This is a genomic window from Streptomyces africanus (assembly GCF_002150735.1).
In the GTDB taxonomy this organism is placed as follows: Bacteria; Actinomycetota; Actinomycetes; order Streptomycetales; family Streptomycetaceae; genus Streptomyces; species Streptomyces africanus.
Genome location: NZ_MUKA01000028.1, coordinates 1 through 48,687, shown reverse-complemented (window position 1 = coordinate 48,687; position 48,687 = coordinate 1). Strand labels below are relative to the sequence as shown.

Below are 48,687 nucleotides of genomic sequence, written 5' to 3'. Positions count from 1 at the left end.
GGCGGCTTCGACGCGGTGGCGCTCCAGCAGTACCACTGGGTGGAGAAGATCGACCACGTCCACCACGCGGGCAACTCCTCCGGGATCGTGGACGGCGCCTCGCTCGTCGCGATCGGCTCGAAGGAGGTCGGCGAGCGCTATGGCCTCACGCCCCGCGCGCGGATCGTCTCCGCCGCCGTCTCCGGCTCCGAGCCCACCATCATGCTCACCGGCCCCGCCCCCGCCACCCGCAAGGCCCTCGCCAAGGCCGGGCTCACCATCGACGACATCGACCTCGTCGAGATCAACGAGGCGTTCGCGGCGGTCGTGCTGCGCTTCGTGAAGGACATGGGCCTGTCTCTGGACAAGGTCAACGTCAACGGCGGCGCGATCGCGCTCGGCCACCCCCTCGGCGCGACCGGCGCGATGATCCTCGGCACCCTCGTCGACGAACTGGAGCGCCAGGACAAGCGCTACGGCCTCGCCACGCTGTGCGTCGGCGGCGGCATGGGCGTCGCGACCATCGTCGAGCGCATCTGACCCCCTCCCGACGGATCACACGGAGCACTCCACATGAGCACTGAGTCCACCACCATCCGCTGGGAACAGGACCGCACCGGCCTCGTCACCCTGGTCATCGACGACCCGAACCAGTCCGCGAACACCATGAACCAGGCGTTCCGCGACTCGCTCGCCGCCGTCACCGACCGCCTGGAGGCCGAGAAGGACTCCATCCGGGGCGTCATCATCACCTCCGCGAAGAAGACGTTCTTCGCCGGCGGCGACCTGCGCGACCTGATCCGCGTCACGCCGGAGACGGCCCAGGAGCTGTTCGACGGCGGCATGGCCATCAAGCGCAACCTGCGCCGCATCGAGACCCTGGGCAAACCCGTCGTCGCCGCGCTCAACGGCGCGGCCCTCGGCGGCGGTTACGAGATCGCCCTGGCCTGCCACCACCGCATCGCCCTCGACGCGCCCGGCTCCAAGATCGGCTGCCCCGAGGTCACCCTCGGCCTGCTGCCCGGAGGCGGCGGAGTCGTTCGCACCGTCCGCCTGCTGGGCATCGCCGACGCCCTCCTGAAGGTCCTCCTCCAGGGCACCCAGTACAACCCGCGCCGCGCCCTGGAGAACGGCCTCGTCGACGACGTGGCCACCACCCGGGAGGAACTGCTCGAAAAGGCCCGCGCCTTCATCGACGCCCACCCCGAGTCGCAGCAGCCCTGGGACAAGCCGGGGTACAAGATCCCGGGCGGCACCCCGGCCAACCCCAAGTTCGCGGCGAACCTGCCCGCCTTCCCGGCCACCCTGCGCAAGCAGACGAACGGCGCCCCCTACCCGGCCCCGCGCAGCATCCTCGCCGCCGCCGTCGAGGGCTCCCAGGTCGACTTCGAGACCGCCCAGGTCATCGAGGCCCGCTACTTCGTGGAACTCGCGGCCGGGCAGACCTCGAAGAACATGATCCAGGCGTTCTTCTTCGACCTCCAGGCGGTCAACTCCGGCGCCAACCGCCCCCAGGGCATCGAGCCCCGCAAGGTCCGCAAGGTCGCCGTCCTCGGCGCCGGGATGATGGGCGCCGGCATCGCCTACTCCTGCGCCCGCGCCGGCATCGACGTCGTCCTGAAGGACGTCTCCCTGGAGGCGGCGCTCAAGGGCAAGGGCTACTCCGAGAAGCTGTGCGCCAAGGCCGTCGCCAAGGGCCGTACGACGCAGGAGAAGGCGGACGCGCTGCTCGCCCGCATCACCCCCACCACCGAGGTGCGGGACCTGACCGGCTGCGACGCCGTCATCGAGGCCGTCTTCGAGGACACGTCCCTCAAGCACAAGGTCTTCCAGGAAATCCAGGGCGTCGTGGCGCCCGACGCGCTGCTGTGCTCCAACACCTCCACCCTGCCCATCACCGCACTCGCCGAAGGCGTCGAACGCCAGGCCGACTTCATCGGGCTGCACTTCTTCTCGCCGGTCGACAAGATGCCGCTCGTCGAGATCATCAAGGGCGAGCGCACGGGGCAGGAGACCCTGGCCCGCGCCTTCGACCTGGTCCGGCAGATCAACAAGACCCCGATCGTCGTCAACGACTCGCGCGGCTTCTTCACCTCCCGCGTCATCGGGCACTTCATCAACGAGGGCGTCGCCATGGTCGGCGAGGGCATCGAGCCGGCGTCGGTCGAACAGGCCGCAGCCCAGGCCGGCTACCCGGCCAAGGTCCTCTCCCTCATGGACGAGCTGACGCTGACCCTGCCCCGCAAGATCCGGGCCGAGACCAAGCGGGCCGTGGAGGAGGCGGGCGGCACCTGGACGGCCCACCCCGCCGAGGCCGTCATCGACCGCATGGTCGACGAGTTCGGCCGCACGGGCCGCAGCGGCGGTGCGGGGTTCTACGACTACGGCGACGACGGCAAGCGCACCGGACTCTGGCCGGGCCTGCGCGAGCACTTCACCAAGGCCGGGTATCAGATCCCGTTCGAGGACATGCAGGAGCGCATGCTGTTCTCCGAGGCACTGGACACCGTCCGGCTGCTGGAGGAAGGCGTGCTGACCTCCGTCGCCGACGCCAACATCGGCTCCGTCCTCGGCATCGGCTTCCCCGGCTGGACCGGCGGCGTACTCCAGTACATCAACGGCTACGAGGGCGGCCTGCCCGGATTCGTGGCACGCGCGCGTGAACTCGCCGAGCGCTACGGCGACCGGTTCACGCCGCCCGCGCTGCTGGTGGAGAAGGCGGAGAAGGGGGAGCGGTTCAGCGACTCAGCCTGACTCCTGTGACGGCTCGGTGAGCCACTCGCCCAGCTCTTCCTTCAGCGACCGCTGAAACGCGGTGAGGAGCGCCTGCACCACCAGGGGGTGCATGTGCGCCGACAGGGACCGCACGTCCCGCGCGTCCCGCTCGGCCACCTCACCGCGGAAGAGCCGCGAGAGTTCACGGGCCGCGGCGCGCGCGTGCTCGGTGAGAACCGTGCGCGCCGCGAAGATCGCCTCCGGGGAGAGCGGCACGTCCAGCAGCCCGACACCCAGCCGGAGCAGACCGAGATCGGCCTCGTACCCGCCGTCGGCGGGCCGGAGCACGCCCATCGCGACGAGCCGCTCGACGTCCTCGTCGCCGAGCGGCCGCCCGGCCCGCCGCTGAAGCTCCGCCCGCGTGACCGTCTCCACGGCGTCCGGCGCCCAGGAGGCCACCACCGCCCGGTGAACGGCGAGGTCGCGTGCGCTCAGGTCCGGCGGCAACCGGCGCAGATAGCGCTCGATGCCCGCCAGCGTCATGCCCTGGTGCTGCAACTCCTCGATCAGCGCCAGCCGGGCCAGATGCTCCCGCCCGTAGTGCCCCACGCGCCGGGGACCGAGCACCGGCGGCGGCAGCAGGCCCTTCGTGCCGTAGAAACGGACCGTGCGCACCGTGACACCGGCCCGGGCCGCCAGTTCGTCGATCGTGAGGGTCGGTTCCTCGGTGTCGGTCGTCATGTGCAGCAGTATCGCTGTCTCACCAGTGCTGTGAAACCTTCGGGGACCAAGGTGACGGCGGTGTGAGAAGTAGCGCTCTGTGACGTACGCCACCGCGTGAGCCGCGTACGGCGGGGGAAGGTGGGCCCTTGGTCTGTGCCTTTACAGGGGGCGCAGACCTTATGTACGTCCGGACAGCCGAGCGTGACCCGCTCGGGCGCACCAGAGAGTGGATCCACCCGTGAGCAAGGACGCCGTGAACACGGCAGCAGCCGCATCCCCGAGCGACGCGGCCCAGGTGCCCGCGGACGCGGGCGACGCCGGCTACAGCAAGGACCTCAAGGCCCGCCACGTCAACATGATCGCCATCGGCGGGGCCATCGGCACCGGCCTCTTCCTCGGCGCCGGCGGTCGCCTCCACGACGCGGGCCCGGCGCTGGCGATCGCCTACCTGGTCTGCGGAATCTTCGCCTTCTTCGTGGTCAGGGCGCTCGGCGAGCTCGTCCTCTACCGCCCCTCCTCGGGCTCCTTCGTGTCCTACGCGCGCGAGTTCCTCGGCGAGAAGGGCGCTTACGTCGCCGGCTGGATGTACTTCCTGAACTGGTCGACCACCGGCATCGCCGACATCACCGCGATCGCCCTCTACACGCACTACTGGAGCCTGTTCACCGACATTCCGCAGTGGGTGCTGGCGCTGGCCGCCCTCGCGGTCGTGCTGGCGGTGAACCTGATCTCGGTGAAGATCTTCGGCGAGATGGAGTTCTGGTTCGCGATCATCAAGGTCGCGACGCTGGTCGGCTTCATGCTCATCGGCATCTTCCTCCTCGCCACCCAGCACGAGGTGGGCGGCCAGACCCCGGGCCTGAGCGTCATCACCGACAACGGCGGCGTCTTCCCGCACGGCATGATGCCCGTCGTCCTCGTCATGCAGGGCGTGATCTTCGCGTACGCCGCGCTGGAACTGGTCGGTGTCGCCGCGGGCGAGACGGCCGAGCCGGAGAAGGTCGTCCCGCGCGCGGTGAACTCGATCATGTGGCGGGTCGGTCTCTTCTACGTCGGCTCGGTCGTCCTGCTGGCTCTCCTGCTCCCCGGCTCGGTCTACTCGGCCGACCAGAGCCCCTTCGTCACGGTCCTGTCGAAGATCGGCGTCCCGGCGGCGGGCGACGTGATGAACCTGGTGGTCCTGACGGCGGCGATGTCCTCGCTGAACTCGGGCCTGTACTCCACGGGCCGCATCCTGCGCTCGATGGCGATGGCCGGCTCCGCGCCGAAGTTCACCGCCCGCATGAACCGCAGCCAGGTTCCCTACGGCGGCATCCTGCTGACCTGCGCGGTGTGCGTGCTCGGCGTCGGCCTGAACTTCCTCGTGCCGGCGCAGGCCTTCGAGATCGTGCTGAACGTCGCCTCGCTCGGCATCATCAGCACCTGGGTGATCATCATGATCTGCCACCTGGTCTTCGTCCGCCACGCCAGGGCGGGCCTGGTCGAGCGGCCCTCCTTCCGGCTCCCCGGCAGCCCGGTCACGGAGATCACCACGATCGCCTTCCTGCTGGCCTGCCTCGGCATGATGTGGAACGACCCGGAGGTCGGCCGCAAGACGCTCCTGCTCATCCCGGTGATCGCGGCCATGCTGGTCGCGGGCTGGTTCGGCATCCGCCGCCGGGTGTCGCAGACGGCCGAACAGGAGCTGTCGCAGTTCACGGAGTAGCAAGCCGGGGGTCACTGTCAGTGGCAGCGCATACGGTGGCGTCATGTCGGGGATCACGTACGTCCGGGGTGACGCCACCGTTCCGTCGGTGAAGGGCGTCAAGGTCATCGCCCATGTCTGCAACGACATCGGGGGCTGGGGCAAGGGCTTCGTCCTGGCGCTGTCGCGCCGCTGGCCCGAGCCGGAGGCGGCGTACCGGGCCTGGCACCGGGGCCGCGCGGGGAACGACTTCGGGCTCGGCGCGGTGCAGTTCGTACAGGTCGAGCGGCACGTGTGGGTGGCCAACATGATCGGCCAGCGCGGCACCAGGGCCGGCAGCAAGGGCGTCCCCGTCCGCTACGAGGCGATCGACAAGGCGCTGGAGGCCCTGGCCGCGCGGGCCGGTGAACTGGCCGCGACCGTCCACATGCCCCGGATCGGCTGCGGCCTCGCCGGCGGCAAGTGGTCCCGGATCGAGCCGCTGATCGAGGAGCGGCTGATACGGCGGGGGATACCGGTGACGGTGTACGACCACGGGGACTGACCGGCCCCGTCTCAGTCCGGGGCGTCCCTGTCGAACGCCCGCACCAGACAGTCGGCGAGGCGCCGCGCGATCGCCCCGTCGGGATCCAGACGGGGGTTGAAGATCGCGACGGTGAGGCCGACGGCACCGCCGCCCGACAGGGCCGTGCGCAGGACGGTCTCCAGCTCCTGCCAGGTCAGCCCGTCCGGGAGCCGGTAGTCGACGGCGGGCATGACGGCGTCGTCCAGCACGTCGACGTCGAGGTGGATCCAGTAGCCGGCGCCCGCGCCGTCACCGGTCAGCAGCCCGACCGCGCGCCGGGCCGCCTCGCCCGCACCGAGGGCGCGCACGGTGTCCAGCTCCAGCGCGTGCAGCGCGGACGGCAGCGGCTGCATGCCGTACGCCGCGGACTCCTCCGCGTCCCGGAACCCCAGCGCGACGACGTCCCCGTCGCGCACCAGCGGACCCCGGCCCTCCAGGTCGGCCAGCACGCGCGGGCCGCGCCCGGTGGCCAGGGCGAGTTCCATGGAGGCCACCTCACCGGCCGGTTCCGCCGACGGCTGGTAGAAGTCGGTGTGCCCGTCGAGGAACAGCAGACCCTGCCGGCCCCGGCGGCGCAGCGCGAGCAGAGTGCCGAGCAGCACGCTGCAATCGCCGCCGAGCACGACGGGGAACCGGCCGTCGTCGAGGACACCGCCGACGGTGTCGGCCAGTGCGGTGGAGTACGCGGCGATGCCGCCGGGGTTCAGGACGCCGGTGTCCGGGTCCCGCTCCGGGTCGTACGGGGGTGGTTCGACACGGCCCGCACACACCGCGCCCAGCCCTTCGGCCAGGCCGGCGTCGAGCAGTGCGTCCGGCAGTTCCTCGACGCCGGTCGGGCGCAGCCCGAGTACGGACGGTGCCTCGACGATCGCCACGTTGCGCACGTCCGGCTCCTTCGTCAGCAGCCTCCACCGTAGACCGAGGAAGGCCGTTCAGCAGGCCGGGTGCGTGCCTCCCAGGCCCTTAAGGCACTGGGGGAGGCACGACTGCCCGCAGCTAGGACCCGTGCACCCCGTTCGTCGCCGCGATCTTCTTCCACGACCGCGGCTGCGGCGCAGACGCCGACACCGACCCCTTCGCCACCGCCGCGGCCCGAGCCGCCGGCACACCCGGCTTCGACGGCTGGTACAGCCACGTGTCGAACAGGGCGGCCAGCGGCTTGCCCGACACCTCCTCGGCGTACCGCTGGAAGTCGGCGACCGACGCGTTGCCGTGGGCGTACGTGCGCGGCCAGCCCTTGAGGATCGCGAAGAACGCCTCGTCACCGATCTCGTTGCGCAGCGCCTGGACGGCCAGCGCGCCCCGGTCGTACACCGCGATGTCGAACTGGTTCTCCGGCCCCGGATCCCCGGGCTTCACGGTCCAGAACGGGTCGTCGGCGGGGTGCGAGGCGTACACGTAGTCGGCGAGTTCCTGCGCCGTGCCCTCGCCCTCGTGCTCGGACCACAGCCACTGCGCGTACCGCGCGAAGCCCTCGTTGATCCAGATGTCCTTCCAGCGCTTGAGCGACACGTCGTCCCCGTACCACTGGTGCGCCAGTTCGTGGACGACGAGGGAGACGTTCGACCCGTTCGCGAACTGCCGCGGGCTGTAGTACGGCCGGGTCTGGGTCTCCAGTGCGTAGCCGGTGGTGGTGTTCGGCACGTATCCGCCGAGCGCGCTGTAGGGGTACGGCCCGAAGTAGCCGGACAGCCAGTCGGCGACCTCCCCGGTCCGTTCGATGCTCGCCCGCGCCGCGCCGGCGTGTTCGCCCAGGTCCTCGCTGTAGGCGTTGAGGATGGGGATGCCGCTCTCGGTCGTGCCGGTCGTGATGTCGAACTTCCCGACCGCGAGCGTGGCGAGATATGTGGCCTGCGGCTTGTCGGAGCGCCAGTTCCAGCGGGTCCAGCCGAGGCGTGAACTCGTCGACTGGAGCCTGCCGTTGGAGATGGCCTGCGTGCCGTCCGGGACCTGCACGGACACGTCGTAGGTGGCCTTGTCGAGCGGGTGGTCGTTGCTGGGGAACCACCACGCCGCCGCTTCGGGCTCGTTCGCCGCGACGCCCCCGTCCGGTGTGCGGTGCCAGCTGGTGAAGCCGTACGCCTTCTTCGACGAGGGCACGCCGCGGTAGCGCACGACGACCGTGACGGGCGTGCCCTTGGCCAGCGGGGTCCTCGGCGTGATCTCCAGCTCCTGTTCGCCCGACGTCCGGAACGACGCCTTCGCGCCGTTGACCCGCACCTCGCCGACGTCCAGCAGGAAGTCCAGGTTGAAGCTGGACAGGTCCTGTGTGGTGCGGGCCACGAGCGTCGCCGTGCCCTCCAGCTCGTCCGTCGCCGGCTGGTACTTCAGCCTGAGGTCGTAGTGAGAGACGTCGTATCCGCCGTTGCCGTAGGCCGGGTAGTAGGGGTCACCGATACCCGGTGCGCCGGGGGAGTGGGGCGCGGCCGATGCCGGGGTCGCCAGCAGGAGAACGGCCGCGGCGAGGGCTCCCGGCGCGATGATTCTGCGGTGCACGCGAAACTCCAAGTCGTAGGGTCCCGAAGTCTGTCCGGAGCCTAGGGGCTCCCTGTGTCCCTGATCATGTCCATGGCCTCTGCTGTCACACGATCGCCATCCGGCCGACATGAGACACCGGACCCAGGGGTCCGTCCCGGACACGCCGGTCCGTCAGCTGCCCTCTTCTGAACAGGAGTTCACCGATGTAGCGTCCGCCGCATGCCGAAACGCACGCGCTTCACGACCTGGAGACCGCTCGCGACGGCGGCCACGGCCGCCCTGATGGCCACTCTGCTCACCCCGGCGGCTGCAGACGCCGCCCCGCTCGAGAGCCGACCCGTCCACTCGTACGAGAACGCCATCCGCGAGGCCGTCTGGGTGGACACCGGACTCGACGGCGACCGCGACGGAAAGGCCGACCGGGTCGCCGTGGACATCGTCCGCCCCCGCGAACCCGCCCGGCAGGGCCGCAAGGTCCCCGTCATCATGGACGCCAGCCCGTACTACTCCTGCTGCGGGCGCGGCAACGAGAGCCAGAAGAAGACCTACGACGCGAACGGCGACGTCGTACAGATGCCGCTGTACTACGACAACTACTTCGTGCCGCGCGGCTACGCCTTCGTCGGCGTCGACCTGGCCGGAACCAATCGCTCCGACGGCTGCGTCGACGTCGGCGGCCGCTCCGACATCCAGTCCGCGAAGGCCGTCGTCGACTGGCTGGGCGGCCGCGCCAAGGCCTACACCACCCGCAGCGGCACCACCCGCGCCAAGGCCGCCTGGTCCAACGGCCGCACCGGCATGATCGGCAAGAGCTGGGACGGCACCATCGCCAACGGCGTCGCCGCGACCGGCGTCGAGGGACTGAAGACCATCGTCCCGATCAGCGCCATCTCCTCCTGGTACGACTACTACTTCCAGCAGGGTGCCCCGCTCTACGACTCCGGCCCCGAATGGCTGTCCGACTACGTCGACAGCCCCGACGCCCGGGCCAAGTGCGCGGCCGTTCAGCAGAAGCTCGTCGACGGCGCCCCGCGCACCGGCGACTGGACCCCGCTGTGGACCGAGCGCGACTACGTCAGGGCCGCGCGGAAGGTCAAGGCCAGCGTCTTCCTCGTGCACGGCATGCAGGACCTCAACGTGCGCATGAAGCACGTTGGCCAGTGGTGGGACGCCCTCGCGAAGAACGGCGTGGAGCGCAAGATCTGGCTGTCCCAGACGGGCCACGTCGACCCCTTCGACTTCCGCCGCGGCGCCTGGGTCGAGACGCTGCACCGCTGGTTCGACCACGAACTCATGGGCTACGACAACGGCATCGACCGCGAGCCCATGGCCGACATCGAACGCGCGCCCGACCAGTGGACCACCTCCAGCACCTGGCCGCCGAGCGGCACCCGCGCCGCCACCCTGCGCCCCGGCCGGGGCATCCAGGCCGGCGTCGGCACCCTCGGCCTGCACCGCGGCCGCGGCACCGAGACCTTCACGGACGACCCGAAGCTGAGCGAGACCGACTGGGCCGCGCGGATCGACAAGTCGACACCGGAGAAGGCCGGTTTCGTCACCCGGCCGCTCGGCCGCGACCTTCGTCTGTCCGGCTCCTCCGAGGTCACCGTCACCGCGACGCCCTCCACCCCGACGGCGCACCTCTCCGCCGTCCTCGTGGACATCGGCCCCGCTGCCATCCGCGACTACGCCGACGCCGGCGAGGGCATCACCACCCTCACCGACCGCACCTGCTGGGGCGCGAGCACCGCCGGCGACAGCGCCTGCTTCAAGGAGACGAAGGCCAAGACCGCCGACGTGGACTACACGGTCGTCAGCCGCGGCTGGGCCGACCTCGGCAACCACGCCTCCGACCTGACGGGCGCCCAACTCACCCCGGGCAAGCGGTACACGATCACCCTCGACCTGGCGGCCACCGACCACGTCGTGCCGAAGGGCCACCGCCTGGCGCTGATCGTCGCGGGCACCGACAAGGACCTCATCGACCCTCCCGCGGACAAGCCCAGGCTGACCCTCGATCTGTCCCGAACCTCGGCGCGCGTCCCGGTCGTCGGCGGAGCCACCGCCTTCGCCCGCGCCACCACGGGCGCCGCCTTCGCCACGCCCGACGCCACGCTCCTGGACGGCGTACGGGATCCGCGCACCGCCCACCGCGTCCCGGAGGGAAGCCAGTGACCCGCGACACGCCCCGAGTCCGCGCCCTGACCCTGACCGCCGCGGCCGTCGCCGCGTCCCTGGCCGCCGTCCCGGCCCAGGCCGCCGGCGACTCCCCGCCCCGCACCGGCTTCGAGCAGACGAACGGCGCCCGCTGGACCACCCAGCCCGAGGAACAGGACTTCCTCGACACCGTCGACCGGTCGAGCGGCCGCGTCTCCATGACCCGCTTCGGCACGACGAAGCAGGGCCGCCCGCTGCAACTCGTACGGATCGGCACCCGTCCGACCCCCAACACGGTGCTGCTCGTGTGCAGCCAGCACGGCGACGAAACCTCCGGCCGCGAGGCCTGTCTGACCACCGTCCGCGACCTCGCGTACGCCCGGGACAGCCGCACCCGGCGCTTCCTGGACCGCACCACGGTCCTCGTCGTGCCCACCGCCAACCCCGACGGCCGGGCCGCCGACACGCGGGGCAACAGTGACGGCGTCGACATCAACCGCGACCACCTCGCGCTCCGGACCGCCGAAGGCCGGGCGCTGGCCGGGCTCCTCCGCGACCAGCGCCCCGACCTCGTCTACGACCTGCACGAGTACGGCGCCACACCCCCGTACTACGACAAGGACCTCTTCGACCTGTGGCCGCGCAACCTCAACACCCATGAGGCGGTCCACGACGAGGCGAAGACCCTCTCCGAGAAGTACGTTCGCCCCGCGGCCCGGCGGGCCGGCCACTCGACCGGCACCTACGGCATCTGGACCGACCCGGAGACCGGTGAGCCGGTCAAGCAGGTCGCCGGAGACGGACAGGAGCGCATTTTGCGCAACATGTCCGGCATCAAGCATGGCATCGGACTGCTCATCGAGAGCCGCGTGGACCCGCTCACCGAGGCCGAGAAGGCGGACGAGGCGCTGAACAACCGCCGCCGCGTCACCTCTCAACTGGACGCTCTCAAGGGCCTGTTCGAATACGCCGACCAGCGGCGCGGTGCGGTCGAGGCGGCGACGGGCAGAGCCCGGCTCGCGGGCTACGCCACCTCCGGCCCCGTCTACCTCGGCGGCGCGGACAACGACGCGCCCGAACCGGCCGAGGTGATCCAGAACCCACCCTGCGGCTACCGGCTCACAGCCGGGCAGTACGCCGAGGTGGGAGACGAACTCGCGCTGCACGGAGTGCGCGCACGCCGGGACGGGCAGGGCGCGTTCGTACCGCTGCGCCAGCCCCTGCGGGCGCTCGTGCCGCTGCTGCTCGACGAGCGCGGAACGTACCACCTGACGGCAGGAAAACCGGAAACGCAATGTTGAGGGGGGTGAAATTGCGCCACACGTGGTAGGGGCGTACGGAGGACTTACCTTCCTCCTACCTCCCGATGAAAGGTGCCGCTCGTGACGCATGACCGACCAAGTGAGAGCGATCACCAGGAGGGGGCCGCGCTTCCGGGTTCGGAAGCGGGCCTCCCCGGTCAGGAACGCCCCAGAACCGACCGCATTGTCTTCGGGGTCACGGCCGTGCTCACCCTCGCCTTCGTGGTCTGGGGAGCCGCGGCGACCGACTCGCTCGAAGACGTCTCCACCAGCATGCTCGGCGGGCTGATGCACAACGGCGGCTGGGCGTTCATGCTCGCCGCCTCCGCCTTCGTCGTGTTCGCCCTCTGGCTCGCGGCCAGCCGCTACGGCCGTATCCACCTCGGGGCCGAGGGCGAGGAGCCCGAGTTCCGCACGGTGTCCTGGGTCGCGATGATGTTCAGCGCCGGCATGGGCATCGGCCTGATGTTCTACGGCGTGAGCGAGCCGTTGTCGCACTACTCGACGGCCCCGCCGGGCACCGACCCGGCCGACTCCGGTGAGCGCATGGAGACGGCCATGGCCACCACCCTGTTCCACTGGACGCTCCACCCGTGGGCGATCTACGCCGTGGTGGGCCTCGCCATCGCCTACAGCACCTTCCGCAGGCGGCGCCGCCAGACCATCAGCGCCGTGTTCACACCGCTGATCGGCACGAAGAACGCCAACGGCGGCATCGGCCGGGCCATCGACGTTCTCGCGATCATCGCGACCGTCTTCGGCTCCGCCGCCTCGCTGGGCCTCGGCGCGCTCCAGATCGGCTCCGGTGTGCAGGAGCTGAACTGGATGGACAAGGTGAGCACCGGGCTGCTCGTCGCGATCATCGCGGTGCTGACCCTGGCCTTCGTCGCGTCCGCGATCTCGGGTGTGGAGAAGGGCATCCAGTGGCTGTCCAACACGAACATGGTCCTGGCGCTGGTGCTCGCCGTGTTCGTGTTCGTGGCGGGTCCGACGATCATCGTCCTGGACCTGCTGCCCACGTCCGTGTTCGCCTACCTCGGCGACCTGCCCCAGCTGGCCGGCCGTACGGAGGCCAGCGGCGGGGAGGGTGTCGCGGACTGGCTGTCCAGCTGGACCGTTTTCTACTGGGCGTGGTGGATCTCCTGGACGCCGTTCGTGGGCATGTTCATCGCCCGCATCAGCCGGGGCCGCACGATCCGGCAGTTCGTCGGCGGTGTCATCCTCGTGCCCAGCACGGTCAGCCTGATCTGGTTCGCGGTCTTCGGCGGCTCGGCGATGAAGATGCAGGAGCAGGGCAGGCTCGGCAAGGAGGCGACCCCGGAGGGCCAGCTCTTCGACGTGCTCCAGCAGTTCCCGTGGGCCACCGCCACGAGCCTGCTCGTGATGATCCTCGTCGGCATCTTCTTCGTGTCGGGCGCCGACGCGGCGTCGATCGTCATGGGCACCCTGTCGCAGAAGGGCGCGCTCGAACCGGGCCGTCTGGTCGTGGTGTTCTGGGGCGTCGTCACCGGCGCGGTGGCCGCCATCATGCTCCTGGTCGGCAGCGGCCAGGGCGACGCGCTGACGGGCCTGCAGAACCTCACGATCCTCGCGGCGGCGCCCTTCGTCGTCGTGATGGTCTTCATGTGCGTGGCCCTCATGCGCGACCTGCGCCGCGACCCGGTGATGGTGCGCGAACAGATGGGCTCCGAGGCGGTGGAACAGGCCGTCATCGCAGGCCACACGAAGTACGACGGCGAGTTCGAGTTCCGCGTCGGCCCGGGCCGCGGCCCGGACGTCGACGGCGACCCCATCGGCAAGCACTGATCCAGCCGAAGTCCGAGCAGCACCGGCCCGGCGGTCCTAGGGCCTGTCTGACAGATACCCGCCTGCTCCGCGGCGTCTGGCAGACAGGCCCTAGCCGACCAGCCGGGCCGCCTCCTCCGCGCACCCCCAGGCCACCGTCACACCCGCGCCGCCGTGGCCGTAGTTGTGGATCAACAGGCGGCCGTCCGGCAGGGTGTCGCGCTCCAGGCGGACCGCCGGGCGGGTGGGGCGCAGTCCCACGCGGTGTTCCAGTACCCGAGCCCCGGCGATTTCCGGCCGCAGCGCCGCGCAGCGGCGGATGATCGCCTCGGCCGTCGCGGGGTCCGGCTCCAGCGACCACGCGTCCTCCTGCGCCGTACCGCCCAGGACGAGCCCGCCCGGCTGCGGGAACATGTACGCGTAATCGCCGGCCGCGTCGGTGGAGACCAGCCAGGTGTCGATCCCCGGGTTCTCCACGACGACCAACTGCCCGCGCACGGGCCGCACGGACGGATCCGGCACCAGCTCCCGCGCCGCGAGCCCCGTGCAGTTGACCACGACCGGCGCGTCGGCCTCCGCGAACCCGGACACCGTACGAGCCTCGACCACGCCGCCCGCCGCCGCCAACCGCTCCCGCAGCCAGGGCAGATGAACCGGCATGTCGATGAGCGGCAACCGCGCCCGGACCCCCGACCCCGCGTACTCCGCGGCCGTGGTCGCCCGCAGCTCCGGCACCCGCTCCGTCAGCCACCCGTCGACCTCGTCGAGACGCGTCTCGCCCAGCACCCCGTCGACCAGGCGTACGCCGCTCGCCCCGGACCCCGCGGCCAGTTCCTCGTACACCTCCAGCGACCGCAGCGCCCACACCCGCGCCAGCGCGAGCGGCTCGATCCGGTACGGCCACCACAACGCCCCCGCAACCGCCGACGTGGTTTCCTCCACGGGGTCCCGCGTCCACACCCGTACCCGCCGCCCCCGCTCGGCGAGAACCACCGCGGTCGTCAGCCCGACCACCCCGCCACCGACCACCACGATCTCGCCACCGCGCCCATCAGCCATGCCCGGACCGTAGCGGAATGTGCCATGCCGTGCTCACATCACGCGCGGTGTGGGAATACTCACCGTATGTGTGCCGAGTACACGACCTTCGGCCTGGCACCCGCGATGCGGGCCGGCGGAGTCACCGACGGCGGTTACCGGATCCACCGGGACTTCGTGGACTTCATCGTCGACGGACGCCCGCTGCTGTTCCGGCTCTCCGACCTCGACGCGGTCTCCCCGCTCGCCTCCGACGTACCACCCGCGATCTTCACCGCGCAGGTCCGCAGCCTGCTCCTGGAGAGCCCGGCACCGCTGCCCGGCGGCCGCTACGTCGTCTACGGCTGCCCTGAGTGCGAGGACCTGGCCTGCGGCGCCGTCACCGCCGTCATCCAGCCGGACGGCGAGGACGTCATCTGGCGGGACTTCGCCTGGCAGACCGAGGAACACGCCGACCTGGAGCTCAACGGCTACCACGGCATCGGCCCGTTCCGCTTCCGCGGCGCCGAGTACCGTGCCGCGCTGAGCGCCCTGCTCAACGGCTCCGCCCCGGACCCCCGTCGCCGCGTCCTGCTGATCGGCGCCCGCGTCGCCGTCCTGGCCAAGCTCGCCGCGGCGCTCCGCACCATCGGCGTCGGCGCCGACATCGCCCACGACGCCGACCACGTGCCCGCCGACGAACTGCGCGGCTACGGCGCCGTCGCCTTCGCGCCCGGGACCGGCGACCAGCAACGTGCCGCCGTCCGCCGCGCCTTCGAACGCGCCGAGGTCCCCGTCGCCCGCGTCGACGGTCTCGCCCCGATCGTCCCCCTCCTCGTCGCGCAGGTCGAACACGCCCTGGACCGCAGCCCGCTGGAGCAGCGCCGCCTCACCGGCCTGACCGCCACCGACGGCGAGGCCGACGTGGAGATCACCTCCGCCTGCCGGGTCACCCTCACCGCGTACCGCCTCGACCGGTTCTCCCGCACCCGCACCCACGAGATCTTCGACGGCGTCCTGGAACCGGGCCGCCACCGCATCGCTCTCGACGCCAGGGCGGTCAAGGGACCGTCCTTCGTCGTGGCGCGCACGTCCGGAGGTGTCCTGGTGACGGCGGTCACTCACTGAGGGGCCCATTAAGATCGGCGTTCTGATGACTGCCACCCTCGTCGCCAAGAACCTCGCCGCCGGCCACGGCGACCGCTCCCTGTTCACCGGACTCGACCTCGTCGTCGCGCCCGGCGACGTGATCGGCCTGGTCGGAGCCAACGGCGCCGGCAAGTCCACCCTGCTCAGGATGCTCGCCGGACTCACCGCCCCCGAGCAGGGCGAGCTGCGCCTGTCCCCGCCGACCGCCACCGTCGGCCACCTGCCCCAGGAGCCGGACCGCCGCCCCGGCGAGACCGTACGGGCGTTCCTGGCCCGCCGCACCGGCGTCGCCGAGGCCCAGCGGACCATGGACGAGGCGACCCAGGCCCTGGTCGACGGGGCACCCGGCGCCGACGACGCCTACGCCACGAGCCTGGAGCGCTGGCTCGGACTCGGCGGCGCCGACCTCGACGAACGCGCCGAGGAGGTCGCCGACTCCCTGGGCCTCGCGGTCGACCTGGACCAGCTGATGACGTCGCTGTCCGGCGGCCAGGCCGCCCGCGCCGGCCTCGCCTCCCTGCTCCTGTCCCGCTACGACGTCTTCCTCCTCGACGAGCCCACCAACGACCTCGACCTGGACGGCCTGGAGCGCCTCGAACGCTTCGTGAGCGGCCTGCGCGCCGGGACGGTCGTCGTCAGCCACGACCGCGAGTTCCTCACCCGCACGGTCACCAAGGTCCTCGAACTCGACCTCGCCCAGCGGCAGATCAACCTCTACGGCGGTGGCTACGAGGCCTATCTGGAAGAGCGGGAGGTGGCGCGCCGGCACGCCCGCGACGAGTTCGAGGAGTACGCCGACAAGAAGGCGGCCCTCCAGGACCGCGCGCAGACGCAGCGCTCCTGGATGGACAAGGGCGTGAAGAACGCGCGCCGCAAGGCGGGCAACGACAACGACAAGATCGGCCGCAAGTTCCGCAGCGAGGCCAGCGAGAAACAGGCCGCGAAAGCGCGGCAGACCCAGCGCATGATCGAGCGGCTGGACGTCGTCGAGGAGCCCCGCAAGGAGTGGGAACTGCGCATGGAGATCGCGTCGGCCCCGCGCTCGGGCGCCGTCGTCGCGACCCTGCGGGACGCCGAGGTGCGCCGCGGCGGCTTCGTCCTCGGTCCGGTGTCCCTCCAGATCGACTGGGCGGACCGGGTGGCGGTGACGGGCGCGAACGGCGCCGGCAAGTCCACCCTGCTCGCCGCCCTGCTCGGCCGCGTCCCGCTCGACGCCGGGCACGCGGCCCTCGGCTCGGGCGTCCTGCTCGGCGAGGTCGACCAGGCCCGCAAGCTCTTCCACGGCCAGGAGCCCTTGATGGACGCCTTCCGCGCGGCCGTCCCGGACACCGAACCGGCCGAGGTCCGCACCCTCCTGGCCAAGTTCGGCCTCAAGTCGCACCACGTCCTGCGCCCCGCGGCGACCCTCTCCCCGGGCGAGCGCACCCGAGCCGCCCTGGCGCTGCTCCAGGGCCGCGGCGTCAACCTCCTGGTCCTCGACGAGCCGACCAACCACCTCGACCTGCCCGCCATCGAGCAGTTGGAGTCCGCGCTCGACTCCTACGAGGGCACCCTCCTGCTGGTCACCCACGACCGCCGCATGCTCGACGCCGTACGCGTCACCCGCCGCCTGGAGGTGGCGGACGGCAAGGTGACCGAGCGCTAACGGGCCGTCAGCCGACTGGCCAGCGAGGGGTACTCCACGACGTACCCCTCCTCGTCGAACTCCAGATCGCTGCGGAAGTCGCCGGAGGCGAACCGGACCCGCCCGGGGCCGAGATGCGTGTACGTCTGCCGGGACGGCCGCACCGCCAGGTCCGGCACCGACACCCAGGCCATCAGGAACTCCCGTTCGCCGGGCGCCTGATGCAGCCCGTACCGGAGCACCGGCATGGTGTTGGTGAGCGGACACAGCCCCAGATCGCAGTCGAGGGCGCCGTCGACGCCGGGCAGCGGCTCGCCGTCCGCGGTCCACCCGCCCTGACCGTCGTGCCGCAGGTCGAGGACGCGGTCCTGCGCCCCTGTCTCCACCGTGACGCTCAGCCGCCGGGTCACGAACCCTTCAGCGGTTTCGAGCTCGTACGAGATCCAGTACGGCTCGGGGACGGTTCCGACGGCCCGCCCGCGCGCCCGCATGACTCCATCCCCGTGCTCGACCCAAGCGGTCTCGAACCCCCGGCTCGCGGACACGTCCCAGGTGATGACACGCGAAGCAGACATACCGGCCACTCTAGATCTGAAAGGGCGCGCAGCGCCGCTTTCAGGGGCGCGGGGAACTGCGCGACCAGCCACAACGGACCCGCAGCTCCCCACAGCCGAACCGTCAACGCTTGCCGTTCTTGGGGTCGACCAGGCCCGCGCGGCGCAACGCGTCGGCCATCGCCCCGTTGGCAGGCGGAGGCGCCTGACGCGAACCGCCACCCCCACCGCCGCCACGGCGCCCCGCGGCGCCGCCCTGCCGCTGCTGCGGCGGACGCCCACCGCGCTGCCGGCGCTCGCCGGAGCCGCCCTGCCCCTGCGGTGCCGCCTCGTCGTCCAGGCGCAGCGTCAGCGAGATCCGCTTGCGCGGGATGTCGACGTCGAGGACCTTCACCTTGACGATGTCACCGGGCTTCACCACGTCCCGCGGATCCTTGACGAACGTCTTCGACATCGCGGACACGTGCACCAGACCGTCCTGGTGGACCCCGACGTCCACGAACGCGCCGAACGCGGCGACGTTCGTCACGACGCCCTCCAGGACCATCCCGGACGAGAGGTCCGAGATCTTCTCCACGCCCTCCTTGAAGGCGGCCGTCTTGAAGGCCGGACGCGGGTCGCGGCCGGGCTTCTCCAGCTCCTTGAGGATGTCCGTGACCGTCGGCAGACCGAACGTCTCGTCCACGAAGTCCTGCGGCTTCAGCGAGCGCAGCACCGCCGTGTTGCCGATGAGCCCCGCGACCTCCTGCCCGGCGGTCTTCACCATGCGCCGGACCACCGGGTAGGCCTCCGGGTGCACGCTGGACGCGTCCAGCGGGTCGTCACCGCCGCGGATCCGCAGGAAGCCCGCGCACTGCTCGTAGGCCTTCGGGCCCAGCCGCGCCACCTTCTTCAGCTCACCGCGGGACGTGAACGGACCGTTGGCGTCCCGGTGCGCCACGATGTTCTCGGCGAGCCCGGAGGTGATGCCGGAGACCCGGGAGAGCAGCGGGGCCGACGCCGTGTTGACGTCCACGCCCACGCCGTTCACACAGTCCTCCACCACCGCGTCCAGCGAACGCGACAGCTTCACCTCGGACAGGTCGTGCTGGTACTGGCCGACACCGATCGACTTCGGGTCGATCTTCACCAGCTCGGCCAGCGGGTCCTGGAGCCGCCGGGCGATCGACACGGCGCCGCGCAGCGACACGTCCATGTCGGGCAGCTCCTGCGAGGCGAAGGCGGACGCCGAGTACACGGACGCGCCGGCCTCGGACACCATCACCTTCGTGAGCTTCAGCTCCGGGTGCTTGGTGATCAGTTCCCCGGCGAGCTTGTCGGTCTCGCGGGACGCCGTGCCGTTGCCGATGGCGATCAGCTCGACCGCGTGCTCCTTCGCGAGCCGGGCCAGCTTGGCGATGGCCTCGTCCCACCGGTTGGCCGGGACGTGCGGGTGGATGACGTCCGTGGCGACGACCTTGCCGGTCGCGTCGACGACGGCGACCTTCACACCCGTACGGAAACCGGGGTCCAGCCCGAGCGTCGCACGCGTGCCCGCCGGGGCGGCGAGCAGCAGGTCGCGCAGGTTCGCCGCGAAGACCCGCACCGCCTCGTCCTCGGCGGCCGTGCGCAGCCGCAGCCTGAGGTCGATGCCGAGGTGGACGAGGATGCGGGTACGCCAGGCCCAGCGGACCGTGTCCAGCAGCCACTTGTCGCCCGGGCGGCCCCGGTCGGCGATCCGGAACCGGTGCGCGACCATGCCCTCGTACGACGACGGGCCGTCGGTCGGCTCCTCGGGCTCCAGGACGAGGTCGAGGACCTCCTCCTTCTCGCCGCGCAGCATCGCCAGGATGCGGTGCGAGGGGAGCTCCGTGAACGGCTCGGCGAAGTCGAAGTAGTCGGCGAACTTCGCGCCCGCCTCCTCCTTGCCGTCCCGCACCTTGGCGGCCAGCCGCCCGCGCACCCACATGCGCTCGCGCAGCTCGCCGATCAGGTCGGCGTCTTCCGAGAACCGCTCGGTGAGGATCGCCCGGGCGCCGTCGAGGGCCGCCTGCGGATCGGCGACGCCCTTGTCGGCGTCGACGAACGCGGCGGCCGCGGCGAGGGGCTCGACGGTCGGATCGCCGAGCAGCCCCTCCGCCAGCGGCTCGAGACCGGCCTCGCGCGCGATCTGCGCCTTGGTGCGCCGCTTGGGCTTGTACGGGAGGTAGATGTCCTCCAGGCGCGCCTTGGTCTCCGCGCCCCGGATCCGCGCCTGAAGTTCCTCGGTGAGCTTGCCCTGCTCGCGCACCGACTCCAGGATCGCCGTCCGCCGCTCCTCCAGCTCCCGCAGATAGCGCAGCCGCTCCTCGACGGTGCGCAGTTGCGCATCGTCGAGCATCTCGGTCGCTTCCTTGCGGTAGCGGGCGATGAAGGGCACCGTAGAACCGCTGTCGAGCAGCTCCACGGCAGCCCTGACCTGCCGCTCCCGTACGCCGAGTTCCTCGGCGATCCTGCCTTCGATGGACCCTACTTCGAGGGACCCGGGTGTCGTCACGTCCCGTACCGCCTTCTCCACTGAGGTTGCGCGGCAATTGTGGCAGGTGACACCGACACTCGGGGGCAGGGCGGCACCCGGCAGGTCGGGACGGTTCTTGTCGGAACCCCGCGGCTCCGGCCCCGCGGCTCAGACCCTGCGGCTGCGGGTCGAGGACGAAGCGCCGCCGAAGAGCCGGGCCAGGGCCCGGAAGGGCAGGGTGACGACGGTGGCGATGGCGCCGCCGATCTGGCGCAGCACGTCTGCAATGGCACGGAACACGTAACTCCCCTTTCCTCTCCCGACCGCAGCGGCCGGGAGAGACCGGGTACCTCGCCAAAGCCTCACTATGCGTCACGGCCCCGCACGTGTGCCCGGACCGTGGGCACCCCCCGGTCAGCGCTTGCCGAGCAGGTCCGCCGGATACGCCCCGGCCTTGAGCGCCGCCTGCGCGAACCCCGCCCCCAGCTCGGTCAGCCGCGCCACCCCCTGCGCGCCCAGGTGCTCGTACGGGGCCCGGTCCAGGCGGTCCGTCTCCTGCTCGATCTCCTCGCGCAGGGCGGCACCGCGCTCGGTGAGCTCGCCGGCCGCGTCCAGCAGCCCGCGCTCACGCAGCCGGCCCGTCGCCGCGTCCCAGTCCTCCTGGTTCCAGCCGCGGGTGCCGAAGACCCACTTCGGTGTCATGCCCTTGCCCGTCGCCGTGTGGGTCACCATGGCCTCCAGCCCGTCCAGCCCCGCGGACATCAGCACGGCCAGATGCCCGTCGCCCCGGTGCTCGCGCAGCAGGGTCGCCGCATGCCAGTACGCGAGATGCGGCTCCTCGGGGACGGGCAGGTCGGCATGGGCGGCGTAGAGCGGCCGCGCCCCGCGCGAACACGCCTCGGCGGCGCGCAGCGCGAGCTTCGCGGCCTCGGCCATCTCGGCCGACGCCACGGCCTCTTCGCCCAGCAGCCGGCGCAGCGTCGCGTCGACCGCACGCGCGCGTGCCGCCAGCACCTGGCCGGGTGTGGCGGTCTCCCACACCGCCGGCACGTACCGGGCCACCAGCTCGTACTTGTAGTTGTAGAAAGCCGCGGCCACCGCCCCGGCCCCGACCGGCCCGAGGGCGGCGGCGCGCACGGCGAAGTTCACGGCCCGGGGGTCGGTGACCCCGACGGCACCCAGTTCCCGGCCCACATCGGGCGAGAAGTAGTGCGTGGAATGCAGGGAGTTGAGCACGTTGTGGCAGCGTCGGCCGGCGCGCGGCTCAAGGGCGGCAGTCGTCATGCCCGGCAGGTTACCAACCGCTTGGTATGCCCTCTAGGGTCGCGGGCGTCATGGCAGAAAAGGTGGGGACCTCGTCATTGCGGCCACACTCCGGGCCCGCGAAGAATCGACGGCATGGCCCAGCGCACCATTCTCGCCGTCCTCTTCGAGGGCGTGCAGAGCCTCGACGTCACCGGGCCCGTGGAGGTCTTCGCGGGCGCGGAACTGCTCTCGCCGGGCGCGTACCGGATCCGCACGGCGTCTTTGGACGGCGCGCCCGTGCGGACCACCAGCGGTCTGACCCTCGTGCCGGACGTGTCCCTGGCCACCGCGCCCGACCCGGACATCCTCCTCGTCCCCGGCGGCACGGGCAGCCTGCGCCCCGACCCGCGTCTGGTCGACTGGGTGCGCGAGCACGGGCCGCGCGCCGCCCGCCTGGTCTCCGTGTGCACCGGCGCGTCCGTGCTCGCCGCGGCCGGCCTGCTGGACGGCCGCCGGGCCACGACCCACTGGGCGTACTGCGACCGGCTCGCCCGCGACCACCCGGCCGTCGAGATCGACCCCGACCCCGTCTACGTACGCGACGGACACATCGCCACCTCGGCCGGTGTCACCGCCGGCATCGACCTCGCCCTCGCCCTGGTGGAGGAGGACCTGGGCCGGGACGCCGCCCTCACCATCGCCCGCCACCTGGTCGTGTTCCTGCGCCGGCCCGGGAACCAGGCGCAGTTCAGCGCCCAGCTCGCGGCCCAGATCGCACACCGCGAGCCCCTGAGGGAGGTCCAGCGCTTCATCGCCGAACGCCCCGACGCCGACCTCTCCGTCGGGGCCCTCGCCGCCCGCGCCCGTCTGTCGCCCCGCCACTTCGCCCGGGCCTTCCGGTCCGAGACCGGTATGACGCCGGGCCGGTACGTGGACCGGGTCCGCCTCGAACACGCCCGCCGCCTGCTGGAGGACACCGCCGACGGCATCGAGGAGATCTCCCGCACCAGCGGCTACGGCACCCCCGAGGCCATGCGCCGCGCCTTCGTCAAGGCTCTGGGCACGCCCCCAGCGGAGTACCGCCGGCGCTTCCGCCCGGCGACGACGTCCTGACCCCCACCCCACCCGACCGGAAGGGTCCCATGCAGATCGCCATCGTCCTCTACGACCGCTTCACCGCCCTCGACGCCGTGGGCCCCTATGAGACCCTCGGCCGGCTCCCGGACGCGGAGACCGTCTTCGTCGCCGAGGAGAGCGGCCCCGTACGGAACGAGTCCGGCAACCTCGCCCTCGTCGCCGACCGGACCCTGGCCGAGGTACCGAACCCCGACATCATCGTGGTCCCCGGCGGCCCGGGCCCGCTCCCGCTCGCGGCGGACGGCCCCCTGCTCACCTGGCTGCGCTCCGCCGACGCCGGCAGCACCTGGACGACGTCCGTGTGCACCGGCTCCCTGCTGCTCGCCGCCGCCGGACTGCTCCGGGGCCGCCGCGCGACCTCCCACTGGCTGGCCCTGGAGGAGCTGAAGCGCCACGGCGCCGAGCCGACGGGGGAGCGGGTCGTCACCGACGGCAAGTACGTCACCGCGGCCGGCGTCTCCGCCGGCATCGACATGGGACTGACCCTGCTGGGCCGGATCGCGGGCGACACCCACGCGCAGATCGTCCAGCTCGCCGCCGAGTACGACCCGCAGCCGCCCTACGACGCCGGATCACCTGAAAAAGCCCCCGCCCACGTGGTCGAACTGGTCCGCACGCACTCCGGCGTCATCCTCACGTAGGCACATTCCAGCCGAACCGCGGCTGCCTGCGCTCCAGGAACGCGGCGACGCCCTCCGCGGTGTCGCCGCTCTCGCGTGCCCGCGCGGCCCAGTGGGCATCGCGGTCCGTGCGGCCGTTCGCGAACTCCTTGGCCGCGGCCTGCGTCAACTGCGAACGGGACACCAGGATCCGGGTGAACTCGGCGACCCGCTTGCCCAGTTCGCCCTCGGGCAGCACCTCGTCGGCCAGCCCGGTGCGCAGCGCCCGCTCCGCGTCGATCAGTTCGCCGGAGAAGAGCAGGTACTTGGCGGTGGCCGGCCCGGCCAGGGACACCAGCCGCCGGGTGGAGGACGCCGGATACACGATGCCGAGCTTCGCCGGCGTCACCCCGAACAGCGCCCCCTCCTCGGCGAACCGCAGATCACAGGCCGCCGCCAGCTGCGCCCCGCCGCCCACGCAGTGTCCGCGCACCGCCGCCAGCGTCGGCTTCGGGAACGCGGCGAGCGCCTCCTCGGCCGCCACGGCCAGCCGCTGCGCCTCCTCAGGCGAGCCCCGCAGCGTCGAGATGTCGGCCCCGGCGCAGAACGTCCCGCCCTCGCCGGTGAGCACCAGCGCCCGCACGGCCGGATCACTCGCGAGCCGCTCCAGCAGCGGCGGCAGGGAACGCCACATCGCGGCCGTCATGGCGTTGCGCTTCTCGGGATGGTGGATGACGACCGTCGCGACCGAGTCGGTCACGCTGTACAGCAACTGCGGCTCCATGCGCCGGATGTTATCCGGATGCCAAACCCGTACAACCCGAATAGTTCGCCGAGACGGCACAACAGGGGCAGGACCAGTCCCACAACTGACCGTGTCATACGCCAACGGTCATAAGTGCTCGATAGTTGCTGACTTCTGTTCAGCCCTGGGGTAGGGAGCGCATCGTTACCAACACTCGGGGTGTGGCGACAATCGAGCGTGAGGGTGGCGACCGGACGATGGACGACGACGGGCGTGGGTTCGGCCGACGCCCAGAGGGCGGCGCGGCGCCCCTCGGCCCCGGGCCCGCGGATCCGCTGCCGTACGAAGGGGTCTGGCGGTTCACCGCACCGGCGGTCGACGCCTCGGTGCCGCAGGCGCGGCACGCCGTACGGGACCTGCTGCTGCGTCAGGGGGTGCCGGCCTCGGACGACCTGGCCCAAGGGCTGCTGCTGATCGTCTCGGAGCTGGTGACGAACGCCGTGAAGCACGCGGCGGTGCTCTCACCGACCATCGCCGTCGAGCTGGCCGTCGGTGCCGAGTGGCTGCGCGTGTCCGTGGAGGACAACCACCCGTACCGGCCGACCGCACTGGAGACCGACCACGGCCGGACCGGCGGCCGCGGACTGCTGCTGGTGCGCGAGATCACACGCGAGGCGGGCGGTGTCTGCGAGGTCGATCACACCGCGAGCGGCGGCAAGGTGATCTGGGCCACCCTGCCGCTCAAACCCGTGCGCTTCCCCTGACAACCCGGTCCGTCAGGACCGTCGTCACCATCCGGCCGACGTGCCGGTCAGCTCCCTGATCGCCGGCCGGGCCGCGTCCAGGACGGTCATGAACCAGGACGAGAAGGTGTCTTTGGCGTGCCGCTCCGCCAGCTCGGGCGGGGTCACGAACGCCGTCGACGCCACCTCCGCCGGATCCGGCCGCAGCACCGCCTGCACCATCCCGACGAAGAGGTGGTTGTACTCCTGCTCCACCAGACCGGACTCGGGGTCCGGGTGGTTGTAGCGGACCGTGCCCGCCTCGGCCAGCAGGGACGGGGAGGCGCCGAGTTCCTCGAAGGTCCGCCGCGCCGCCGCCGCGAAGGGTGCCTCACCGGGGTAGGGGTGGCCGCAGCAGGTGTTCGACCACACGCCGGGCGAGTGGTACTTGCCCAGTGCCCGCTGCTGGAGCAGCAGCCGGCCGTACTCGTCGAAGAGGAACACGGAGAACGCGCGGTGCAACTGCCCGGGTGGCTGATGGGCGGCGAGCTTTTCCGCGGTGCCGATCGTCACGCCGTCCTCGTCGACCAGTTCCAGCAAAATCGCGTCTGCGGTGCCGTTCGACGGGTTGTGCGTCGCGGTGGCAGGTGTGATCGGCATACCCATCCTTCACATCGGTCTTCGCGCCCCAAGTCTGCCGTACGAATCCGGCACTCCCGGCACTCCCCGACGCGCCCCGCATGTCCCGCGCGGTGGCGCGGAGCGCGGACGGCGCCGATCGGACACCGGAAGAGGGACCCAGTAGGGGATCGTGCCCGGCGCGGTGGGCCGAAAATCGTCCCCGCGGGTGCGGTGAGAGCCAGGGCGCGGGCGCGCGCCGGAGGGCTGCGTACCCCGGCGCACTCCCAGCACAACGCGCCCCACCAGCGCCAACAGCCCCGGACGTCCCGGAAGCGGGCGCGTCAGTGACAGAGGCGCGCCTCGTGCTCCGCGTGCCCGCCGGGCTCCAACTGGAAGGTGCAGTGCTCCACGTCGAAGTGGCCGCCGAGACAGTCCTGGAGCTCGTGGAGCATCTTCTCGTGGCCGATCGCGCTCAGCACGTCCGAGCTGACGACCACGTGCGCCGACAGCACCGGCATGCCGGAGGTGATCGTCCAGGCGTGCAGGTCGTGGACGTCCTCCACCCCGTCGGTCGCGAGGATGTGGGCCCGCACCTCCGCCATGTCGACACCCTTGGGCGCCGCCTCCAGCAGGACGTTCAGGGTCTCGCGCAGCAGCTTCACCGTGCGCGGCACGATCATCAGCGCGATGACGAGCGAGGCGATCGGGTCGGCGGCCTGCCAGCCGGTGACCATGATCACCAAGGACGAGACGATCACCGTGACCGAACCCAGGGCGTCCGCCGCCACCTCCAGGAACGCGCCGCGGACGTTCAGGCTCTCCTTCTGGCCGCGCATCAGCAGCGCCAGCGACACCATGTTCGCGACCAGGCCGATGACACCGAACACGACAGCGAGGTGGCCCTCGGTGTCCGCCGGAGTGACGAAGCGCTGGACCGACTCGTACAGGACGTACCCGCCGACCCCGAGCAGCAGCAGGCAGTTGGCCAGGGCGGCGAGGATCTCGGCGCGGGCGTAACCGAAGGTCGCCCGGTCGCTGGGCGGGCGGTTCGCGAAGTGGATCGCGAGCAGCGCCATGCCCAGGCCCAACGCGTCCGTCGCCATGTGCGCCGAGTCCGCGACGAGCGCGAGCGAGTCGGCGAGCAGCCCGCCGACGATCTGGACGACCACGATGCCGAGCGTGATCGCCAGCGCGACCCGCAGCCTGCCGCGGTACGCCGAGGTCGCCGTACCGCCGGCCGCTGCGCCGTGCGCGTGCCCGTGATCGTGCCCAGCCCCCATGAAAGCCGCCCTCCGGTGTCCGTCCGATCGTCGCGCTGATCGCGCCGAGCACCCCAGTGAACTACGGGGAGGGGGTATGCGCAACGCGGCACTGAACACCGTTGTCATGTGCCCTGACCTGCGGAAACGATGCGCAGGTCAGGGCGCCCTCAGTAGGTCAGGAGCCATGGTGCAGGAGCCAGCCGCGCCAGGCCGACTCGGCCATCTCGCGCACCCCGCGCCGCGCGGTCCAGCCGAGTTCCTCCGCCGCCCGGGACGCCGAGGCGACCGCCCGGGGCGCGTCCCCGGGGCGGCGGCCCTCGACCAGCGGTGGCCGGCGGTCGCCGGTGACCTCGCCGATGACCGTGATGAGTTCGCGCACCGAGACGCCCTCGCCCCGGCCGATGTTGACCGTCAGATCACCCCTGACGTCCCCGCCGGCGAGCCGCCGGGCCGCCGCGAGATGCGCCTCGGCCAGATCGGCGACGTGAATGTAGTCACGGACGCAGGTGCCGTCCGGGGTCGGGTAGTCGTCGCCGAAGATCCTCGGCGCCTCGTCGCGCGTCAGCCGGTCGAAGACCATCGGGACGATGTTGAAGACGCCCGTGTCGGCCAGCTCCGGCGCGGCCGCGCCCGCCACGTTGAAATAGCGCAGACATACCGTGGAGATCCCGTGCGCCCGGCCCGCCGCCCGCACCAGCCACTCCCCGGCGAGCTTGGTCTCGCCGTAGGGGTTCACCGGCGCGCAGGGCGTGTCCTCCGTGATGAGGTCCACACCCGGGTCGCCGTACACCGCCGCCGACGACGAGAACACGAAGCGCTCGATCCCGGCCCCGGCGACCGCGTCCAGGAGGGTCACCAGACCGCCGACGTTCTCCCGGTAGTACCGCGTGGGCTGCGCGACGGACTCGGCGACCTGCTTGCGCGCCGCGAGATGCACCACACCCGTCACACCGTGCTCCGCGAACACCCGTTTCAGCAGGTCGCCGTCGAGCGACGAGCCCTCGACGAGCGGTACGTCCGCGGGAAGCCGCGCCGGCACCCCGGCCGAGAGGTCGTCCAGGGCGAGGACGCGCTCCCCGGCCTCGTTCATGGCCCTGGCCACGTGGGCCCCGATGTAGCCGGCCCCGCCGGTGATCAGCCAAGTCATGGTCGCCCACCCTATGCGGCCCTGGCCGGACCCTGCCCGATGTCCTCGATGTCCGGTCCGGGGGGCGCGGTTTGTGGGGCGGGCCCCGGATCCACGATGATGATCGCGGCAAAGGCCTGTGCGAACCACGTCGATCGATCTGCCGAACAGGCGGTGAACGCGGCCCTCCCGGCATCCGATAGCCTCTGCCGACATGCCGCCCGGGAGCTTTCCGGCGCGGGCGCCCCCACCATGTACAGCACTGGCGCGGACGCGTCGGTACCCAGGGAGTGAATTCGGTTGTCGACCGCCATCCTCACCGGTCAGCCGGTCCCCGGATCGTCGATCGAGGGCGATCTGCGGTCCCTCGGCTTCGACGTGCGGGTCGCGGCCGACGCCGCCGAGGCCGAGACCCTGCTCGCCGGGGTGCCGGGCGAGGAGCGCGTGGCCCTGGTCGACGCCCGCTTCGTGGGGCATGTGCACGCGCTGCGCCTCGGCCTCACCGACCCCCGCTTCCCGCTCGCGGCGATCCCCGGCGCCGTCACGGCCCAGCCCGTCGGCCGCCAGGCCCTGACCCGGGCGATGGCTCGTGAGAACTCCGCGGGCGGCGGCACCACCATGGTCGACAGCCTCGCCGACCGCATCGTCACCGCCCTGGACGCCGACGGCACCAAGGTGCACCGCCCCGAGCTGGGCAGCCTCGTCGCCGCCGTCCCCGCCGACCCCCAGGCCCGCAACGAGGCACGGCAGGCGGTGACGGACGTCGACGACGAGGCCGTACGCCTGAAGTCGGCCGTGAAGTCCCGCGACGGCTTCTTCACCACCTACTGCATCAGCCCGTACTCCCGGTACATCGCCCGCTGGTGCGCCCGCCGCGGCCTGACCCCGAACCAGGTCACCACCGCCTCGCTGCTCACCGCCCTCATAGCGGCGGCCTGCGCGGCCACCGGCACCCGCGGCGGCTTCGTCGCGGCCGGCGTCCTGCTCATCGCGTCCTTCGTCCTGGACTGCACGGACGGCCAGCTCGCCCGCTACTCCCTGCAGTACTCCACGCTCGGCGCCTGGCTCGACGCCACCTTCGACCGGGCCAAGGAGTACGCCTACTACGCCGGCCTCGCCCTGGGAGCGGCCCGCGGCGGCGACGACGTCTGGGCCCTCGCCCTCGGCGCCATGGTCCTGCAGACCTGCCGGCACGTCGTGGACTTCTCCTTCAACGAGGCCAACCACGACGCCACCGCCAACACCAGCCCCACCGCAGCCCTCTCCGACAAGCTCGACAGCGTCGGCTGGACGGTCTGGGTGCGCCGCATGATCGTCCTGCCCATCGGCGAGCGCTGGGCGATGATCGCGGTACTCACGGCGGCCACCACGCCCCGCATCACCCTCTACGCGCTGCTCATCGGCTGCGCCTTCGCGGCGACGTACACGACAGCGGGCCGCGTGCTGCGCTCCCTGACCCGCAAGGCGCGGCGCACCGACCGGGCGGCCGGGGCGCTCGCCGACCTCGCGGACAGCGGCCCGCTCGCCCAGGGCGTGGCTCAGGCCCTCAAGAAGCCCGCCCGCCGCCTGCCGGGCTTCGCGACCCCCGCCGTCGCCCTCCTCGGCGGTCTCGCCGTGGTCCTCACGGCCGCACTGACCGGCTTCGGCGGACCCTGGCCGATCGTCGCCGCACTCGCCTACGCCCTCACCTCCGGCCTCGCCGTCGCCCGCCCCCTCAAGGGAGCCCTCGACTGGCTGGTCCCGCCGTTCCTCCGCGCCGCCGAGTACGGCACCGTCCTGGTCCTGGCGGCCCGAGCGGACGTGCACGGAGCCCTTCCCGCGGCTTTCGGGCTGGTGGCCGCGGTCGCCTACCATCACTACGACACGGTGTACCGCATCCGCGGCAACGCCGGAGCGCCCCCGGCCTGGCTGGTGCGTTCCATCGGGGGGCACGAAGGACGGACGCTGCTCGTCACCGTCCTCGCCGCGCTGCTCACCGCCTCGCAGTTCACGGTCGCGCTCACGGTTCTCGCCGTGGCCGTGGCCCTGGTGGTGCTCGTCGAGAGCATCCGCTTCTGGGTGTCCGCTGGGGCGCCCGCCGTACACGATGAAGGAGAACCCGCATGATCGGCCTCGTGCTGGCGGCCGGCGCCGGACGGCGTCTGCGCCCCTACACCGACAGCCTTCCCAAGGCGCTGGTGCCGGTGGGTCCCGCGGGCATAGAGGGCGAACCCACGGTTCTCGACCTGACGCTCGGCAACTTCGCCGAGATCGGTCTCACCGAGGTCGCGATCATCGTCGGCTACCGCAAGGAAGCCGTGTACGAGCGCAAGGCGGCCCTGGAGGAGAAGTACGGCCTCAAGCTCACCCTCATCGACAACGACAAGGCCGAGGAGTGGAACAACGCCTACTCCCTGTGGTGCGGGCGTGACGCCCTCAAGGACGGTGTGATCCTCGCCAACGGCGACACCGTCCACCCGGTCTCCGTCGAGAAGACGCTGCTCGCCGCCCGCGGCGACGGCAAGAAGATCATCCTCGCCCTGGACACGGTCAAGGACCTGGCCGACGAGGAGATGAAGGTCGTCGTCGACCCCGGGAAGGGCATGACGAAGATCACCAAGCTGATGGACCCCGCCGAGGCCACCGGCGAATACATCGGCGTCACCCTCATCGAGGGCGACGCGGCCCCCGAACTGGCCGACGCGCTCAAGACCGTGTGGGAGACCGACCCGCAGCAGTTCTACGAGCACGGCTACCAGGAGCTGGTGAACCGCGGCTTCCGGATCGACGTGGCGCCGATCGGCGACGTCAAGTGGGTGGAGATCGACAACCACGACGATCTCGCCCGCGGACGGGAGATCGCATGCCAGTACTGACCCGGCTCATCCCCTCGCCGCTGGTCGTGGACATCCGCCCGGGTGCCCTCGACGACCTGGCGTGCGTCCTCGCCGACGAGCGCATCTCGCACTCCGGCCGCCTCGCCGTCGCCGTCAGCGGCGGCTCCGGCGCCAGGCTGCGCGAGCGCATCTCGCCGAGCATGCCCGGCGCCACCTGGTACGAGGTGGGCGGCGGCACCCTCGACGACGCGGTCCGGCTGGCGAGCGACATAAAGGCCGGCCACTTCGACGCGGTCGTCGGCCTCGGCGGCGGCAAGATCATCGACTGTGCCAAGTTCGCCGCGGCACGCGTCGGCCTGCCCCTGGTTGCCGTGCCCACGAACCTCGCGCACGACGGTCTGTGCTCGCCGGTCGCCACCCTCGACAACGACGCGGGCCGCGGCTCCTACGGTGTGCCGAACCCGATTGCCGTCGTCATCGACCTGGACGTCATCCGCGAGGCCCCGGTCCGTTTCGTCCGCGCCGGCATCGGCGACGCCGTCTCCAACATCTCGGCGATCGCCGACTGGGAGCTGGCGGGCCGGGTCAAGGGCGAGCGGATCGACGGACTCGCCGCGGCCATGGCCCGCCAGGCCGGCGAGGCCGTCCTGCGGCACCCGGGCGGCATCGGGGACAACGACTTCCTCCAGGTGCTCGCCGAGGCGCTGGTCCTCAGCGGCATCGCGATGTCGGTGTCGGGCGACTCGCGGCCGTCCTCCGGGGCGTGCCACGAGATCAACCACGCCTTCGACCTGCTCTACCCGAAGCGGGCCGCCGCCCACGGCGAGCAGTGCGGTCTCGGCGCGGCCTTCGCGATGTGGCTGCGCGGGGCGCACGAACAGTCGGCGTACATGGCCGAGGTACTGCGCCGGCACGGGCTGCCCGTGCTGCCGGACGAGATCGGCTTCACGACGGACGAGTTCGTCAAGGCCGTCGAGTTCGCCCCGGAGACCCGGCCCGGCCGCTACACCATCCTCGAACACCTCGACCTGAACACCGAACAGATCAAGGACACCTACACCGACTATGTCAAGGCCATCGGTAGCTGAACTACGCCCCGTCGTTCACCCCGCGGGGGTGAAGGACCGGCGCAGCGGTGAGCACTGGATGGGACGCCTCTACATGCGTGAGGTGTCCCTGCGGGTCGACCGTTACCTGGTCAACACCAGGGTCACGCCCAACCAGCTCACCTACCTGATGACCGTCTTCGGTGTGCTCGCGGCCCCGGCACTTCTCGTGCCGGGGATCCCGGGCGCCGTGCTCGGCGTGGTGTGCGTCCAGATGTACCTCCTGCTGGACTGCGTCGACGGCGAGATCGCGCGCTGGAAGAAGCAGTACTCGCTCAACGGCGTCTACCTGGACCGCGTCGGCGCCTACCTCACCGACGCCGCCGTGCTCGTCGGCTTCGGCCTGCGCGCCGCCGACCTGTGGGGCAGCGGCCGGATCGACTGGCTGTGGGCCTTCCTCGGCACCCTGGCCGCCCTGGGCGCCATCCTGATCAAGGCCGAGACGGACCTCGTCGGCGTCGCCCGGCACCAGGCCGGGAAGCCGCCGGTCCAGGAGGCCGCCGCCGAGATCCGCTCCTCCGGTATGGCGCTGGCCCGCAAGGCCGCCGCCGCGCTCAAGTTCCACCGCCTGATCCTCGGCATCGAGGCGTCCCTGCTGATCCTCGTCCTGGCCGTCGCCGACCAGGTCCGCGGCGACCTGTTCTTCTCCCGGCTCGGCGTCGCCGTGCTAGCCGGCATCGCGCTGGTGCAGACCCTGCTGCACCTGGTGTCGATCCTCGCTTCCAGCAGGCTGAAGTGAGCGGTATGAAGGTCGGCGCCGTCATCATCACCATGGGCAACCGCCCCGACGAGCTGCGGGCCCTGCTCGACTCGGTCGCCAAGCAGGACGGCGACCCGGTCGAGGTGGTCGTCGTCGGCAACGGCTCGCCCGTCCCGGACGTCCCCGAGGGTGTCCGAACGATCGAACTGCCCGAGAACCTAGGCATCCCCGGCGGCCGCAACGTCGGCATCGAGGCCTTCGGCCCGGCCGGCCGGGACGTCGACATCCTGCTGTTCCTCGACGACGACGGCCTGCTCGCCGGTCACGACACCGCCGAACTGTGCCGGAAGGCCTTCGAGGCCGACCCGAAGCTCGGCATCATCAGCTTCCGCATAGCCGACCCGGACACCGGCGTCACCCAGCGCCGCCACGTGCCCCGGCTGCGCGCCGCCGACCCGATGCGCTCCTCCCGGGTCACGACCTTCCTGGGCGGCGCCAACGCCGTGCGCACCCGCGTCTTCGCCGACGTCGGCGGACTCCCGGACGCATTCTTCTACGCCCACGAGGAAACCGACCTGGCATGGCGGGCCCTCGACGCGGGCTGGATGATCGACTACCGGTCCGACATGGTGCTGTACCACCCGACGACCGCTCCCTCGCGGCACGCGGTCTACCACCGCATGGTCGCCCGCAACCGTGTCTGGCTCGCCCGCCGCAATCTCCCCGCGCCGCTCGTCCCGGTCTACCTCGGCGTGTGGCTGCTGCTCACCCTCGTACGCCGTCCCTCCGGCCCCGCCCTGCGGGCCTGGTTCGGCGGATTCCGCGAGGGCTGGACGACCCCGTGCGGGCCGCGCCGTCCCATGAAGTGGCGTACGGTGTGGCGGCTGACCCGGCTGGGCCGGCCCCCCGTCATCTGACAAGCTCGTATCGGAGTATCCGGGAGCACCCGGGCCGTACCCTGGCCCACGGCTCATGCAGGCCCGGACAGGCCGCGCATCTCGAAGACGAAAGTTTCCACTAGTGAGTGAGACAACGCACGACGCCACGGTCGCGGTCAGCGCGCCCGCGGCGCCCGACGAGGGACTCACGGCGAGGGAGCTCGCCGCCAAGTACGGGCTCAGCGTGAGCGGCGCCCGGCCGTCCCTCATCGAGTACGTCCGTCAGCTCTGGGACCGGCGGCACTTCATCCTCGCCTTCTCCCGCGCGAAGCTGACCGCTCAGTACAGCCAGGCCAAGCTCGGCCAGCTGTGGCAGGTGGCCACACCGCTGCTGAACGCGGCCGTGTACTTCTTCATCTTCGGCCTGCTCCTGGAGGCCGACCGCGGTCTGCCCCGCGAGGTGTACATCCCGTTCCTGGTCACGGGCGTGTTCGTGTTCACCTTCACGCAGAGCTCGGTGATGGCGGGCGTGCGCGCGATCTCCGGCAATCTCGGCCTGGTCCGCGCCCTGCACTTCCCGCGGGCCTCGCTGCCGATCTCCTTCGCGCTCCAGCAGCTCCAGCAGCTGCTGTTCTCGATGATCGTGCTGTTCGCCGTCGCGGTCGGCTTCGGTCAGTACCCGGACCTGTCCTGGGTGCTGATCGTGCCGGTGCTCGTCCTGCAGTTCTGCTTCAACACCGGCCTCGCGCTGATCATGGCCCGGGCGGGCGCCAAGACCCCGGACCTCGCGCAGCTGATGCCGTTCGTGATGCGGACCTGGATGTACGCGTCCGGTGTGATGTTCTCCATCCCGATCTTCCTCAAGGACAAGCCGGACTGGATCGCGAACATCCTCCAGTGGAACCCGGCCGCGATCTACATGGACCTGATGCGCTTCGCCCTCATCGACGACTACGGCTCGGAGTACCTCCCCGACCACGTGTGGGCGGCCGCGGGCGGCTGGGCCGTGCTGTTCGCCCTGGGCGGCTTCGTGTACTTCTGGAAGGCGGAGGAGAGGTACGGCCGTGGCTGAGCAGAAGCAGGACGAACGGATCCCCACCGTCATCGCGGACGACCTGCACATCGTCTACCGCGTCAACGGCGCCAAGAGCGGCAAGGGCAGCGCCACAGCCGCCCTCAGCCGCATCCTCAAGCGCGGCGAGGAGCGCGGCGTGCGCAAGGTGCATGCCGTACGAGGCGTCTCCTTCGTCGCGTACCGCGGCGAGGCCATCGGCCTGATCGGCTCCAACGGCTCCGGCAAGTCGACCCTGCTGCGCGCCATCGCCGGTCTGCTCCCCGCCGAGCAGGGCAAGGTCTACACCGACGGCCAGCCCTCGCTGCTCGGGGTCAACGCGGCCCTGATGAACGACCTCACCGGCGAACGCAACGTCATATTGGGCGGGCTCGCCATGGGCATGTCCCGGGAGGAGATCAAGGAGCGCTACCAGGACATCGTCGACTTCTCCGGCATCAACGAGAAGGGCGACTTCATCACCCTGCCGATGCGCACCTACTCCTCCGGCATGGCGGCCCGGCTCCGCTTCTCCATCGCCGCGGCCAAGGACCACGACGTCCTGATGATCGACGAGGCCCTGGCCACCGGTGACCGCAAGTTCCAGAAGCGCTCCGAGGACCGCATCCGGGAGTTGCGCAAGGAAGCCGGCACGGTGTTTCTGGTCAGTCACAACAACAAGTCCATCCGCGACACCTGCAACCGCGTCCTGTGGCTGGAACGCGGCGAACTGCGCATGGACGGCCCGACCGACGAGGTGCTCAAGGAGTACGAGAAGTTCACGGGCAAGTAGCCCGATCCGGCCAGGGCCCCGCCGGAACTGTTCCGGCGGGGCCCTGCGTCTGCAAAAGATGCGTCAACTCCGGCCCTCGTCAGGAATCTTGGAGTCAATCGGTGTGTTCTCGTGATGTGCGGGACACCCTGGCGATCCTCGATGCGTTGTACAACGTAAGCTGTACCGGTCCCGAAACGCGGCAATCAGGGCGATAATGCGCGACATCGCTCGTCGCACCGCCGTGCGGACGGCCGGGCGGCGTGTCCGAAATAGTGTGTATTGGGTCGGCAGTGTAGAACGGGAGATGTGACGGCGATGGCTACGGAAACTCCCCAGCTCCACGCAGCACGTGCCGTCCTCGCGCCGGGCAGCCGGCGGTGACGGGAACCGGCACGGCGCGCGCCCTCGACCCGGAGCGGGGCACGCTCGACAAGGCCGCGGGCGAGAACTTCCCGGTGGCCCCGTTCTTCCTGCCCCGGGCCTGGCGCACCGACCTCATGGCCGTCTACGGCTTCGCCCGCCTGGTCGACGACATCGGCGACGGCGACCTGGCCCCCGGTGGCGCCGACGCCCGGCTGCTCGGCGTGTCCCCGCAGGAGGCCGAGGACCGGCTGGTCCTGCTGGACGCCTTCGAGGCCGACCTGCGCAGGGTCTTCGACTCGACTCCCCGCCACCCCCTGCTGCGCCGCCTCCAGCCGACCGTCCGGCGCTGCTCGCTGCCCCCCGAGCCGTTCCTAGGCCTGATCGCCGCCAACCGCCAGGACCAGCTGGTCGGCCGGTACGAGACCTACGACGACCTCCTCGCCTACTGCGAGCTGTCCGCCAACCCCGTCGGCCGTCTCGTCCTCGCCGTCACCGGCACCTCGACGCCCGAGCGGATCCGCCGCTCCGACATGGTCTGCACGGCCCTCCAGATCGTCGAGCACCTCCAGGACGTGGCCGAGGACCTCGGCCGCGACCGTATCTACCTGCCCGCCGCCGACATGAAGCGCTTTCACGTCGAGGAGGCGGACCTCGCCACGAAATCCGCCGGAGCGTCGGTCCGTGCGCTGATTGCGTACGAAGCGCAAAGGGCCCGGGATCTCCTGAATGAAGGCGCCCCCCTGGTGGGTAGCGTCCACGGCAGGTTGAAGCTGCTGCTCGCAGGGTTCGTGGCGGGAGGAAGGGCGGCCGTCCGCGCGATCGCCGCCGCCGATTACGACGTACTTCCCGGCCCGCCCAAGCCCGGCAAGGTCCGGTTGCTGCGTGAGGTGGGCGTGACTCTGCGAGGAGAGGGGTGATCCGGACCGTGGAGTCGGAACCACACGCGTCCCCACCGGTACTCGCCGCCTACAGCTACTGCGAGGCCGTCACCGGGCGGCAGGCCCGTAACTTCGCCTACGGCATCCGGCTGCTGCCGACGCCCCAGCGCCGTGCGATGTCGGCGCTGTACGCGTTCTCGCGGCGGGTCGACGACATCGGCGACGGTGCGCTCGCCGACGACGTCAAGGTGGCCAGGCTGGAGGAGACCCGGGCGCTGCTCACCCGGATCCGCGAGGGCGAGGTGGCCGAGGACGACACCGACCCGGTCGTCGTCGCCCTCGCGCACGCCGCCGGGCACTTCCCGATCCCGCTCGGCGGCCTGGACGAGCTCATCGACGGCGTCCTGATGGACGTACGCGGCGAGACGTACGAGACCTGGGACGACCTGAAGGTGTACTGCCGCTGTGTGGCGGGGGCCATCGGGCGGCTCTCGCTCGGTGTGTTCGGCACGGAACCGGGGGCGCGCGGTGTCGACCGCGCGCCGGAGTATGCCGACACGCTCGGCCTCGCGCTCCAGCTCACCAACATTCTGAGGGACGTCCGTGAGGACGCCGTGGGCGGGCGCACCTATCTGCCCGCCGACGACCTCGCCAAATTCGGCTGCTCGGCCGGGTTCTCCGGGCCACGGCCACCGGAGGGCTCCGACTTCGCGGGCCTCGTGCACTTCGAAGTGCGACGGGCCCGCGCTCTTTTCGCCGAGGGCTACCGGCTGCTGCCCATGCTCGACCGCCGCAGCGGCGCCTGCGTCGCCGCCATGGCCGGTATCTACCGCCGCCTCCTCGACCGCATCGAGCGTGACCCGGAGGCCGTGCTGCGCGGCCGCGTCTCCCTGCCAGGCCGGGAGAAGGCCTACGTCGCCGTGCGCGGCCTGTCCGGCCTCGACGCCCGCCACGTGACCCGACGGACCGTCAGGAGGCGCGCGTGACGAACGAACCGGTCCGGGAAGACGCCACGGACATCCGCCCCGCGGGTGCGTGCGCCCGCTGCCAGGCAGCGCCTCAGAGCACGGCACCGCACGCCCGGCAGGCCCGCCACGAGACCGTGCCGGTGTTCTCCCTGGCCCGCCGACAGGGGAGTGCCGGCGGCGGTTCGGGCGCGCGCGTCACCCCGGCGGTGGGGCGCGGGTGCGGCGTCCCGCAGGCCTGCGCCGGGACCGAGCCGGTGCTCTCCCCGGACCGCTGCGGGCGCGTCGGGGCCATCGGGGTCGCGGCGCCGGCCCCGCTCCGGGACCGGCTCGACGTGCCCGTCCTGGGCGTCACGCGGCCTGCGGGGCTGCGTCGCGACGCGCTGCCACGGCCCCTGCAGCGGCGCGAGCACGACGCCCTTCCCGGTCCCGCCGTCGGAGACAAGTGGCGGGCAACCCTCCGGCGTGGGGCCGCGTCCCTGACGGAGACGGTCGGTCGCGCGCCGTTCGAGCAGTGCGGCCGCCGCGCAGGGGAGGGTGCACGATGACCCACGGCACGGGGTCCCGGGGACCGGTCGCCGACGGTCGGCACACCGTCGTGGTGGGCGGCGGGCTCGCCGGCATCACCGCCGCGCTCGCGCTCGCCGACGCCGGCGTGCGCGTCACCCTGCTGGAGGGCAGGCCGAGACTCGGCGGCCTGGCCTTCTCCTTCCAGCGCGGTGAGCTGACCGTCGACAACGGACAGCATGTGTACCTGCGCTGCTGCACCGCCTACCGCTGGTTCCTCGACCGCATCGAGGGCGCGGCGCTGGCCCCGCTCCAGGACCGGCTCGACGTGCCCGTCCTGGACGCCGCGCGGCCCGCTGGGCGGCGGCTCGGCAGGCTGCGGCGCGACGCGCTGCCCGTGCCCCTGCACCTGGGCCGCAGCCTCGCCACGTATCCGCACCTGTCGCTCGCCGACCGCGCCAAGGTGGGCCGGGCAGCGCTCGCCCTCAAGGGGCTCGACCTCGCCGATCCGGCCCTGGACACGCAGGACTTCGGCAGCTGGCTGGCCGCGCACGGCCAGTCGCAGCGCGCCGTCGAAGCCCTGTGGGACCTGGTCGGGGTCGCCACCCTCAACGCCGTCGCGGGCGACGCCTCCCTGGGACTCGCCGCGATGGTGTTCAAGACCGGTCTGCTGTCCGACCCGGGCGCGGCCGACATCGGCTGGGCGCGGGTCCCGCTCGGCGACCTGCACGACCGGCTGGCCCGCAAGGCGCTCGACTCCGCCGGCGTCCGCACCGAGGTCCGTACCCGCGTCACCGCTGTCTCCGAGGACGCGAACGGAGCGTGGAGCGTTCGGGTTCCCGGCGAGACGCTCCAGGCCGACGCCGTCGTGCTCGCCGTACCGCAGCGCGAGGCGCACGACCTGCTGCCCGCAGGTGCCCTCGACGCGCCGGAGCGGCTCCTGGAGATCGGCACCGCTCCCATCCTCAACGTCCATGTGGTGTACGACCGCAAGGTGCTCGCCCGGCCGTTCTTCGCCGCCCTCGGCACCCCGGTGCAGTGGGTGTTCGACCGGACCGAGGCGTCCGGGCTGCGCGAGGGGCAGTACCTCGCGCTGTCGCAGTCGGTGGCCCAGGACGAGATCGACGACCCCGTGGCCGTGCTGCGCGAGAGGTACCTGCCCGAGCTGGAGCGGCTGCTGCCGCCGGCCCGGAGCGCCGTGGTGAAGGACTTCTTCGTCACCCGGGAGCGCACCGCGACGTTCGCTCCCACCCCCGGCGTCGGGCGCCTCAGGCCCGGCGCCCGCACCAAGGCATCCGGCCTGTACCTGGCCGGAGCGTGGACCGCCACCGGGTGGCCCGCGACCATGGAGAGTGCGGTCCGCAGTGGAGTCGGCGCGGCGGACGCCGTGCTGGGCGCCCTGGGCCGGCCCCGCCCGCAGCACCTCTTCGCGTTCGAGGAGGCGGCGTGATGCTCGCTCAGCACAGCGCGGCAGGCGGCCCCCGCACCCCCGGTACCGCAACAAGAGGAGAGACTGTGCCCACTGTGCCCCCGGCCTCGAAGACTGCCGAGGCGGTGGACGTGACCGCGCTCCTGGAGCGCGGCCGGACCCTGGCCACTCCGGTACTGCGGGCGGCCATCGACCGCCTGGCACCTCCCATGGACACTGTTGCCGCCTACCACTTCGGATGGATCGACGCCCAGGGCCGGCCCGCTGCGGGCGACGGCGGCAAGGCCGTACGCCCCGCCCTCGCGGTGCTGTCCGCCGAGGTCATGTCCGCCGCCCCCGAGACCGGCATCCCCGGCGCCGTCGCCGTGGAACTCGTCCACAACTTCTCCCTCCTCCACGACGACCTGATGGACGGCGACGAACAGCGCCGCCACCGCGACACGGTCTGGAAGGTGCACGGCCCCGCCCAGGCCATCCTGGTCGGCGACGCCCTGTTCGCCCTCGCCAACGAGGTGCTCCTCGAACTCGGCACCGTCGAGGCCGGCCGCGCCACCCGCCGCCTGACCACCGCCACCCGTGCCCTGATCGACGGTCAGGCCCAGGACATCTCCTACGAGCACCGCGACCGCGTCAGCGTCGAGGAGTGCCTGGAGATGGAGGGCAACAAGACCGGCGCCCTGCTCGCCTGCGCCAGCTCCATCGGTGCGGTCCTCGGCGGCGCCGACGACCGCACCGCCGACACGCTGGAGAAGTACGGCTATCACCTGGGCCTCGCCTTCCAGGCCGTCGACGACCTCCTCGGCATCTGGGGCGACCCGGACGCCACCGGCAAGCAGACCTGGAGCGACCTGCGCCAGCGCAAGAAGTCGCTGCCGGTCGTCGCCGCGCTCGCGGCCGGCGGCCCCGCATCCGGGCGGCTCGGCGAGATCCTCGCCGCCGACGCCAAGGCCAGCGACTTCGAGAACTTCTCCGAGGAGGAGTTCGCGGCCCGCGCCGCCCTCATCGAGGAGGCGGGCGGCCGCGAATGGACCGCCGACGAGGCACGCCGTCAGCACACCATCGCCATCGAAGCCCTCGACGCCGTCGACATGCCCGACCGGGTGCGGGAGCAGTTCACGGCCCTCGCGGACTTCGTCGTCGTACGAAAGAGATGATCACTATCGGTCGAATAGCCCTCGCGTAGTCGCCGGCCGGTGCCGCGAGACACCACGGAGCACCGGCCGACGGCGGACCCACAGCAGCTGCACACCTTGCACCACTGCACGAAGGGGAAGCCATGACAGCGACGACCGACGGAAGCACCGGGGCCCTGCCACCCCGCGCTGCCGCGGCCAGCGACACCGCCATCGACAGCACCACCCCCGCCGCGGCCGGGGTACCGCAAGCCGCCGCACGCGCCGCACAACGCGCCACCGACTTCCTGCTCTCCCTCCAGGACGCCCAGGGCTGGTGGAAGGGCGACCTCGAGACCAACGTCACGATGGATGCCGAGGACCTGCTGCTCCGCCAGTTCCTCGGCATCCGTGACGAGAAGACCACCCGGGCCGCCGCGCTCTTCATCCGCGGCGAGCAGCGCGAGGACGGCACCTGGGCCACCTTCTACGGCGGCCCCGGCGAACTCTCCACCACCATCGAGGCCTATGTCGCCCTCCGCCTGGCCGGCGACGAGCCCGGCGCACCGCACATGGCGAAGGCCTCCCGATGGATCCGCGAGCAGGGCGGCATCGCCGCCGCCCGGGTCTTCACACGCATCTGGCTGGCCCTGTTCGGCTGGTGGAAGTGGGAGGACCTGCCCGAACTGCCCCCGGAGCTCATCTACTTCCCGAAGTGGGTGCCGCTCAACATCTACGACTTCGGCTGCTGGGCACGGCAGACCATCGTCCCGCTGACGATCGTCTCCGCGAAGCGGCCGGTCCGCCCGGCGCCCTTCCCGCTGGACGAGCTGCACACCGATCCGGCCCACCCGAACCCGGCCAAGCCGCTTGCCCCGGCGTTCAGCTGGGACGGTGCCTTCCAGCGGATGGACAAGGGCCTGCACGCCCTGCGGAAGGTCGCGCCGCGCCGGCTGCGCAGAGCCGCGATGAACAGCGCCGCCCGCTGGATCATCGAGCGGCAGGAGAACGACGGCTGCTGGGGCGGCATCCAGCCCCCGGCCGTCTACTCGATCATCGCCCTGCACCTGCTCGGCTACGACCTCCGGCATCCCGTGATGCGCGAGGGACTCGCCTCGCTCGACCGGTTCGCCGTGTGGCGCGAGGACGGGGCCCGGATGATCGAGGCCTGCCAGTCGCCGGTGTGGGACACCTGCCTGGCCGCGATCGCGCTCGCGGACGCCGGACTGCCCGCCGACCACCCGCAGTTGGTGAAGGCCGCGGACTGGATGCTGGGCGAGGAGATCGTCCGGCCCGGTGACTGGTCCGTGCAGCGGCCCGGACTGCCGCCCGGGGGCTGGGCGTTCGAGTTCCACAACGACAACTACCCCGACATCGACGACACCGCCGAGGTGGTCCTCGCGCTGCGCCGGATCGCCCACCACGACCCGGTGCGGGTCGACAAGGCCGTCGGGCGCGGGGTGCGCTGGACCCTCGGCATGCAGTCGAAGAACGGCGCGTGGGCCGCCTTCGACGTCGACAACACCAGCCCGTTCCCGAACCGGCTGCCCTTCTGCGACTTCGGCGAGGTCATCGACCCGCCCTCCGCCGACGTCACCGCGCACGTCGTCGAGATGCTCGCGGTGGAGGGCCTCGCCCACGACCCGCGCACCCGGCGCGGCATCGAGTGGCTGCTGGCCGAACAGGAGCCCGACGGCTCCTGGTTCGGGCGCTGGGGCGTCAACTACGTCTACGGCACCGGGTCCGTCGTACCCGCTCTGGTGGCCGCGGGCATCCCCGCCGCGCACCCGGCGATCCGCCGGGCCGTGACCTGGCTGGAGTCGGTCCAGAACGACGACGGCGGCTGGGGCGAGGACCTGCGCTCCTACAAGGACGTCAAGGAGTGGAGCGGCAGGGGCGCCTCGACCGCCTCCCAGACGGCGTGGGCCCTGATGGCCCTGCTCGCGGCGGGGGAGCGGGACTCCAAGGCCGTCGAACGCGGCATCGAGTGGCTCGCCGCCACCCAGCGGGAGGACGGTTCCTGGGACGAGCCGTATTTCACGGGGACGGGCTTCCCGTGGGACTTCTCGATCAACTACCACCTCTACCGGCAGGTGTTTCCCCTGACGGCGCTCGGCCGGTACCTGCACGGCGAGCCGTTCGCCGACCGGCAGCAGGGGAGCTGAATGAGCACACAGCCCGCTCCGGCCCCGCTGCTGATCGCCTGCGCGCTCGGCATCGAGCAGTTCGCCCTGCGCGCGGGGGACCGTGGCGGCGCCGGCGGGCCGGTCACCGTGCTGCGGACCGGCATGGGGCCGGCGGCGGCCGAGCGGTCCGTCACCCGGATGCTCGCCGGCCCGGTCCTACGTGACGCCGCCGTTATGGCCACCGGCTTCTGCGCGGGGCTCGCGCCCGGGATGCACCCCGGTGACCTGGTCGTCGCCGAGGAGACCCGTGATCCTCGCGGCTCGACCCCCTGCGTCGGGACCGATCTGCTGGTCAAGGAGCTGGTCCGCACGGTGCCCGGGCGGACCGTGCACATCGGACCGCTCACCGGCTCCGACCACGTCGTACGCGGTCAGGAGCGGTCCGATCTGCTCGCGACCGGCGCGATCGCGACCGACATGGAATCGGCGGCCACGCTCCTGAGCGCGGTGCGTGCGGGCGAGCGCCCGGTTGCGGCCGTCCGGGTGGTCGTGGACGCTCCAGAACATGAACTCGTCCGGATCGGCACGGTGCGCGGTGGAATATCAGCTTTCCGTGTTCTTCGTTCCGTACTTCCCGCTTTCTTCGAATGGCACCGTTCCTTGCTGCTCCCCAGGAGGTGAGCCAGATGGCCATGCCGCTCCGACAGTCCATCAAGGTCGCTACGTACTTGGCTGAACAGAAGCTGCGCCGGCGGGACAAGTTCCCGCTCATCGTCGAGCTGGAGCCGCTGTACGCCTGCAACCTCAAGTGCGAGGGGTGCGGCAAGATCCAGCACCCGGCCGGGGTGCTCAAGCAGCGGATGCCGGTCGCGCAGGCCGTGGGGGCCGTGCTGGAGTCCGGTGCCCCCATGGTGTCCATCGCCGGCGGCGAGCCGCTGATGCACCCGCAGATCGACGAGATCGTGCGTCAGCTCGTGGCCAGGCGGAAGTACGTTTTCCTCTGCACCAACGCCCTGCTGCTGCGCAAGAAGATGGACAAGTTCAAGCCCTCCCCCTACTTCGCCTTCGCGGTGCACATCGACGGGCTGCGCGAGCGGCACGACGAGTCGGTGGCCAAGGAGGGCGTGTTCGACGAGGCGGTCGAGGCCATCAAGGAGGCCAAGCGGCGCGGCTTCCGGGTGACCACCAACTCGACCTTCTTCAACACCGACACCCCGCAGACCATCATCGAGGTGCTGAACTTCCTCAACGACGACCTCAAGGTCGACGAGATGATGATCTCGCCCGCCTATGCCTACGAGAAGGCCCCCGACCAGGAGCACTTCCTCGGCGTGGAGCAGACCCGCGAGCTGTTCAAGAAGGCCTTCGCCGGCGGCAACCGGCGGCGCTGGCGGCTCAACCACTCCCCGCTCTTCCTGGACTTCCTGGAGGGCAAGGTCGACTTCCCGTGCACGGCGTGGGCGATCCCGAACTACTCGCTGTTCGGCTGGCAGCGCCCCTGCTACCTGATGAGCGACGGCTATGTGCCGACGTACCGGGAGCTGGTCGAGGACACCGACTGGGACAAGTACGGCCGCGGCAAGGATCCGCGCTGCGCCAACTGCATGGCGCATTGCGGCTACGAGCCCACCGCCGTCCTCGCCACCATGGGATCGCTGAAGGAGTCCCTGCGCGCCCTGCGCGAGACGGTCTCCGGAAACCGGGAGTGAGGCCATGACCGCCATCCCGCTGGGCGTTCCCGAGGTACCGGTCCGGCCGATCGCCGAGCGGCGCGTCTCGCGCCGGATCCAGGTCGGCCCGGTGGCGGTCGGGGGCGGTGCCCCGGTGTCGGTGCAGTCGATGACGACGACCCGTACGTCCGACATCGGCGCGACCTTGCAGCAGATCGCCGAACTCACGGCGTCCGGCTGCCAGATCGTCCGGGTCGCCTGCCCGACCCAGGACGACGCGGACGCGCTCGCGACCATCGCGCGCAAGTCGCAGATCCCGGTGATCGCGGACATCCACTTCCAGCCGAAGTACGTGTTCGCGGCCATCGAGGCGGGCTGCGCGGCGGTCCGCGTCAACCCCGGCAACATCAAGCAGTTCGACGACCGGGTCAAGGAGATCGCGCAGGCAGCCAAGGACCACGGCACCCCCATCCGGATCGGGGTCAACGCCGGGTCGCTGGACCGGCGGCTCCTCCAGAAGTACGGCAAGGCGACCCCGGAGGCGCTCGTGGAGAGCGCGCTGTGGGAGGCGTCCCTGTTCGAGGAGCACGACTTCCGGGACATCAAGATCTCCGTCAAGCACAACGACCCGGTCGTGATGATCGAGGCCTACCGGCAGCTCGCCGAGCAGTGCGACTACCCGCTGCATCTCGGCGTCACGGAGGCCGGTCCGGCGTTCCAGGGCACGATCAAGTCGGCGGTGGCCTTCGGCGCGCTGCTGTCGCGGGGCATCGGCGACACCATCCGGGTGTCGCTGTCGGCGCCGCCGGCCGAGGAGGTCAAGGTCGGCATCCAGATCCTGGAGTCGCTGGGGCTGCGGCAGCGCAGGCTGGAGATCGTCTCCTGCCCCTCCTGCGGACGCGCCCAGGTCGACGTCTACAAGCTCGCCGAGGAGGTCACGGCCGGGCTCGACGGCATGGAGGTGCCGCTGCGGGTCGCCGTCATGGGGTGTGTGGTCAACGGCCCCGGTGAGGCGCGGGAGGCCGATCTGGGCGTGGCCTCCGGCAACGGCAAGGGCCAGATCTTCGTCAAGGGCGAGGTCATCAAGACCGTCCCCGAGTCGAAGATCGTCGAGACGCTGATCGAAGAGGCGATGAAGCTCGCCGAGCAGATGGAGCAGGACGGCGTGGGGCCGGGGGAGCCGGCCGTCACCGTGAGCTGAACAGCACGGAATGCGAAGGGGGCCCGAGCGTGACGATTCTGGAGAGCATCCGGGGACCACGCGACCTGAAGGCGCTGTCCGAGTCGGAACTCGGCGAACTGTCCGACGAGATCAGGGAGTTCCTGGTGCACGCGGTCGCCAGGACCGGGGGTCATCTGGGACCCAACCTGGGGGTGGTGGAGCTCACCGTCGCCCTGCACCGGGTCTTCGAGTCGCCGGTTGACCGCATCCTGTGGGACACCGGCCACCAGAGCTACGTCCACAAACTGCTGACCGGACGCCAGGACTTCTCCAAGCTGCGCGGCAAGGGCGGCCTGTCGGGCTATCCCTCGCGCGAGGAGTCCGAGCACGACGTCATCGAGAACAGCCACGCCTCCACGGCGCTCGGCTGGGCCGACGGTCTCGCCAAGGCCCGCCAGGTGCAGGGGGAGAAGGGCCATGTCGTCGCGGTGATCGGCGACGGCGCCCTGACCGGCGGCATGGCCTGGGAGGCCCTGAACAACATCGCGGCCGCCAAGAACCGCCCGCTGATCATCGTCGTCAACGACAACGAACGCTCCTACGCCCCGACCATCGGCGGCCTCGCCAACCACCTCGCGACACTGCGCACGACCGACGGTTACGAGCGGGTCCTCGCCTGGGGCAAGGACGTCCTCCAGGCCACGCCCCTGGTCGGCACCACCCTCTACGAGGCCCTGCACGGCGCGAAGAAGGGCTTCAAGGACGCGTTCGCCCCGCAGGGCCTGTTCGAGGACCTGGGCCTGAAGTACGTGGGCCCGATCGACGGGCACGACATCGGGGCCGTGGAGTCCGCCCTGCGGCGCGCGAAACGCTTCCACGGGCCGGTCCTCGTCCACTGCCTCACGGAGAAGGGCCGCGGCTACGAACCCGCCCTCGCCCACGAGGAGGACCACTTCCACACCGTCGGCGTCATGGACCCGCTGACCTGCGCGCCGCTCTCCCCGGCGGGCGGCCCCTCGTGGACGTCGGTGTTCGGCGACGAGATCGTCCGGATCGGCGAGGAACGGGACGACATCGTCGCGATAACCGCCGCCATGCTGCATCCGGTCGGCCTGGGCAGGTTCGCCGAGCGGTTCCCGGACCGGGTGTGGGACGTCGGTATCGCCGAGCAGCACGCGGCCGTGTCCGCGGCGGGCCTGGCGACGGGCTGCCTGCACCCGGTCGTCGCCGTCTACGCCACCTTCCTCAACCGTGCCTTCGACCAGCTGCTGATGGACGTGGCCCTGCACCGGTGCGGGGTGACCTTCGTGCTGGACCGGGCCGGTGTCACCGGCGTCGACGGTCCCTCCCACAACGGCATGTGGGACATGTCGATCCTCCAGGTCGTCCCCGGCCTGAGGATCGCCGCGCCGCGGGACGCCGACCAGTTGCGCGCCCAGCTGCGCGAGGCCGTCGCCGTCGACGACGCGCCGACGCTGCTGCGCTTCCCGAAGGAGTCCGTCGGCCCGTCGATCCCGGCCGTGGACCGGGTCGGCGGACTGGACGTGCTGCACCGTGCTCCGGAGCCGGAGGTGCTGCTGGTGGCCGTCGGCGTGATGGCGCCCGTCTGCCTCCAGGCCGCGGAACTGCTCGAAGCCCGCGGCATCGGCTGCACCGTCGTCGATCCCCGCTGGGTCAAGCCCGTCGACCCGGCACTCCCGGGGCTCGCCGCCGAACACCGCCTGGTCGCCGTCGTCGAGGACAACAGCCGGGCGGCCGGGGTCGGTTCGGCCGTGGCGCTGGCCCTGGGCGACGCCGAAGTCGACGTGCCCGTACGGCGCTTCGGGATCCCCGAGCAGTTCCTCGCCCACGCCAAACGCGGCGAGGTGCTCGCCGACATCGGCCTGACACCCGTCGAGGTCGCCGGACGGATCAGCGCGAGCCTGACCGTGAAGAAAGAGCTGTCCAAGGAGCCACAGGAATGACCACCGCCGAATCCGCGTCGGAGTCGTCGCAGGCCGGGGAGTTCGACCTCGGCGCAACTCTGGCCGAGCGCGGAGCCGAGCGCTACGAGCTGCACACCCGGTACCTCAACCACCAGCTCCCGCGCATGCTGCACACCATCGGCTTCGACAAGGTCTACGAGCGCGCCGAGGGCGCCTACTTCTACGACGCGGACGGCAACGACTACCTGGACATGCTCGCCGGGTTCGGGGTGATGGGCCTCGGCCGCCACCACCCCGTCGTGCGCAAGGCGCTGCACGACGTCCTGGACGCCCAGCTCGCCGACCTCACCCGGTTCGACTGCCAGCCGCTCCCGGGCCTGCTGGCCGAGAAGCTGCTCGCGCACAGCCCGCACCTGGACCGGGTGTTCTTCGGCAACAGCGGCACGGAGGCGGTCGAGGGAGCGCTGAAGTTCGCCCGGTACGTCACCGGCAGGCCCAGGATCCTGTACTGCGCGCACGCCTTCCACGGCCTCACCACCGGCTCCCTCTCGGTCAACGGCGAGTCCGGCTTCCGTGACGGCTTCGCCCCGCTGCTGCCCGACACGGCCGTGCCGCTCGGCGATCTCGACGCGCTCGAGCGGGAGTTGAGGAAGGGCGATGTCGCCGCCCTGATCGTCGAACCGATCCAGGGCAAGGGCGTGCTGGAAGCCCCGCCCGGCTATCTCCTGGCCGCCCAGGAACTGCTGCACCGGCACAAGGCGCTGCTCATCGCCGACGAGGTGCAGACGGGCCTCGGCCGCACCGGCGACTTCTACGCCTACCAGCACGAGGAGGGGGTGGAACCCGACCTGGTGTGCGTGGCCAAGGCGCTCTCCGGCGGCTACGTGCCCGTGGGCGCGACGCTTGGCAAGGACTGGATCTTCAAGAAGGTCTACTCGTCGATGGACCGGGTGCTGGTCCACTCGGCGAGCTTCGGGTCCAACGCGCAGGCCATGGCGGCGGGCCTGGCGGTGCTGTCGGTGATGGAGAACGAGCAGATCGTCGCCGGGGTCCGCGCCACCGGGGAACTGTTCAGATCCCGGCTCGCGGCGCTGACGGACAAGTACGAGATGCTCGCCGACGTCCGCGGGCGGGGCCTGATGATCGGCATCGAGTTCGGCCGGCCGAAGTCGCTGAAGCTGCGCAGCCGCTGGGCCATGCTCCAGGCCGCGCGCAAGGGGCTGTTCGCGCAGATGGTCGTCGTACCGCTGCTCCAGAAGCACCGGATCCTCACCCAGGTCTCCGGCGACCACATGGAGGTGATCAAGCTGATCCCGCCGCTGATCATCGGCGAGCGGGAGGTGGACCGGTTCGTCGACGCCTTCGCGGCCGTGATGGACGACGCCCACGACGGGGGCCTGATGTGGGACTTCGGTAAGACGCTCGTCAAACAGGCGGTGGCGAACCGCTGAGTTTTTTGCCTCTGAGGCAAGAAATTTGCCGGTGGGGCAAGGATCGGGCTGAATGGAGGCATGAGCTCCTCCGAGACCGAGCGGTCCTCCGGGGCCGCCCCGTCCGCTG

Annotated in this window: 41 protein-coding genes and 1 pseudogene; 30 read left to right on the top strand and 12 right to left on the bottom strand. The window is 71.4% G+C overall.

Annotation, left to right across the window (positions count from 1 at the left end; translation table 11 throughout):
* A pseudogene (locus CCL05_RS04775) lies at positions 1-519 on the top strand (acetyl-CoA C-acyltransferase); the annotation flags it as partial.
* 33 nt (positions 520-552) lie between these two features.
* On the top strand, positions 553-2,733 hold the full coding sequence (locus CCL05_RS04770) for a 3-hydroxyacyl-CoA dehydrogenase NAD-binding domain-containing protein (RefSeq protein WP_086559227.1): 2,181 nt from the start codon (positions 553-555) through the stop codon (positions 2,731-2,733).
* Here CCL05_RS04770 and CCL05_RS04765 read toward each other — a convergent pair.
* A complete protein-coding gene (locus tag CCL05_RS04765) occupies positions 2,725-3,435 on the bottom strand; it encodes a MerR family transcriptional regulator (protein WP_086559226.1) in 711 nt (236 codons plus the stop codon). The two genes, CCL05_RS04770 and CCL05_RS04765, sit on opposite strands and share 9 nt — an antisense overlap.
* A 220-nt stretch (positions 3,436-3,655) precedes the next feature.
* On the opposite strand from CCL05_RS04765, the gene CCL05_RS04760 reads away from it, so the two are divergent.
* Positions 3,656-5,122, top strand: a complete 1,467-nt coding sequence (locus tag CCL05_RS04760; RefSeq protein WP_086559225.1) for an amino acid permease — start codon at positions 3,656-3,658, stop codon at positions 5,120-5,122.
* 43 nt (positions 5,123-5,165) lie between these two features.
* Complete coding sequence (locus CCL05_RS04755; RefSeq protein WP_086559224.1) at positions 5,166-5,645, top strand: macro domain-containing protein; 480 nt, start codon at positions 5,166-5,168, stop codon at positions 5,643-5,645.
* 11 nt (positions 5,646-5,656) lie between these two features.
* Here CCL05_RS04755 and CCL05_RS04750 read toward each other — a convergent pair whose 3' ends face one another.
* Both CCL05_RS04750 and CCL05_RS04745 read right to left on the bottom strand, forming a co-directional pair.
* Positions 5,657-6,550, bottom strand: a complete 894-nt coding sequence (locus tag CCL05_RS04750) for an arginase family protein (protein ID WP_086559223.1) — start codon at positions 6,548-6,550, stop codon at positions 5,657-5,659.
* A gap of 112 nt (positions 6,551-6,662) precedes the next feature.
* Complete coding sequence (locus CCL05_RS04745) at positions 6,663-8,162, bottom strand: M1 family metallopeptidase (protein ID WP_167409509.1); 1,500 nt, start codon at positions 8,160-8,162, stop codon at positions 6,663-6,665.
* 201 nt (positions 8,163-8,363) lie between these two features.
* Between CCL05_RS04745 and CCL05_RS04740 the strand changes: the two genes are divergently transcribed.
* The 3 genes from CCL05_RS04740 to CCL05_RS04730 all read left to right on the top strand — a co-directional run bounded on the left by CCL05_RS04740 (position 8,364) and on the right by CCL05_RS04730 (position 13,408).
* Positions 8,364-10,319, top strand: a complete 1,956-nt coding sequence (locus tag CCL05_RS04740; RefSeq protein ID WP_086559221.1) for a Xaa-Pro dipeptidyl-peptidase — start codon at positions 8,364-8,366, stop codon at positions 10,317-10,319.
* Positions 10,316-11,602: a M14 family metallopeptidase gene (locus CCL05_RS04735; protein WP_086559220.1), complete on the top strand. Its 1,287-nt coding sequence runs from the start codon at positions 10,316-10,318 to the stop codon at positions 11,600-11,602. The genes CCL05_RS04740 and CCL05_RS04735 overlap by 4 nt, the downstream gene beginning before the upstream one ends.
* Before the next feature lie 81 nt (positions 11,603-11,683).
* Complete coding sequence (locus tag CCL05_RS04730; protein WP_086559228.1) at positions 11,684-13,408, top strand: BCCT family transporter; 1,725 nt, start codon at positions 11,684-11,686, stop codon at positions 13,406-13,408.
* Positions 13,409-13,498: 90 nt separating this feature from the next.
* Here CCL05_RS04730 and CCL05_RS04725 read toward each other — a convergent pair whose 3' ends face one another.
* A complete protein-coding gene (locus CCL05_RS04725; protein ID WP_086559219.1) occupies positions 13,499-14,446 on the bottom strand; it encodes an FAD-dependent oxidoreductase in 948 nt (315 codons plus the stop codon).
* A gap of 66 nt (positions 14,447-14,512) precedes the next feature.
* Here CCL05_RS04725 and CCL05_RS04720 point away from each other — a divergent pair, with 66 nt between their 5' ends.
* Together CCL05_RS04720 and CCL05_RS04715 are read left to right on the top strand one after the other, a co-directional pair.
* Complete coding sequence (locus tag CCL05_RS04720) at positions 14,513-15,532, top strand: oxidoreductase (RefSeq protein ID WP_086559218.1); 1,020 nt, start codon at positions 14,513-14,515, stop codon at positions 15,530-15,532.
* 25 nt (positions 15,533-15,557) lie between these two features.
* On the top strand, positions 15,558-17,198 hold the full coding sequence (locus CCL05_RS04715; protein ID WP_086559217.1) for an ABC-F family ATP-binding cassette domain-containing protein: 1,641 nt from the start codon (positions 15,558-15,560) through the stop codon (positions 17,196-17,198).
* Here the strand turns inward: CCL05_RS04715 and CCL05_RS04710 are convergent.
* The 4 genes from CCL05_RS04710 to CCL05_RS04700 all read right to left on the bottom strand — a co-directional run bounded on the left by CCL05_RS04710 (position 17,195) and on the right by CCL05_RS04700 (position 21,491).
* Positions 17,195-17,752 (bottom strand): putative glycolipid-binding domain-containing protein, encoded by a 558-nt coding sequence (locus CCL05_RS04710; RefSeq protein ID WP_086559216.1) that lies wholly within the window; start codon positions 17,750-17,752, stop codon positions 17,195-17,197. The two genes, CCL05_RS04715 and CCL05_RS04710, sit on opposite strands and share 4 nt — an antisense overlap.
* 103 nt (positions 17,753-17,855) lie before the next feature.
* Positions 17,856-20,246 (bottom strand): Tex family protein, encoded by a 2,391-nt coding sequence (locus CCL05_RS04705; RefSeq protein WP_086559215.1) that lies wholly within the window; start codon positions 20,244-20,246, stop codon positions 17,856-17,858.
* A 129-nt stretch (positions 20,247-20,375) separates the two neighbouring features.
* The gene (locus CCL05_RS47080; protein WP_010042827.1) at positions 20,376-20,507 is read right to left on the bottom strand and encodes an LPFR motif small protein; all 132 of its coding nucleotides are present in this window, start codon (positions 20,505-20,507) and stop codon (positions 20,376-20,378) included.
* Positions 20,508-20,621: 114 nt separating this feature from the next.
* The gene (locus CCL05_RS04700) at positions 20,622-21,491 is read right to left on the bottom strand and encodes an SCO6745 family protein (protein ID WP_167409508.1); all 870 of its coding nucleotides are present in this window, start codon (positions 21,489-21,491) and stop codon (positions 20,622-20,624) included.
* 114 nt (positions 21,492-21,605) lie between these two features.
* On the opposite strand from CCL05_RS04700, the gene CCL05_RS04695 reads away from it, so the two are divergent.
* Both CCL05_RS04695 and CCL05_RS04690 read left to right on the top strand, forming a co-directional pair.
* Positions 21,606-22,565 (top strand): GlxA family transcriptional regulator, encoded by a 960-nt coding sequence (locus CCL05_RS04695; RefSeq protein WP_086559213.1) that lies wholly within the window; start codon positions 21,606-21,608, stop codon positions 22,563-22,565.
* Positions 22,566-22,594: 29 nt separating this feature from the next.
* A complete protein-coding gene (locus CCL05_RS04690) occupies positions 22,595-23,230 on the top strand; it encodes a DJ-1/PfpI family protein (RefSeq protein WP_086559212.1) in 636 nt (211 codons plus the stop codon).
* Here CCL05_RS04690 and CCL05_RS04685 read toward each other — a convergent pair.
* The gene (locus CCL05_RS04685) at positions 23,223-23,972 is read right to left on the bottom strand and encodes an enoyl-CoA hydratase/isomerase family protein (RefSeq protein ID WP_086559211.1); all 750 of its coding nucleotides are present in this window, start codon (positions 23,970-23,972) and stop codon (positions 23,223-23,225) included. The two genes, CCL05_RS04690 and CCL05_RS04685, sit on opposite strands and share 8 nt — an antisense overlap.
* A gap of 218 nt (positions 23,973-24,190) precedes the next feature.
* Between CCL05_RS04685 and CCL05_RS04680 the strand changes: the two genes are divergently transcribed.
* Positions 24,191-24,697 carry an ATP-binding protein gene (locus CCL05_RS04680; protein ID WP_086559210.1) on the top strand — a complete coding sequence of 169 codons (507 nt, stop codon included), beginning with the start codon at positions 24,191-24,193 and terminating at the stop codon, positions 24,695-24,697.
* A 24-nt stretch (positions 24,698-24,721) separates the two neighbouring features.
* On the opposite strand, the gene idi is transcribed toward CCL05_RS04680, so the two are convergent.
* From idi to galE, 3 genes are all read right to left on the bottom strand, one after another.
* Positions 24,722-25,315, bottom strand: a complete 594-nt coding sequence (gene idi, locus CCL05_RS04675) for an isopentenyl-diphosphate Delta-isomerase (RefSeq protein ID WP_086559209.1) — start codon at positions 25,313-25,315, stop codon at positions 24,722-24,724.
* A gap of 302 nt (positions 25,316-25,617) precedes the next feature.
* Entirely contained in the window at positions 25,618-26,556 is a 939-nt protein-coding gene (locus tag CCL05_RS04670; RefSeq protein ID WP_086559208.1) for a cation diffusion facilitator family transporter, read from the bottom strand.
* Positions 26,557-26,713: 157 nt separating this feature from the next.
* Positions 26,714-27,685: a UDP-glucose 4-epimerase GalE gene (galE, locus tag CCL05_RS04665; protein ID WP_086559207.1), complete on the bottom strand. Its 972-nt coding sequence runs from the start codon at positions 27,683-27,685 to the stop codon at positions 26,714-26,716.
* Positions 27,686-27,964: 279 nt separating this feature from the next.
* Between galE and CCL05_RS04660 the strand changes: the two genes are divergently transcribed.
* The 18 genes from CCL05_RS04660 (at position 27,965) to CCL05_RS04575 (ending at position 48,578) form a co-directional block, all read left to right on the top strand.
* Complete coding sequence (locus tag CCL05_RS04660; RefSeq protein ID WP_086559206.1) at positions 27,965-29,770, top strand: DUF5941 domain-containing protein; 1,806 nt, start codon at positions 27,965-27,967, stop codon at positions 29,768-29,770.
* A complete protein-coding gene (locus CCL05_RS04655; protein ID WP_086559205.1) occupies positions 29,767-30,519 on the top strand; it encodes a phosphocholine cytidylyltransferase family protein in 753 nt (250 codons plus the stop codon). Before CCL05_RS04660 ends, CCL05_RS04655 begins: the two co-directional genes overlap by 4 nt.
* Complete coding sequence (locus CCL05_RS04650) at positions 30,507-31,568, top strand: iron-containing alcohol dehydrogenase family protein (protein ID WP_086559204.1); 1,062 nt, start codon at positions 30,507-30,509, stop codon at positions 31,566-31,568. The genes CCL05_RS04655 and CCL05_RS04650 overlap by 13 nt, the downstream gene beginning before the upstream one ends.
* Positions 31,546-32,325, top strand: coding sequence for a CDP-alcohol phosphatidyltransferase family protein (locus CCL05_RS04645; RefSeq protein ID WP_086559203.1), 780 nt, complete (start codon positions 31,546-31,548; stop codon positions 32,323-32,325). Before CCL05_RS04650 ends, CCL05_RS04645 begins: the two co-directional genes overlap by 23 nt.
* Before the next feature lie 5 nt (positions 32,326-32,330).
* Positions 32,331-33,203, top strand: a complete 873-nt coding sequence (locus CCL05_RS04640) for a glycosyltransferase family 2 protein (RefSeq protein WP_086559202.1) — start codon at positions 32,331-32,333, stop codon at positions 33,201-33,203.
* Between the two features lie 103 nt (positions 33,204-33,306).
* Positions 33,307-34,236, top strand: a complete 930-nt coding sequence (locus CCL05_RS04635; protein ID WP_086559201.1) for an ABC transporter permease — start codon at positions 33,307-33,309, stop codon at positions 34,234-34,236.
* Complete coding sequence (locus CCL05_RS04630; protein ID WP_020272211.1) at positions 34,229-35,008, top strand: ABC transporter ATP-binding protein; 780 nt, start codon at positions 34,229-34,231, stop codon at positions 35,006-35,008. The genes CCL05_RS04635 and CCL05_RS04630 overlap by 8 nt, the downstream gene beginning before the upstream one ends.
* Before the next feature lie 359 nt (positions 35,009-35,367).
* Entirely contained in the window at positions 35,368-36,270 is a 903-nt protein-coding gene (gene hpnC, locus CCL05_RS04625; protein ID WP_086559200.1) for a squalene synthase HpnC, read from the top strand.
* A complete protein-coding gene (gene hpnD / locus CCL05_RS04620) occupies positions 36,267-37,217 on the top strand; it encodes a presqualene diphosphate synthase HpnD (RefSeq protein WP_086559199.1) in 951 nt (316 codons plus the stop codon). Before hpnC ends, hpnD begins: the two co-directional genes overlap by 4 nt.
* Positions 37,214-37,744 carry a DUF6380 family protein gene (locus tag CCL05_RS04615; protein ID WP_086559198.1) on the top strand — a complete coding sequence of 177 codons (531 nt, stop codon included), beginning with the start codon at positions 37,214-37,216 and terminating at the stop codon, positions 37,742-37,744. Before hpnD ends, CCL05_RS04615 begins: the two co-directional genes overlap by 4 nt.
* Positions 37,741-39,153: a hydroxysqualene dehydroxylase HpnE gene (hpnE, locus tag CCL05_RS04610; protein ID WP_086559197.1), complete on the top strand. Its 1,413-nt coding sequence runs from the start codon at positions 37,741-37,743 to the stop codon at positions 39,151-39,153. The genes CCL05_RS04615 and hpnE overlap by 4 nt, the downstream gene beginning before the upstream one ends.
* 65 nt (positions 39,154-39,218) lie before the next feature.
* The gene (locus tag CCL05_RS04605; RefSeq protein ID WP_167409507.1) at positions 39,219-40,286 is read left to right on the top strand and encodes a polyprenyl synthetase family protein; all 1,068 of its coding nucleotides are present in this window, start codon (positions 39,219-39,221) and stop codon (positions 40,284-40,286) included.
* Between the two features lie 122 nt (positions 40,287-40,408).
* Entirely contained in the window at positions 40,409-42,409 is a 2,001-nt protein-coding gene (gene shc / locus CCL05_RS04600; RefSeq protein WP_086559195.1) for a squalene--hopene cyclase, read from the top strand.
* Positions 42,410-43,051, top strand: a complete 642-nt coding sequence (locus CCL05_RS04595) for a 5'-methylthioadenosine/S-adenosylhomocysteine nucleosidase family protein (RefSeq protein WP_086559194.1) — start codon at positions 42,410-42,412, stop codon at positions 43,049-43,051. It begins immediately after the preceding gene.
* Between the two features lie 5 nt (positions 43,052-43,056).
* Positions 43,057-44,079 (top strand): adenosyl-hopene transferase HpnH, encoded by a 1,023-nt coding sequence (gene hpnH / locus CCL05_RS04590; RefSeq protein ID WP_086559193.1) that lies wholly within the window; start codon positions 43,057-43,059, stop codon positions 44,077-44,079.
* Between the two features lie 4 nt (positions 44,080-44,083).
* The gene (gene ispG, locus CCL05_RS04585) at positions 44,084-45,241 is read left to right on the top strand and encodes a flavodoxin-dependent (E)-4-hydroxy-3-methylbut-2-enyl-diphosphate synthase (RefSeq protein ID WP_086559192.1); all 1,158 of its coding nucleotides are present in this window, start codon (positions 44,084-44,086) and stop codon (positions 45,239-45,241) included.
* Between the two features lie 29 nt (positions 45,242-45,270).
* Positions 45,271-47,166, top strand: coding sequence for a 1-deoxy-D-xylulose-5-phosphate synthase (gene dxs / locus CCL05_RS04580; RefSeq protein ID WP_086559191.1), 1,896 nt, complete (start codon positions 45,271-45,273; stop codon positions 47,164-47,166).
* Positions 47,163-48,578, top strand: coding sequence for an aspartate aminotransferase family protein (locus tag CCL05_RS04575; protein WP_086559190.1), 1,416 nt, complete (start codon positions 47,163-47,165; stop codon positions 48,576-48,578). Before dxs ends, CCL05_RS04575 begins: the two co-directional genes overlap by 4 nt.
* The last annotated feature ends 109 nt before the right edge of the window (positions 48,579-48,687 follow it).

Excerpts from the sequence above, each read along its gene's own strand:
- CCL05_RS04770 (WP_086559227.1), top strand. The coding sequence starts at position 553 with ATGAGCACTGAGTCCACCACCATCCGCTGGGAACAGGACCGCACCGGC.
- CCL05_RS04765 (WP_086559226.1), bottom strand. The coding sequence starts at position 3,435 with ATGACGACCGACACCGAGGAACCGACCCTCACGATCGACGAACTGGCG.
- CCL05_RS04755 (WP_086559224.1), top strand. The coding sequence starts at position 5,166 with ATGTCGGGGATCACGTACGTCCGGGGTGACGCCACCGTTCCGTCGGTG.
- CCL05_RS04740 (WP_086559221.1), top strand. The coding sequence starts at position 8,364 with ATGCCGAAACGCACGCGCTTCACGACCTGGAGACCGCTCGCGACGGCG.
- CCL05_RS04725 (WP_086559219.1), bottom strand. The coding sequence starts at position 14,446 with ATGGCTGATGGGCGCGGTGGCGAGATCGTGGTGGTCGGTGGCGGGGTG.
- CCL05_RS04720 (WP_086559218.1), top strand. The coding sequence starts at position 14,513 with ATGTGTGCCGAGTACACGACCTTCGGCCTGGCACCCGCGATGCGGGCC.
- CCL05_RS04715 (WP_086559217.1), top strand. The coding sequence starts at position 15,558 with ATGACTGCCACCCTCGTCGCCAAGAACCTCGCCGCCGGCCACGGCGAC.
- CCL05_RS04710 (WP_086559216.1), bottom strand. The coding sequence starts at position 17,752 with ATGTCTGCTTCGCGTGTCATCACCTGGGACGTGTCCGCGAGCCGGGGG.
- CCL05_RS04700 (WP_167409508.1), bottom strand. The coding sequence starts at position 21,491 with ATGACGACTGCCGCCCTTGAGCCGCGCGCCGGCCGACGCTGCCACAAC.
- CCL05_RS04695 (WP_086559213.1), top strand. The coding sequence starts at position 21,606 with ATGGCCCAGCGCACCATTCTCGCCGTCCTCTTCGAGGGCGTGCAGAGC.
- CCL05_RS04690 (WP_086559212.1), top strand. The coding sequence starts at position 22,595 with ATGCAGATCGCCATCGTCCTCTACGACCGCTTCACCGCCCTCGACGCC.
- CCL05_RS04685 (WP_086559211.1), bottom strand. The coding sequence starts at position 23,972 with ATGGAGCCGCAGTTGCTGTACAGCGTGACCGACTCGGTCGCGACGGTC.
- CCL05_RS04680 (WP_086559210.1), top strand. The coding sequence starts at position 24,191 with ATGGACGACGACGGGCGTGGGTTCGGCCGACGCCCAGAGGGCGGCGCG.
- idi (WP_086559209.1), bottom strand. The coding sequence starts at position 25,315 with ATGCCGATCACACCTGCCACCGCGACGCACAACCCGTCGAACGGCACC.
- CCL05_RS04670 (WP_086559208.1), bottom strand. The coding sequence starts at position 26,556 with ATGGGGGCTGGGCACGATCACGGGCACGCGCACGGCGCAGCGGCCGGC.
- galE (WP_086559207.1), bottom strand. The coding sequence starts at position 27,685 with ATGACTTGGCTGATCACCGGCGGGGCCGGCTACATCGGGGCCCACGTG.
- CCL05_RS04655 (WP_086559205.1), top strand. The coding sequence starts at position 29,767 with ATGATCGGCCTCGTGCTGGCGGCCGGCGCCGGACGGCGTCTGCGCCCC.
- CCL05_RS04650 (WP_086559204.1), top strand. The coding sequence starts at position 30,507 with ATGCCAGTACTGACCCGGCTCATCCCCTCGCCGCTGGTCGTGGACATC.
- CCL05_RS04645 (WP_086559203.1), top strand. The coding sequence starts at position 31,546 with ATGTCAAGGCCATCGGTAGCTGAACTACGCCCCGTCGTTCACCCCGCG.
- CCL05_RS04640 (WP_086559202.1), top strand. The coding sequence starts at position 32,331 with ATGAAGGTCGGCGCCGTCATCATCACCATGGGCAACCGCCCCGACGAG.
- hpnE (WP_086559197.1), top strand. The coding sequence starts at position 37,741 with ATGACCCACGGCACGGGGTCCCGGGGACCGGTCGCCGACGGTCGGCAC.
- shc (WP_086559195.1), top strand. The coding sequence starts at position 40,409 with ATGACAGCGACGACCGACGGAAGCACCGGGGCCCTGCCACCCCGCGCT.
- CCL05_RS04595 (WP_086559194.1), top strand. The coding sequence starts at position 42,410 with ATGAGCACACAGCCCGCTCCGGCCCCGCTGCTGATCGCCTGCGCGCTC.
- hpnH (WP_086559193.1), top strand. The coding sequence starts at position 43,057 with ATGGCCATGCCGCTCCGACAGTCCATCAAGGTCGCTACGTACTTGGCT.
- ispG (WP_086559192.1), top strand. The coding sequence starts at position 44,084 with ATGACCGCCATCCCGCTGGGCGTTCCCGAGGTACCGGTCCGGCCGATC.
- CCL05_RS04575 (WP_086559190.1), top strand. The coding sequence starts at position 47,163 with ATGACCACCGCCGAATCCGCGTCGGAGTCGTCGCAGGCCGGGGAGTTC.